The organism is Methylobacterium sp. DB0501 (genome assembly GCF_011043735.1).
GTDB lineage: Bacteria > Pseudomonadota > Alphaproteobacteria > Rhizobiales > Beijerinckiaceae > Methylobacterium > Methylobacterium alsaeris.
Genome location: NZ_JAAKGV010000019.1, coordinates 112583 through 167454 on the forward strand (window position 1 = coordinate 112583; position 54872 = coordinate 167454).

Below are 54872 nucleotides of genomic sequence, written 5' to 3' on the forward strand. Positions count from 1 at the left end.
CCTCGTCGGTGATGTCGAGGGCGTCCCGGGTGGGGGCGTGGATGACCACGCCCTCCCCGAAGGATTGCCGCTGCAATTCGGTACCGACCTGCCCGCCGCCGCCGAGGACGAGGATCTCCCGCGCCATGGTCCTACTCCGCGCTCAGGCCGAGGCGCTCGCCGGAATAGCGGCCCTCGCGGATCGGGCGCCACCACGACTCGTTGTCGAGGTACCAGCGCACGGTGTCCTCCAGCGCCTGCTCGAAGGTGCGGGTCGGCTTGTAGCCCACTTCGGCTTCCGCCTTGCTCGGGTCGATGGCGTAGCGCCGGTCGTGGCCGGGACGGTCGGTGACGAACTGGATCAGGCGCTCGTGCGGGCCGGCCTCGGGGCGCAGCCGGTCGAAGATCGCGCAGAGCGTCTTCACCACGTCGAGGTTGTTGCGCACCGAGCGGCCGCCGAGCAGGTAGGTCTCGCCGACCCGGCCCTTCTCCAGCACCGCGACGAGGCCGCGGGCATGGTCCTCGACGTGGATCCAGTCGCGCTCGTTCTGGCCGTCGCCGTAGACCGGCAGGTTCTTGCCCTCGAGCGCATTGAGGATCATCAGCGGGATCAGCTTCTCGGGGAAGTGCCGCGGCCCGTAATTGTTCGAGCAGTTGGTCACCAGCACCGGCAGGCCGTAGGTCTCGTGCCAGGCCCGCGCGAGATGATCGGAGGCCGCCTTCGAGGCCGAGTAGGGCGAGCGCGGGTCGTAGCGGCTGTCCTCGGTGAAGAAGCCGCCCGGCGGCAGCGAGCCGTAGACCTCGTCGGTCGAGACGTGGAGGAAGCGGAAGCCGTCGCGCTCCGCGCCTTGAAGCGTGTTGTAGTAGGCGCGGGCCGCCTCCAGCATCACCTGGGTGCCGACCACGTTGGTGCGGATGAAGGCGCCCGGCCCGGTGATCGAGCGGTCGACATGGCTCTCGGCGGCGAGATGCATCACGGCTTGCGGCCGGAACTCCTCGAAGAGCCTGGAGACCGTCTCGTGGTCGCAGATGTCGGCTTCCGCGAAGCGATGCCGGTTGTTGCCCTTGAGCGGCATCAGCGAGATCGGGTTCGCCGCGTAGGTCAGCGCGTCGAGGGTCAGGACCTCGTGGCCGAGTTCCTGGACGAGGTGCAGGACAAGGGCCGAGCCGATGAAGCCGCAGCCGCCCGTGACGAGGATGCGCATGGGGTGAATGATCTCCGAAAGCGTGGGTGCCCGTCGGGGCGTCAGAACAGCGGGGGCAGATCGGCGAAGCGGGGCGCGGTCTTGTCCTTGGCCGAGAGCTGGGCCTCGGCCTCGCTCACCGGCCAGTCGATGGCGAGATCGGGGTCGTTCCAGCGCAGGTTGCCGTCATGCTCGGGGCTGTAGACGCCGCCGGCGACCTTGTAGGCCACCATGGTGTCCGGCTCGAGGGTGCAGAAACCGTGCCCGAAACCGATCGGCACGTAGAGCTGGTAGCCGTTCCCGGCGTCGAGGCGGGCGGCGACGTGCCGGCCGTAGGTGGCCGAGTCCCGGCGCAGGTCCACCGCCACGTCGAGGATCGCGCCGGCCAGCACCCGGATCAGCTTGGCCTGGGCGAAGGGGTGGCGCTGGAAGTGCAGGCCGCGCACGGTGCCCTGTTGCGCCGAGAAGGACTGGTTGTCCTGGATGAAGTGGTCCTCGACGCCGTGCGCCGCCATGATGTCGGCCCGGTAGGTCTCCGAGAACCAGCCGCGGGCATCGCCGTGCCGCTTCGGGATCACCAGCTTCACCGCCGGTATCGCCTGATCGATGACCTGCATCCTGCCCACCTTCCGATCTCGCGCGTCCTGACCAAGCCGGGGCTCATGCCCGGCGATCATGGCACAACCGCGTCGGCCGGATCCGCCAGGGCCGCATTCCCGCAGCCTCTACTTCGGCGATACCGGGCGAGCAAGGTCGGCCGTCGATCGCGGTCGCTCGCACGAGACGAGCGGCAATCGGCGTCCGTCCAGGATGTCCGATCGATGACAGACGGGACCATGGCCGACGCGCCGAATGGCCGGGACGACCGGGCAGATCTTCGGCACGGCCCGAACAGGCGATCCGTCGAGCCGACGAATTGGTCGCGCCGGGAGCGGTCGCCCGCTCCCGGTCGTGTCATGCTCGCCCGACCGGCGGGCGGCCATCGAGGCGTCACCCATGACGCCCCGGGGGCGGCCGCGAAGCCGCCGCGCGGTCACGCGGCCGCGAGGGCCGCCCCGATCGCCTCCAGGGCGGACTCGGCCGCCGCGCCGTCGGGACCGCCGGCCTGGGCCATGTCGCGGCGTCCGCCGCCGCCCTTGCCGCCGAGCCGCTCCGAGCCGGCGCGCACCAGGGCGACGGCGTCGAACCGGCCGATCAGATCCTCGGTCACGCCGACGACGAGACCGGCCTTGCCGTCCGGCGCCACGCCGACGATCGCCACGATGCCGGAGCCGAGCCGCTTCTTGCCCTCGTCGGCGAGGCTCTTGAGGTCGCGCATCTCGACCCCCTGCACGACCCGGGCCATCAGCTTGGTGCCGGCGACCTCGCGCACGCCGTCATCGCCGCCGCCGGCCGCACCGCCACCCATGGCGAGCTTGCGGCGCGCGTCCGAGAGCTCGCGCTCCATGCGGCGGCGCTCGTCGAGGAGGGCGGCCAGGCGATCGGGCGCCTCGGCCACCGGCGCCTTGAGCAGGGCGGCGATCGCCGCGAGCTGGCGGCTCTCGCCGGCGAGATGGCGTCGGGCGGCATCGCCCGTCATCGCCTCGATCCGGCGCACCCCGGCGCCGACCGCGCTCTCGGCCAGCACCGTCACCAGGCCGATATCGCCGGTGCGCCCGACATGGGTGCCGCCGCACAATTCGACCGAGAAGGTCCTGGGCCGGCCGTCCGTGGCGGTGTCGCGACCCATGGAGACGACGCGCACCTCCTCGCCGTACTTCTCGCCGAACAGCGCGCGGGCGCCCGACGCGATGGCGTCGTCGACCGCCATCAGCTTCGTCACCACCGGCTCGTTCTGGAGCAGCACCCGGTTGGCGATCTCCTCGACCCGGGCCAGCTCCTCGGCCTCGATCGGCTTCGGGTGACTGATGTCGAAGCGCAGGCGCTCGGGGGCGACGAGCGAGCCCTTCTGGGCGACGTGGTCGCCGAGCACCTGGCGCAGGGCCTCGTGCAGCAGGTGGGTGGCCGAGTGGTTGGCGCGGATCGCCGAGCGGCGGGCGTGATCGACCTTCAGCTCGACCGGCTGGCCGAGGCTCAAGGATCCCTCCTCCACCGCGACGTGGTGGACGAAGAGGTCGCCGAGCTTCTTCTCGGTCGCGGTCACCCGGGCGCGCAGGCCCTGGCCGGTCACCGTGCCGGTGTCGCCGACCTGGCCGCCGGACTCGCCGTAGAACGGCGTCTGGGTGACGACGAGCAGGCCCTCCTCGCCGGCCCGGATCGACTCGACCTCGGCGCCGCCGCGCACGAGCGCGGTGACGACGGCCTCGGCCTCCTCGGTGTCGTAGCCGAGGAACTCGGTGGCGCCGGTGCGCTCGCGCAAGCCGTACCACAGGGTCTCGGTGGCGGCCTCGCCGGAGCCCGACCAGGCGGCGCGGGCCGCCGCGCGCTGGCGCTGCATCGCCGCCGAGAAACCCTCCGTATCGACCGTGATGCCGCGGGACTTCAGGGCGTCCTGGGTCAGGTCGAGGGGGAAGCCGTAGGTGTCGTAGAGGGTGAAGGCGGTCTCGCCCGACAGGCTCTGGCCCTCGGAGAGGTCGCGGGTCTCGGCGTCGAGGATCGACAGGCCGCGCTCCAGGGTGCGGCGGAACCGCGTCTCCTCCAGGCGCAAGGTCTCGGCGATCAGGCTCTCGGCCCGGGCGAGCTCAGGGTATGCCTGGCCCATCTCGCGCACCAGCGTCGGCACCAGCCGGTACATCATCGGGTCGCGGGAGCCGAGGAGCTGGGCGTGGCGCATGGCCCGGCGCATGATCCGGCGCAGCACGTAGCCGCGGCCCTCGTTGCTCGGCAGCACCCCGTCGGCGACGAGGAAGGACGAGGCGCGCAGGTGATCCGCGATCACCCGGTAGGACGCCGTCGCCTTGCCCTCGGGCGCCCGGCCGACCTGGTGCGCCACGGCGTCGATCAGGCTGCGGAACAGGTCGGTGTCGTAGTTGCTCTTCACGCCCTGGAGGATCGCCGCCATGCGCTCGAGGCCCATGCCGGTATCGATCGAGGGCCGCGGCAGGTCGACCCGGTTGCCCGGCTCGATCTGCTCGTACTGCATGAACACGAGGTTCCAGAACTCGAGGAAGCGGTCGCCGTCCTCCTCCGGGCTGCCGGGCGGGCCGCCCCTCAGCTCGGGACCCTGGTCGATGAAGATCTCCGAGCACGGCCCGCACGGGCCGGTATCGCCCATCTGCCAGAAGTTGTCGGAGGTGTTGATGCGGATGATGCGGTCGTCCGAGAAGCCGGCGATCTTGCGCCACAGGGCGGCGGCATCCTCGTCGTCGGCATAGACCGTGACGAGCAGCTTCTCGGGCGATAGCCCGAATTCCTTGGTGACGAGGTTCCAGGCCAGTTCGATCGCCAGCGGCTTGAAGTAGTCGCCGAACGAGAAGTTGCCGAGCATCTCGAAGAAGGTGTGGTGGCGCGCCGTGTACCCGACGTTGTCGAGGTCGTTGTGCTTGCCGCCGGCGCGCACGCATTTCTGTGCCGTGGCGGCGCGCTGGTAGGGCCGCTTCTCGACGCCGGTGAAGACGTTCTTGAACTGCACCATGCCGGCGTTGGTGAACATCAATGTCGGGTCGTTGCGCGGCACCAGCGGCGAGGACGGCACCACCTCGTGGCCGTGCTTGGCGAAGTAGTCCAGGAAGGTGGACCGGATCTCGTTGACGCCACTCATGGGAAGAATCGTCTCTGCGGAAGGCGGGCCGGGCGAAGGCGGGCTCGGAAAATCGGCGCACCGGCGGGCGGCCCGCGGATGCATCCGCGTGTCTTTAGTCACGCGCTCCCCCCGTGTCGAGGCGGAGCGGCGCCGCTAAGTGACGTCAGGCAAGCGCGGCCGCCGGCCCGCCCGGCAGGACCCAACGCCCCGATGACCGATGAAATCCGCCTCCTCGCCTTCTCGGCCGCCCTCGGCCTCATCCACGTCATGGCGGCCTCCGCCGCCGGGCTCAAGCAACGCGGCGGGCTCGCCTGGGCGGCGGGCAACCGCGAGAGCGAGGGCGAGGTCACCGGCGCCGCCGCCCGGCTGAAGCGCGCCTCCGCCAACTTCTTCGAGACCTTCCCGCTCTTTGCCGCCCTGGTGCTGGCGGCGGCCGTCTCCGGCCGGCAGGGCGGCGCGGTGGCGTGGGGCGCGGAGCTCTATTTCTGGGCCCGGCTCCTCTACCTGCCGATCTACGGCTTCGGCCTCCCGTGGATCCGCACGCCGGTCTGGGGGGTGGCGATCGTCGGCATCGGCTTCGTGTTCGCCGGGCTGTTCGGCTGGTCGGGGCCGGGGGTGCCCTAAAGCCCGCGCCTCGTCTGTCTTCCCCACCGTCCCGCACAACGGGAAGGGCCGCCGCGCTCGTCGCGCGGCGGCCCCCGATATCGTCGGAACCGATCCGTCGGATCAGGCCGATCCCTCGTCGAGGTCGTCGGCCGTCGGCGTGGCGTTCTCGAGGATCTTGTCGGCGACGAGGCCCGAATTCTGCCGGATCGAGGCCTCGATCTTGTTGGCGATGTCGGGATTGTCGCGCAGGTAGCCCTTCGAGTTCTCGCGGCCCTGGCCGAGGCGCTGGCTGTCGTAGGAGAACCAAGCGCCCGACTTCTCGACGATGCCGGCCTTGACGCCGAGGTCGATCAGCTCGCCGACCTTCGATACGCCCTCGCCGAACATGATGTCGAACTCGACCTGCTTGAACGGCGGCGCCACCTTGTTCTTGACCACCTTCACCCGGACGCTGTTGCCGATCGGCTGATCGCGGTCTTTCAGGGTCGAGATGCGCCGGATGTCGAGGCGCACCGAGGCGTAGAACTTCAGCGCGTTGCCGCCCGTCGTGGTCTCGGGGCTGCCGTACATCACGCCGATCTTCATCCGGATCTGGTTGATGAAGATGACCATGCAGTTCGAGCGCGAGATCGAACCGGTGAGCTTGCGCAGGGCCTGGCTCATCAGGCGGGCCTGGAGGCCCGGCTGCTGGTCGCCCATCTCGCCCTCGATCTCGGCCCGCGGGGTCAGCGCCGCCACCGAATCGACCACCAGCACGTCGATGGCGCCGGAGCGCACCAGGGTGTCGGTGATCTCGAGGGCCTGCTCGCCGGTATCGGGCTGGGAGATCAGGAGGTCGTCGAGGTTGACGCCGAGCTTGCGGGCATAGACCGGGTCGAGGGCGTGCTCGGCATCCACGAAGGCGCAGACGCCACCCTTCTTCTGGGCCTCGGCGATGGTGTGGAGGGCGAGCGTGGTCTTGCCGGAGGATTCCGGGCCGTAGATCTCGACCACGCGTCCGCGCGGCAGGCCGCCGACGCCGAGCGCGATGTCGAGGCCGAGCGACCCGGTCGAGACGACCTCGACCTCCTGCACCTTGTCGCCCTTGCCGAGCCGCATGATCGAGCCCTTGCCGAAGGCGCGCTCGATCTGGGCGAGGGCGGCGTCGATCGCCTTCGACTTGTCTTTGTCCATGGTCGGGTTTTCCACCAGTCGCATCTGGGGCTGAGCCATCTCGGCGGGTCCTTATGGCAGGAGGGGCGACAAGTCTCAATCGCGCGGCTGGCGTTTATGTACCTGTTTTGTTCTCATCCGACAAGGGCGGATGAGGAATTCGCCGGGGGATTTGCCAGGGGGTCGGGCGCCGCCGAGGACGCGGAGCAGGTCGGCGTTCGACCAGGACGGCCATCCGGTCCCGGCGAAATCGCGGTCGTGGCTCCAGATGTCGGCGTCGAGCAGCCAGGCGCAGGCGAGGACATGGGCGTCGGAGAGGACGCTGGCCGCACGGTCGAGGGAAGCCGCATAGGCGTGAGCTGCGATCACATGGATGCCTCCCGGAATCGCCTCCTCGCGCGCCAGCGCGTCAGATGGGAGATCCGACAGGTCTCCTCTCAAGACGCGCCGCGCTTCGTCGGCGACGCGTGCGGAGGTCGCGATGGACCTCTTGCGCGAGATCACTTCGAAAGCCGGCAGGGAGCGGCATCCCAGGACAGCACTCAGGATGAGTTTCGTGTTCGATGGCCAGAACGTCGGAGGGACGCCATCGTGGGGCGATCTTCCGTATCCGGCTCCTCCGTCACTCCGCACCGCGCTCAGCCCGCAGCCGATCGATGGCAGCCTCTTCCTCAGGTGAATGCTTGGCTGCGGCGGCCCGGATGTCCGCCGGAACCTTTTGCATATACTCCTCGGGTCCGCTGTGGATCGGCAGCAGGACGCCGACGGTCGCGGTGCCGTTCTCGATCGGCGCCGGATGCGGCAGGGCCTGGATGGCTCCAGCCGACATCTTCTGGAGTGCGCGCATGCTGATCGCGCTCTTCATGGCCGCCTCCTCGTTACATACATGAATGCAAGTCCGGCGGGCGATGCTGGCGCCCTCACCCCGCCATCGTGGTCTTCACCGTCTCGACGAGCTGCTTGAGGCTGAAGGGCTTGGGCAGGAAGTTGAACTCCTCGCCGTCGGGCAGGTTCTTGCGGAAGGCGTCCTCGGCATAGCCGGAGACGAAGATCACCTTCAGGCCGGGATGGGCCTTGCGGAGCTCGCGCAGCAGGGTCGGGCCGTCCATCTCGGGCATCACCACGTCGGAGACGACGAGGTCGACCGGCACCTCGCGCTCCTGCATGATCTGCAGCGCTTCCAGGCCCGAGGCCGCCTCCAGCACCGTGTAGCCGCGGGCGGTGAGCGCCCGGCCGTTGACGGCGCGGACCGGATCCTCGTCCTCGACGAGCAGGATCGTGCCGTGGCCGGTGAGGTCGCGGGCCGGCGGCTTGGGGGCCTCCGCCGCAGGCGCGGCGGCAAGCGCCGCGGTGGCGCCGGAGGCGGGGGGGGCGATCTCGGGCAGCGGGTCGGGGGTCTCGGCCTCCGGGACCGGCACGTGGCGCGGCAGGTAGATGGCGAAGACCGTGCCCTGTCCGACGGTCGAGCGCACGTCGATGTAGCCGCCGGACTGCTTGACGATGCCGAACACCGTCGAGAGGCCGAGGCCCGTGCCCTTGTTGACCTCCTTGGTGGTGAAGAACGGCTCGAAGATCTTCTCCATCACCTCCGGGGTCATGCCGGTGCCGGTGTCGCTGACCTCGATCAGCACGTGGTCGGCGCCCGGCAACCCGTTGAGGCGCAGGGCGCCGACGGCTTCGGCGGTCATGTTGGCGGTGCGGATCAGGAGGCGCCCGCCCTCCGGCATGGCGTCGCGAGCATTGACCGCGAGGTTCACGATCACCTGCTCGAACTGGTTGACGTCGGCCTTGACCGGCCAGAGGTCGCGGCCGTGCTTGAGGTCGAGCTCGACCCGCTCGCCGAGCAGGCGCTTGAGCAGCAGGGTGAGGTCGGAGAGCGCCTCGCCGAGATGGATCACCTCCGGCCGCAGGGTCTGGCGGCGCGAGAAGGCCAGCAGCTGCCGCACCAGGCTCGCGGCCCGGTTGGCGTTCTGCTTGATCTGCATGATGTCCTGGAAGGCCGGGTCGGCCGGCCGGTGGCTCGCCAGCAGCAGGTCCGAGTAGCCGATGATCGCCTGGAGCACGTTGTTGAAGTCGTGCGCGATGCCGCCGGCGAGCTGGCCGACCATCTCCATCTTCTGGGCCTGGTTGACCTGCTGCTGGAGCTGGTGCTGGGCGGTCGTGTCGAGGGCGTAGAGGATCACCGCGCCCTCCGCGCCGCCGGCGGTGCCGGCGGGGCTGAGCCAGATCCGGGCCGAGCGGTTGACCGGCGCCGAGACCCCGATCTCGACCGGCGGCACGTCGCCGCGGCCCTCCGCGGCGGCCCGCGCCGCGGCCTCGATCACGTGGCGGTCGCGCTCGACCACGAAGTCGCGTACCGGCGGACCCAGCTCGCTGCCGTCGCCGGTGCGCGGCAGGGTGCCGAACAGGCGCGCGAAGGAGGCGTTGGCGCGGACCAGCCGCCCGTCGGCGGCGAGCGTCGCCACCGCGACCGGGCTGGTGTTGAAGAAGCGGTCGAAGCGCAGCTCGGCCGCCTGCTGCGGATCGTCGGTCTCCCCGCCGGCGGAGCGGTTGAGGACGAGGGTGCGGGAATCACCGGGCCGGCCGTCCTGGCCGTAGGCGACGCGGTGGTAAAGCCGGGCCGAGAGCGGGTGGCCGTTGCGCCGGCGGAGATCCAGGTCGAACCGGTCGGTGCGGACTTCGCCGGGCTGGCCGTTGCCGCCGATCAGCACCGGTCCGAGATCGTCGGGCAGGATCTCGGACAGGCGCAGGCCCCCCGAGCCGACCTGCGCCAGGTCGTGGCCGAGCCAGGCCGCCAGCGTGGCGTTCATGTAGACGACCGAGCCCTTTGGATCGACCGCCATGAAACCCGCCGGGGCGTGGTCGAGGTAGTCGATCGCGTGCTGGAGCTCCTGGAAGACGTTCTCCTGGCGCTCGCGCTCGTGGGTGATGTCGGCGACGCTCCACAGGGCGACGGGTCGGCGTGGCAGCGGCAGCGGCCGCACGCCGATGCGGAACCAGGCGAAATCGCGCTCCGCCGTGCCGCCGGGCGGCGGCGCCATGCGGATCTCCTCCGACAGGGAGCGGCCCTCGCGCGCCGCCTGCGCCAGGCGATAGACCGCCTCCGACACTTCCGGCGAGCCGACGAAGACCCGCTCGACGGGACGCAGGTTGGTGAAGGTGTCGCTGCCGGCAAGCTTCAGGTAGGCGGCGTTGGCGTAGATCGGCCGGCCACCCTCCTCCATGGCGATCATGCCGTCGGGCGCGGCATCGACCACCGCCTTGGTGACGTCGTTGCGGGTGCCCTGGCCGGTGAGCTGGATCGCGCCGATGGCGAAGGCGAACAGGCAGAACACGCCCGCCATGGCGAGAAGCGCCAGGAGGCCGAGGATGATCGGCTGCGCCTGCTCGTTGGCGACGAAGCTCAGGCCCACCGCCGCGCCGACGAGGAGGCCGGCGAGCAGCAGCAGCAGGCTGACCCGGCCGGGCCGCTCGGAGCGGTCGAGGGCGGCCTCCGCCGCGGATGGGCTCAACTCCGGCATGTCGCCTCGACACTCCCCAGGGGCCGGCGCCGCGTCCGGGTCCCGCTCATGCTGCCCGTCACGGGCCGGTCTCGTCCGTTCCCTAGCAGGCGCGGCGTTTCCGTGGAATGAATTCCCGGTTCGTTCCCGGGACTTCGTCATACGGCTTCGCCCAGGCGCCGCGCGGGCCCTCTCGATGCGGTGCGCGGACGATAACCCTCCGGACCTCGTATCAAGGGCGCCGCCGCAGGCGCATCACGTAGCCGATCACCTCGGCCACCGCGCGGTAATGCTCGGGGGGCACCGCGGCGTCGATCTCGACGGTGGCGTGGAGCGCGCGCGCCAGCGGCGGGTTCTCGACCACCGGCACGCCGTGCTCGCGCGCCACCTCGCGGATGCGCAGGGCCAGGACGTCGACGCCCTTGGCGACGCAGACCGGCGCCGCCATCCCGGCCTCGTAGCGCAGGGCGACGGCATAGTGGGTCGGGTTGGTGACGATCACGCTCGCGTCCGGCACCGCCGCCATCATGCGCTTCTTGACCCGCTGCATGCGGATCTGGCGCATCCGCCCCTTCACCTCCGGGTTGCCGTCCTGCTCCTTCATCTCCTCCTTGAGCTCCTGCTTCGTCATGCGAAGCTTGGCCCGCCAGCGGAAGCGCTGGTAGAGCGCGTCGCCGAGGGTGACGACGATGTAGGCCGCCAGCACCGCGCCCATCAGCCGCAGGCAGAGCGCGAGGGTGCCCTGGAGCATGGCCGGCGGCTCGAGCCGCACGAAGGCCTCGAGCCGGTCGCGGTCACCCCACAGGACGAGGCCGGCGGCGACGCCGACGAGCAGGATCTTGACGAGGCCCTTGCCGAACTGGAACCAGGCCTCGGGCCCGAACAGCCGCTGGAGGCCGGCCATCGGCGAGACCCGGCTCCACTTCGCCCCGAGCGTCTCGGCGGTCCAGACCAGCGGGTGCTGGACGAGGCCGCCGACGACGGCCGCCGCCGCCACCGCGCCGACCGGCACCGCCAGGGCGAGCGCCGCGGCGACGACGGCGCGGCGGCCGAAGGCCAGGTAGCCGGCCGGATCGGAGGGAACCTCGTGCAGGTGGGCGAGCAGGCCCTGCAGCTCGGCGAGCAGCCCGCGCGCCACCGGCGCGGCGCCGACCATCAGCACCAGCGTGAAGGTGCCGAGCATCAGGAAAGTGGTGACCTCCTGGCTGGTGGCGACGTCGCCGCGCTTGATCGCGTCGTCGAGGCGTCGCTGGCTCGGGTCTTCGGTGCGGTCTTCCTGGTCGGCGTCGTCCGACATGCGCTCACGGTCTCCCGAGATCGGCCAGGAAGCGGCCGAGGTCGTCGACGAACACCCCCATCATCACCCCGATCGTCGCCAGCATCACCAGCATGCCGATCATGATCGAGGCCGGGGTGGCGACGAAGAACACCTGCATCTGCGGCATCATGCGCGAGAGAACGCCGAGGCCGAGGTTGAACAGGATGCCGAAGGCGATGAACGGGGCCGAGATCTGCACCGCCAGGGTGAAGCCGCGGGCCACCGCCCGCACCGCGAAGGCGGCGGCGTCGCCGGTCGCCGGCATGCCGACGGGCGGCATGAGGGCGTAGGAATCGCGGATGCCCTGGAGCGCGAGGTGATGGAGGTCGGCCGCGAGCACCAGCGTGAGGCCGAGCAGGCTCAGGAAGCTGCCGAGCGTCGCCTGCTGGTTGCCGAGGGCGGGGTCGACGGTCATCGCGTAGGAGAGGCCGAGCTGCTGGGCCACGACCGTGCCGGCGGTCTGGAGCGCCGCGATCACCGCCCGAACGCTCAAGCCCAGCACCAGCCCGACCGCGATCTCGCCGATCAGCACGCCGATCAGCGCCGTGCCGGGGCCGCCGGGCTCCGGCCCCGTGCCGCCGGGCAGCAGCGGGCGGGCGACCGGGAACAGGACGAGGGAGAGGAGGAGCGCGAAGGCGAGGCGCAGGCGCGGCGTCACCATCGCCTCGCCGACGCCCGGCATCAGCATCACCAGGGTGCCGACCCGCGCGAAGGTGAGGAGGTAGGCCGAGGCGAGGCCGGGCAGGAGGAGGTTCACGTCCGGCCGATTCGGGAGCGGGTGGAGGGTCTCACGCTTCTCGGGCGGATTGTCCGCCCGCTCAACCCCCCGAGGCGATCCGCGCGGCGATGCGGGTCATGTAGCCGGCCAGCGCATCGCCCATGAAGGGCAGCATCAACAGCATCGCGGCGAAGACCGCGACGATCTTGGGCACGTAGATCAGGGTCTGTTCCTGGATCTGGGTCAGGGCCTGGAACAGCGACACGACGAGGCCGACGACGAGGGCGACGACCATCAGCGGGCCGGCGACCTTGAGGAAGGTGAAGATGCCGTCGCGGGCGACGTCGAGGATGGCGAGGCCGGTCATCGCGGAGACGGTTCCTTTAGATCTGCATCCGCATGATGTCCTCGTAGGCCGAGATCACCCGGTCGCGCACCGCCACCAGGGTCTGGAGCGCGGTCTCGCTCTCGGCCACCGCCGTCACCACGTCGACGACGTTGGCCTTGCCGGCGGCGACCGCCATGGCCTGGCCGTCGGCGCGCTTGCCGGCCTCCGAGACCCCGTCGAGGGCCGAGGAGAGGAGCTGGGTGAAGCCGCTCTCCCCCGTCCCGGCCGTGCCGGCCGCCTGCGGGCGGCCGATGTTCTGGATGGCGGCGTAGGCGCCGGCCGCGAAGGCGTTGGTGGTCATGGTCAGGCCTTGAGGATGTCGATGGTGCGGGACACCATGCGGTTGGTGAGCGTGACCATGTTGAGGTTCGCCTCGTAGGAGCGCTGGGCCTCGCGCATGTCGACGGTCTCGACGAGGACGTTGACGTTGGGCATCCGCACCTCGCCGTTGGCGTCGGCGGCGGGGTTGCCCGGGTCCTGCTTGGAACGGAACGGGCCCTGGTCCCGGCGGACCTTGCCCAGATCCACCACCGTCGCGTCGAGCGCGCGGTCGACGTGGTTGCTGAAGGTCGGGATCTTGCGCCGGTAGGGCTCGGCGGTGGCGCTGGTCGGCGCCGAATCCGCGTTGGCGATATTCTCCGAGATCACCCGCATCCGGCCCGACTGAGCCTTGAGCCCGGAGGCCGCGATGCCGATCGCCTTGCTGAAATCCATGGAAGCCACCTTGCGGCCGGAGTGACGATCAAGCGGATGGGGGCCGGTGCGACGCGACGCGACGGAGACCGCCCGGAAGGAACTGCCGGCCTTCGCCGGGAACTATCTGCCGACCGCGGTACGCAGGGTCTGCAGGCTCTTGCGGTAGAGGAGGCTCGCGAGCTGGTAGTCGCCCTGGTTGTCGGCGGCCTTGAGCATCTCGTCCTCGAGGCTCACCGCGTTGCCGCTCGGCGTCATCTCGAAGCGGGTGCCGGTGCGCTCCTCAGACGGTCCGCCCGCGCCGCTCCCGGCGAGGTGCAGGCCGCTGGTGCGCTCGACGCCGAGACCCGGCAGCCCCGCGGCCGCCAGGGCGCCGTCCGGCTGGAAGCGCGGCGCCTTGAGGTCGCGGGCCCGGAAGCCCGGCGTGTCGGCATTGGCGACGTTCTCCGCCAGGACCTTCTGGCGCGTCTGCTGCCATTGCATCCGGTTGCGCAACATCGCGACGACGGGGAGATCGGTGACCGACACGGGGAGGCCTTCCGGTTTAGACCGGCACAATCTGCCTAGCGCATGGTTAAAAGCTGGTTAAGACGGGCGAGGCGCGATCATCCCGTTCCGCGCCGCCCGTCCCGCCCGCCCCCGCACCGCCAAAGCTGTTAACGATATGTTAAGGTCCCCTGCGCAGGCCGGTCACAGCCGTGCTAGAAGGCGTCACATCCTCGGCGCGCCCCGCGCACGCTTCACTTGAGAGACCGCGCTTTGCTCTCCTCGATCCTCGGGACGGACGGTTCGCCCTTGCTCTCCTACCTGATCGTCTTCCTGATCATGGTCGTGCTCCTCAGCCTCTTCGCCCTCGGGGCGAAAAGGTTCGCCCGGGGCCGCCTCACCCTCGGGGGCAACGGAAGCACCAGCCGCAGCCGGCAGCCGCGGCTCGGCATCGTCGACATCTACGAGCTGGACCGCCAGCGCCAGCTGATCCTGCTGCGCCGCGACAACACCGAGCACCTGCTCCTCGTCGGCGGCCCCAACGACGTCGTGATCGAGCGCAACATCGTGCGGGCCGGCGGCAACCGGGTCTCGGCGGAGCTGTCGGACCGGTCCGAGCCGGACGCCCCGGAGGTTCCGCTCACCCTGCCGGCCGGCACGGAGCCCGCGCCCCTGCCGCCGCCCTTCCCCGAGCCCGAGACGCCCGTGCGGGCGCCCGAGCCGGCGCGGGCCGCCCCCGTCTTCGCGCCGCCGCCGCCTCCGGAGCCCGTGCCCGAGCCGGTGCGGCCGGCCTCGCGCTTCAACGCCTCGCGCCGGGTCGAGCCGCCGAGCCTGCGCGCCGCCCGCCAGGCACCTCCGCCCCTGGAGATTCCGCCCGAGGCCCCAGGGGAGGCGCCGCCCTTCGCGGTGCCGGTCCCGCCTGTGGTGACCGCGCCCCCGCCGATGCCGGAGCCGGTCCTGCCGCCCGAGCCGGCGCCCGCTCCCGCCGGCACCCGCGGGGCCGAGCCGCGCACGGTGGATGCGACGATCCTCAACGACATGGCCCGCCAGCTCGAAGAGGCCCTGCGGCGGCCCTCCTCGGCGGTGGCGCCGGCCCGCCCGGCGGCCCCGGCGATGAGCGCCCCGGTGATGAGCGCCCCGCCGGAGCCGGTCGCGCCCCCGCCCGTCCCCGAACCGGAGCCGGCCCCGCCYCCCCCGCCYCCCCCGGAGCCCGCACCTCTGCCCGAACCCGCGCCTCCGCCCGAGCCCCCGCCGCCCGAGCCCCCGCCGCCCGAGCCCGAGCCGGCTCCGCCGCCCCCGCCGGCGCCGGAACCGGTGCCCGAGCCGCCCCCGCCTCCGCCGGCCCCGCCGGAGGAACCGGCCCCGGCCTCGAAGGCGCCCTCGGTCCAGAACCCGTTCTCGGTCGAGGAGATCGAGGCCGAGTTCGCCCGCCTCCTCGGCCGGCCGCTCGACAAGCGCTGAAGGCCTGTCGCCGAAGGGGTGGCGCCGAACACCGGTGCCGGAGGTCTTCGCGCCGGATCTGTTGCACCGGAACCGCGCCCGCCCGCCCTCGACAGGGTGCGGCGGGCGCGGCGCTTGCGGGCCGCGGCCCCTGAGCCCAAGGGTGGAACCGCCATGGCGCCCCCGAATCGCTCGTCCCGTCTCCCCCGTCTCTGCCGCGCCGCGGTGGCCCTGCTGTTCCTCTCGGGCGGCTCGGCGCTGGCGCAGAGCCTGACCGTCGATCTCGGCCCGAGCGGCGGCGTCACCGAGCGGGCCTTGCAGCTCGTCGCCCTCATCACCGTGCTGGCGCTGGCGCCCTCGGTCCTGGTGATGGCGACCTCGTTCACCCGGATCGTGGTGGTGCTGTCGATCCTACGCTCGGCGCTGGGCACCCAGACGGCGCCGCCGAACGCGGTGATCGTCAGCCTGTCCTTGTTCCTCACCGCCTTCGTGATGGCGCCGACGGCGCGGGAGGCTTACCGCACCGGCATCGAGCCGCTGCTCGCCGGGCAGATCCAGCAGGGCCAGGCCTTCGAGCGGGCGAGCCAGCCGTTCAAGGCGTTCATGCTGCGCAGCGTGCGCGAGAAGGACCTGAAGCTCTTCCTGGACCTCGCCCGCGCCGGCACGCCGGCGACGCCGGAAGCGGTCGGCCTCGAGGTGCTGACCCCCGCCTTCATGATCTCGGAGTTGAGGCGCGCCTTCGAGATCGGCTTCCTGCTGTTCATCCCGTTCCTGATCATCGACCTCGTGGTCGCGTCGATCCTGATGTCGGTCGGCATGATGATGCTGCCGCCCGCCACCGTGGCGCTGCCGTTCAAGCTGATCTTCTTCGTGCTGGTCGACGGCTGGACCCTGGTGGCCGGATCCCTGGTGCAGAGCTACGGCGGCTGATCGCCGGGCCGATCGCCATGGGGTCGGGGTCCCGGCACTAGGCCGAGGGCCCGGCCGGCGAGGTGGGCCGGCACGCCGCGGCGCATCAGCCGGTCGCGGCGCGCCCGGTTCGCGAGGCCCGTCGCCTGCGCCGCCGCCGCATCGACGATCGGCTGCGTCCAGGCCTCGAACCAGGCGATCTGCACCGCCAGCCCGAGCAGCACCATCTCGCCGGCCAGCACCTGCGAGGCGAGGACGACCCGCCGCACCTGCGCGTCCAGCGGGATGGCGGGCGGTGGGCTCATGGCATCCGGGCCGCCCGCACCGTCATCGCAGGGCGGCCTCCGGCCGCACGGCCTCGGGGCCCGGCCGGACGGCGTCGATCACGTGGGCGGCCGGGACGGCCTCGACGAGCCCCGGCTCGATGGGCGCGGGCGCCGAGGGCTCGATTGGATTGTACGGGCGGTTGTAGCAACGGCAGATCGCGAACCAGAATGCCGCGCGCTCCGCGGGTGTGAACCGGCTCAGGCAGGCCTCGAGGGCGTCCTGGCCGGCTTGGGCGAGATGCGCGCGCGTGCCCTCGTCGAGGCGGTCGAGCCCGGCGGCGGACGCGAGGTCGATGGCACGCTGGTCGGGATCGTCCGGCGACGGCGCGTGATCGCGGGAGGCGGTGATCGACTCGGATATCGTCGGCTCGGCCACGGCTCGACTCCCTGACGGTTTTCCACGCCAGATCTAACGCCGAACGTCTCGCTTCGATCCGCCCCGTGTCAGTGCTCCGGAAAGAACGGCGGCGGGATGTTGTAGATCGGCAGGTTGGTGTTGCGCGGCAGCCAGGCGTGGAAGACCTCGCCCTCGCGCTCGCCGTAGGAGACCGGCCGGACCGCGATGCCGCGACGCAGGCCGGGATGGGGGGAACCCATTCGGGGCAGACCCGCATGGACCCGGTGATACCGGCGGACCGGCGCATAAGCCGGCCTCGGCATGCGCCCGTAGCCGGCGGGCGCCGGGCGGTCGACCTCGCCGTCGGCCGCCGCCGGGGCGGCGAGCGCCAGCATCATCAGTCCGGCAGTCAAGGCGGGGCGCAGCATGCGGGCGGTCTCCGAGATCCCGCGAGCTTAAGGCCGCGAATCCCACCAGGGGCTTAACCGCGGCTCGCGATCGCCACCCCGGCCACCGCCACCACCATGCCGAGGAGCTGCACCGGCGCCAGGGTCTCGCCGAACAGCCCGAACGCCATCGCGGCCGAGACCGGCGGCACGAGGTAGAACAGGGCCGCCACCCCCGCCACCGCGCCGCGTCGGATCAGCCCGAGCAGGATCAGGATGCCGCCGACCGACAGGCCGAGCACCGCCCAGGCGAGGCCGAGGAGCAGCGGCACCGAGAAGTCGAACTCGCCGTGCTCGGTCAGGAGCGCCAGCGGCAGGGTGAGGAGCCCGGCGCCGACGAACTGGGCCGCGGCATTGGTGCGCAGGTCCACCGCGACGGCCTTGCGCTTCTGCCACAGGGTGCCGAGCGTGATCCCGATCGTGCCGCAGAAGCAGACCGCGAGGGCGACCGGCGGGATGCCGCCGCCGACGCCGATCCGCGGCGCCAGCACCAGCCCGGCACCGAGGAGGCCGACCGCGATGCCGAGCCAGCGCAGGCCCGAGACCCGCTCGCCGAGGAGCGGCCCCGCCACCGCGGCGGTGAGCAGCGGCTGAAGGCTCGCCACCAGGGCGGCGATGCCGGCCGGCAGCCCGCGATGCACCGCCCAGAACACCGCGTCGAGATAGACGCCGTGGATCAGGATCCCGGCCACCATCGCGTCGCGCCAGCCGGTCCAGCCGCGCGGCCAGGTCGCACCGGCGGCGAGCGCCAGGCCCGACAGCACCATCGCGCTCAGCACGAAGCGCACGCAGAGGAAGGTCAGCGGCTCGGCATGCGGCGCGATCAGCCGCGCCACCACGAAGCCCGTGGCCCAGATGAGCACGAACAGGCCGGGGGCCAGGCGGGTCGGCCAGGATGCGTCGGACAGAGGCAGGAGGCGGCTCATGATGCCTGCGCAACGAGCACGAGCGCGGCCGTTCCGCAACCGGGAACCGCGTCGGGACGGCCCCGTCGGCGGCGCAGGGCTCGAACCCGGACCGTCCGTGCCCGGAAGGACGCGGGCGCCGGATTTTGGTCGGCCCGGCTTTCCAGGACGGGCCTGCCCGCTCTACCTGAGGCGGCAGGCCCGCTGGCGTGAGGTCCGCCGGCGACACCATGCCTGCCGGGGAGGAAGCCCGCCGGAAGGCCCGTGACGTCCCAGCCCGAGAGCCCGCGCGCCGTGATCCGTCCCCGTACCGCCCTGGAGATCGCCGCCATCGCGGCGCAGCGCTTCGTCGCCCACGACGGCTGGGCGATCGCCAGCCACATCGCGCTCTCGCTTCTGACCTCGCTTTTTCCGTTCCTGATCCTGCTCACGGCGCTCGCCAGCGTGTTCGGCACCAAGTCGCTCGCCGACGAGGCCGGAAACCTGCTGTTCGAGATCTGGCCGAGCGAGGTGGCGGGGCCGATCGCCGGCGAGGTCCACCGGGTGCTGACCGAGCAGCGCGGCGGCCTCCTCACCCTCGGCGCGGTGCTGGCGCTCTACTTCTCGTCGAGCGGGGTCGAGAGCCTGCGGGTCGGCCTCAACCGGGCCTATGGCCTGCGCGAGATGCGGCCGTGGTGGCTCACCCGCCTCGAATCGATCGGCTACGTGATCTGCGCCGCCTTCGCGATGCTGGCCTTCACCTTCCTGGTGGTGCTCGGGCCGCTGGTCTGGCGCGGGCTGGTGCTGGTGGCGCCGGGGCTGGAGCCGCTCGGCCTCACCGTGGCGGTCGGCCGGGTCGGGGTGACGGTGCTGCTCGTCTCGGCCGTGCTGGTGATCGCCCACAAGTTCATCGCCGCCGGGCGCCGGCCCGTCACCCTGGTGCTGCCCGGCATCGCCGTGACGCTGTGCCTGTGGGTGCTGGCCGGGATCGGCTTCGGGATGTACCTCGACCGGTTCTCGAACGCCTACGTCTCGACCTACGGGGGCTTGGCGACCGCGATGGTGTTCCTGGTCTTCGTCTACTGGCTCGCCGCGATGTTCCTGTTCGGCGGCGAGATCAACGGCACGGTGATCGCCGCCCGCCGCCGCCGCCTCCAGGCCCGGGCCCAGAGCCGGCGGGATACGATCAAGTTGCTGTAGGGGGGACTCCCAGGCCGTCAGCTCCAGGCGTGGAACGGCGGGTTGACCCCGTTCAGCGCGTGGTTGCCGACGATCGCCACCTTCCAGCGCACCGGATCGTGGAGGGTATGGGTGCGGGCGTTGCGCCAGTGCCGGTCGAGATTGTGCTCGGCGAGCGTCGCGCGGGTACCGGACAGCTCGAACAGGGTGTTGGCGGCGGCGAGCGCCACCTCGGTGGTCAGGACCTTGGACTCGGCCACCGCGAGCTGGGCCGCCGCCACGCTCTCGGGCGTCGGATCCGCGACCGCCGCGTCGATGGCGAGCCCGGCCCGGTCGAGCAGGGCCTCGGCGGCGTGCTGGCGGATCGTCAGGTCGCCGACGGCGCGGATCGTGTAGGGGTCGTCGGAGGCCCGCTCCTGGCCGCTGTCGATCCAGGGCCGCGCCTTCTCGCGCACGAAGGCGATGGTGTCGTCGAGGGCGGCGCGCCCGATCCCGGCATCGATCGCCGCCTGGATGATCTGGAAGATCGCCCCGTCGACCCGCGGTGCCGTGTAGCCGCGCCAGGCCGGCACGAGGCGGCTCTTTTCGACCCGCACGTCGTCGATCAGCACGGTGCCGCTGGCGGTGCCGCGCTGGCCGAAGCTCGACCAGTCGTCGATCACCGTGAGGCCCGGGGCATCGCGGTCGGCGATGGCGTACCAGGGGCGGCCCTCGTCATCGACCGCGACGATGGGCACGAGATGAGCGAGCAGCGCCCCCGTCGCGTAGAACTTTCGGCCCCGGACGACGACGTGGTCGCCGTGATCGGTGAAGCGGGTCTCGAACTCGGCGGCCCGCTTCGTGCCCTTCTCCGAGAAGGCGTTGCCGAAGCGGATGCCGGCCAGCACCGCGGCGAACAGCTCCGCCTGCTGCTCCGGCTCGGACACGGTACGGATCGCCGCGACGATGCCGAGGTGGTTCTGGGCGATCTGTGCGATCGAGGGATCCGCCGCCGCGATGATCGCGACGACCTGCGCCAGCGTCCGGTAGGACACCTCCGGCCCGCCATGGCTGCGCGGCACGTTGATCGACCACAGCCCGCTCTGCGAGAAGGCGTCGAGTTCGGCCAGCGGCCGCGCTCCGGTGCGGTCGCGCTCCGAGGCGCCCTCCCGGAACCGGGCCGCGAGGGCGTGGGCGATCCGGATCGCCTCCGCGTCGTCGCGGATGACGTGGGCGGGCTCGGCCGGGCGGGCGGGGCCGGGCGCGCCCTGCGGCGCAGGGTCGGCGATGTGGCTCGGATTGACGGCGATGTTCATGGGAGGCTCCGCAATCGGTGGACAGGATTGGCGGTGGGGTGCATTCCCCTCCCCAGCGCGCATGGGGAAGGGTCCGGCTCTCGCACAGGCAGGATCGCCGGTTCATCGGAGCGATGAAGATGACGATCGTCGATCGATTGGCACGACTGGATCGCGCCGCAGAATATTTCCCGATGGATGCCGTTTCGTCAAACGAAGCATCCTGTTTAATTTTACTGATTTCTGGAAATTCGTTCTCGCCGATCAGCGATCGTGCAAAAGCATTTTTTCGATCGGGGTCCGCCGGCTGCGATCACCGACCTTGGGGTCGAAACCCGGTCAGCTTGACCGCATGACGGGCTGCCATCGGCAAAGGACCGCTCGACACAGCCTCGGTGGAAAGCGGTCTCATTCAGTCCAACCGACCTCCCACCCTTGCAACGAGCCGGGGCTTTGCGAAGTCGTCGTTGTCGATGATCGTGTCGCAGTTGCCCTCCGGATCGCAGAGGCGTTCATACAGGGCATACGCGGGACGGTAGCGCTTCCCATAGAGATCGCGCGCTGCCATCTCGCCCCCGAGGCGGTCCGTATCCCGACCCAGGCCGCGGGCCTCCGCCATCTCGGCTGAGGTCCGCACGAAGAGCGTCACGTCCCAATGGTCACGTAGCTCGTGGCGTTGGAGGAAAGTGCCATCCACGATCAGGATGGCGTCCTCGGCTGCCACTTGCGGCTCTTGAGCTATCGGCTGGTCGGCGTCGAGGTCGAAGGACGCGGTGCGATACTGCCGGTCACCCTTCGGGCCCAGCGGGGCGAGCAGGAGGGTGACGACGGAGGGAAGATCGCGTGCGTCATAATAGTATCCCTCTGCCGAATACCGGCCTCGGGCGTAGCGCTCAACACGTGGGCGGTGGAAGCCGTCGATGGACGTCCGGATCACGGGCCGCCCTGTCTCAACAAGCAACGCGGCAATCTCGTCGGCGAGCGTCGTCTTGCCCGAGGCCGTTCGTCCATCGACCGCGACCCTTACCGGGTGGCCCGGACGCAAGCGTCCGAGGCGCGTGGCGACTTCGCTGAGTGTGTCCGTCCTGTTCACTGTAGGCTCGCGCTCGTCGATACTACGGAGGCTTAGCGACAGCTCCTTAGGGTCAGCTTCATGACGCCTGCGGGCGTCCGCCGAGGGTGGAAACGGGACGGACGGCTATGAGAGTACGTCCATTCGAATGCGGGCATCCGTTTCGGCGTCTGCCAGTGGGGCGACAGCTGTGAAGACGACACCTTCGGAGCGAAAGTCGAGGTCGACACGCCCGCCGATCTCTGCAGCCAGCACACGCCTGATGAGCTGGGTTCCGAAGCTCGTCCGGTTCGGGGGTACAACGGGGGGACCGCCGGTTTCCCGCCAAATCATGTGCAGGAGCGGACGATCCGGCTCGCCCACAATCTTCCACGCGACCTCGACAATGCCTGTTGCGGCGGATAGGGCACCGTATTTGGACGCGTTCGTCGCCAGTTCATGAAGCGCCAGGGCATAGGCGACGACGAGCTGGGGCGGAAGGCGCAGATCCGGTCCCGACAGTCTAAATCGGTCGGCATCCTCGACGCCGAAGGGCGTCAGCGAGCGCATGACCAGGTCATGCATCGAGACGCTCCCGAATTCCTCGGAAACCAGCAGGGTGTTGGCCGCCGCCATCGCCTGGATGCGCGCCGTCAGCGTCACGCCGGCATCCTGCAGCGAGTCGGCGCGCCGCATGGTCTGCGAGACAACGGCCTGCAGGGCGGACAGCGTATTCTGCACGCGGTGATGGAGTTCGCGGCTCAGCAAGGCGCGATGACTCTGTACCGCCCGTCGTTCCGTGATGTCTTGCGAGGTTCCCGTGATGAGGATCGGCGTTCCATCCGCCCGATAATGCGCCTTTCCCCTGATCTGGACCCAGCGCACCTCACCGGAGGGCGTAGTCAGGCGATACTCGGCATCGAGAAGCGACCGGTTCGCGATGGCCTGCTCGATCGCTTAGTGCTGGATCGCACGATCGTCTGGGTGGATGGAGGCCTGTAGTTCTTCGAGGCTGAGCGGGTCTTGGGGCTGGCGCCCGCAGATCGCCTTGCAGCTATCGGACGCTGTCAGATGCCCGGTGTCGAGGTTGATGCTCCAACTGCCAAGCTGTCCCGCTTCCAGAGCGAAGCGCAGGCGCTCCTCGCTCGCCTGCAGCTCAGCATTGCGCCGCGCGACCTCCGCCTCCAGATCGTGCCGGTCGCGCTGGAGACTCACCAATCGCTCGCGCTCCAAGGTCACATCGAACTGAGAAGCAAAGAAGTAGGTGAGCTGCCCATCCTCCCCGAACACCGGCGAGACCAGGAGGCGGTTCCAGAACGTCGAACCATCCTTCTTGTAGTTCAGAAGGTCAAGCTCGATCGGTACCCTGCTCTCGATCGCGCGTCTCAAGCGCAGCACCTCCGCGCGGTCGGTCTCCGGTCCCTGCAGGAAGCGGCAGTTCCGCCCGATGATGCCGCCCCGGTCGTAGCCCGTGAGCCGGGCAAACGCCGCGTTGGCGAAGACGATCGGGTTGTCGGCCTGTCGCGGGTCCGTGATCAGCATGGGCATGCGCGTGGCGCGGACAGCCGAAGAGAACGGGTCCGGCCCGGAGCCCGCCCGCGTCAGCTCGCGAATGATGCGAGCTTCCTCCTCGAAATTCGGCACCTGTATCCGTCCCGCCTCGGTCGTCTCAAGCGCTGCTATATACCGCTACGGTGCCAGCTCATGAAGTGGGCGAGAGACCGCAGTCTCGGCTGAACCGCAAAGCCAGGAGCGACCTCCGCAGCCCCCGCTCGGCGCAGGGCTTGACGATGACGTAAGCCTTCGGCGGGAGCAGCGCCGCCTCGCCTGAACAGACGATGGTCCGTGTCTCCCGCCAGCGCACGCGGACGGCATGCGCGAGGTCGCAGCCGTCCATCGGCCCCGGCATATTGAAATCGGCGTAGAGGAGCGCGATGCCTTCACGGGCTTCCAGGTGCCGTAGCGCGTCCTGGGCATGTTCGGCCTGAAGCACTTCGAAGCCGAGATCAGACAGCATGTCGGCGGCCGCCGCGCGGACGATCGCTTCATCTTCGGCGAGGACAGCGACGGGGCGGGATCCTGCCATGGATCCAGCAATGCCGGTCATTGCCACGTGTTTCAGCGTGTCCTTAGATATGCACGAGCCGTCGGCAACGCAGGCCCAAGGATGACTGCGTCCGAGATGCGCCGACGGTCTTGGGGTGCCCGCAATAGTTCGAAAGCCGACCTACCCACGATCAAGCTGAACGAGTTTCGACCGCGAGCCGGCCGCGGGGCCGGCTATCGGTGGAGATGATCGGCATGGCCGTCTGGTGCGCCGCCGGATGGGCTCATCCCCGCCGGGCCCTGCATACCCTCGGCAGCCATGCCGCCCTCCTGGTCATTCCGGGCTCCGTTTTCAGGACGATGGAGGATGCGGGCCCCGCCGGCAGCTCGGCCGGAGGCGAACGACATGGCGTCCCGCCCCTCGGACTGCCGACGTGAGAAGGGGCAGACTCTCGCCTGCCCCCTGAGGTCTCCGTCACGCCGCCATCGCGTAGTCCGGCTCCGGCTCGGTCACCATGAACTGGGCCCGGGCGAGGTCGGCGAAGCGGCCGCCCTCGGCCACCAGCTCGTCGAAGGTGCCGCTCTCGACGATCCGGCCCTGGTGGAAGACCAGGATGCGGTCGGCGTCGCGGATCGTCGACAGGCGGTGGGCGATCACGAAGGTGGTGCGCCCCTCCATCACCGCTTCCAGCGCGCCCTGGAGCTTGCGCTCGGTGGCGGCGTCGAGCGCGCTCGTCGCCTCGTCGAGGATCAGGACCGGCGGGTTCTTCAGCAGCGCCCGGGCGATCGAGAGCCGCTGGCGCTCGCCGCCGGACAGCGAGCGGCCGCGCTCGCCGATGACGGTGTCGAGCCCGTCGGGCTGGCGCGCCATGAACTCCGAGGCCTGGGCGCGTTCGAGGGCGTCGAGCATCTCGGCATCGGTGGCGTCGGGCCGGCCGACCTGGAGGTTCTCGCGGATCGAGCGGGCGAACAGCATCGGCTCCTGGAACACCACGCCGATGTTGTGGCGCAAGGAAGAGAGGCCGATGTCGCGCAGGTCCTCGCCGTCGATGCGGATCGTGCCGGCATCGGGATCGAAGGCGCGGTGCAGGAGCCCGAGCGTCGTCGACTTGCCGGAGCCGGTGGTGCCGACGAGCGCCACGGTCTCGCCGGCGCGGGCCGTGAACGACACCCCGTCGAGGGCCGGGCGGGGGCCGTCATAGGAGAAGCGCACGTCCTCGAAGGAGACGTCGCCTTCGAGCCGCACCACCGCCTTGGCGCCGGGCCGGTCGTGGACCGCGGGCACGGTGTCGAGGATCTCGAAGAATTCCTGCATCTTCGGCGCCTGCAGGAACAGGCTGTTGACGAAGGCGACGACCTGGTCGAGCCGGGTGACCAGCATGGTGGCGAGGCTCATGAACGACACCACGTCGCCGACGGTGGCCAGCCCGTGGCCGTGCAGCACGATGCCGGTGACGAAGATCGCCGTCATGGTCAGCGTCGCCGAGGCGCGGGTGGCGACGGAGGCCAGCGCCCACCAGGACAGGACCGGGATCTGGGCGGCGAGCAGGTCGCGGATGATGCCGTGCATCGCCTCCTTCTCGGCCTTGGCGCGGGTGAAGGACTGGATCACCGCGACGTTGCCGAGCGCGTCGGACGCGTGGGCCGCGAGGCCCGAATGGTACGCCTCGACCTTGCCCTGGAGGGCCTCGGTGCGGCGCAGGACGAAGGTGGTGAGCGTGGTGAACACCACCATCAGGGCGACCAGGATCGAGCCGAGCTGCCAGTTGAGGAACAGCGTCATCGGCAGCAGCACGACCAGGGAGACGAGCGCGGCGCAATGGTCGCGGAAGAAGCCGAGCCAGGTCGCCGCCATGCCGCTCGTGCCCTCCAGCATCGCCTTCAGCACCCGGCCGGAATGGTTGGCCGAGTGGAAGGCGAGCGGCAGGTCGAGGACGTGCTCGAAGTAGTTCGCCATCGCCGCGAGCCGGCTGCGATGGGTGAGCCGGTCGGAGTGGAGCGCGATCAGCACGCCGGCGCCGATCGAGAACAGCCCGAACCCGACCCAGGCGGCGACGAGGAGGAGCAGGCTCGACGTGCCGGCACCGCCGGCCGGCAGGTGGGTGAGCCGGTCGATGATGCGGCCGAACAGCACCGGCTCGGCGAAGGCCGCCACCGCCAGGGCGACGTTGGCGGCGGCGAGCAACGCGCCGAGGCGCAGGTCGGGCCCGAGCTGGCCCATGACCCGGACGTAGAGCCTGATCAGCCGCATGAATCGAGAACCTTGGATAGATGCCCCTGGTCGCGGCCCGGGCCCTCGCCCGCCGCCTGCCCCGTGCGCGGCCTTGTTGTGACGGCCGTTCGTTCGCATGGTGGTTTCTATGCCAGATTTCGGCTGAACGGCGCATGACGGCGTCGGCGCCGGGCAGCGGCATTTTTACCGTTCGTTGACCCTGCCGGCCTTAACGTCCGAGGCAGGACAGACGCGACATCCGGCCCGAGCCCCGCGACCGGGGGGCCGCGAGCGCGCATCAAGGGGCCGCCCACAGATGGATATCGCAACCGGCGCCGGCCTCGTCGGCGGCATCGCGGTCGTGTTCGTGCTCATCATGATCGACGGCGGCAATTTCGCCGCCTATTTCGACAAGCACGCGGTGATCGTGATCTTCGGTGGCGCCACCGCCGCCACCATGCTGCGCTTCCCGTTCTCGGTCATCGTGCACGGCGTGCCGATGGGCCTGCGCTACGCCTTCAACATGCGGGCGATCCGGCCGCGCGAGCTGATCGACGAGATCACCAAGATCGCCGACGTGGTGAAGCGCCAGGGCCCGATGGCGATCGAGAACCTCGAGATCTCGGACCCGTTCCTGGCCCAGGGCGTGCGCTACATCGCCGACGGCTACGACCGCGAGTTCATCCGCGACACGATGGAGCGCGACCGCGACAACTTCCTGATGCACCTCGACGAGGGCTCGAAGGTCTACCGCGCCTTCGGCGACTGCGCCCCGGCCTGGGGCATGATCGGCACCATCCTCGGCATGGTGACGATGTTCGCCAACATGTCCGACCCCTCGAAGCTCGGCCCCGCCATGGCGACCGCGCTGCTGGCCACCCTGTACGGCGCGCTCATCGCCAACATGATCACCCTGCCGATCGCCGACAAGCTGCACGTCAAGCTCGAGGAGGAGGACGTCTCGCGCTCCCTCATCATCGACGGGGTGCTGCTGATCCGCGACGCCAAGAGCGCCTCGCTCGTGCGCGAGATGCTGATCGCCTACCTGCCGCACAATCATCGGGACGAGATGGCCGCCGAGGCGGCCTGACGCACCGGGACGAGATGGCCGCCGAGGCGGCCTGACGCTTTCGGGATCCGGGTTCTTCAGGGAGATCTGAGCGGTGGCCAAGAAGAAGCGCGGCGGGGCCCATGGCGGCCACGGCTGGTTCGTGACCTTCGCGGACCTGATGGCGCTCTTGATGAGCTTCTTCGTGATGATCGCGGCCTACTCGACCCAGGATCAGAAGAAGCTCCAGGCGGTGGCGGGCTCGATGCGCGATGCCTTCGGCACCAACCGCGAATCGCGCTTCAACGGCATCATCGAGAAGAACGGCCTGCCCTCGGCGACCAAGTTGCGCGAGGCCCGCGACATCCCGCCGGAGAAGGCCTCCGACCGGGCCGAGCCGCCCTCCGACGACGAGATCCTGGCCGACGGCATCCAGCGCAACGCCTACAAGGATGGCTTCGGGCTCGCCATGACGTCCTTGCGCCAGGCGTTGCAGGACCTGCCGGAGATCGCCGAACTGTCGAAGAGCATCGTGATCGAGGTCACGGCCCGCGGCCTCGACATCTCCCTCGTCGACCAGGACAACCGCTCGATGTTCCCGGAGGGCTCGACCCGGCCGAACGACCGCACCCGCGAGGTGCTGGAGCGGATCGTCCCGACCTTGCGCCGGCTGCCGAACCGCATCGCGGTGACCGGCTACACCGCCGCCGACCGCCCCGGCCGCCGCCCGGCCGCCCCGCCCTGGGAGCTCTCGGCCGGCCGCGCGGTGAGCGTGCGCGAGATCCTGGCCGGCAACGGCCTGCCCGGCGACCGCTTCGCCTCCGTGTCGGGCAAGGCCGACACCGAGCCGCTGTTTCCCGACAACCCGTACCTGCCGGCCAACCGGCGGGTGACGGTGACGCTCCTCAACGAGGCGCCGCCGACGCCGCGGGGGCTCGGGTTTCCGTGAGCCGGACCGGCGAACCGGCCGCGCTCAGCGCGGCGTCCCCGGGGCGTCGGAGGCTCTGGCATAGCGATCGTCGTAGCGCCCCTGCGCGATGAGGCGCAGCACCTCGGCCTCGCGCATCTCCTGCGCCCTGGCTGCCGCCAGCAGGTCGCGGGCCCGGCCGGGCGCGAAGGTGACGACGCCGTCGGCATCGCCGACCACCACGTCGCCGGGATTCACGACCCAGCCGCCGACGCAGACCGGCACGCCGATCTCGCCCGGTCCGGTCTTGTACGGGCCGCGATGGGTGACCGTGCGGGCGTAGCAGGGGAAATCGGACGTCGCGAACTCCGCCACGTCCCGGATCGCGCCGTCGATCACGAAGCCGGCCGCGCCGCGGCTCTCCGCGATCGCCTTCATGATCCCGCCGACGAGGGCCCGATCGCCGTCGCCGCCGCCATCGACCACCACCACGTCGCCGGGCCGGACGCGTTCGAGGGCCCGATGGATGGCGAGGTTGTCGCCGCCGCGGACCCGGACCGTCAAGGCCCGGCCGACCAGCGGCCCGCCGCGGTGGAACGGCCGCAATCCGACCGGGCCGGCGAGGCGGTCCAGGTTGTCGCTGAGCGCTGCGGTCGCTACGCCGCGGAAGGCGGCCAGAAGATCGGCCGGGAGATCGGCCGGGAGATCGCCGAAGAGAGCGGCATCGACGAGGGGGACGGAATCGCTCACGACTTCACCGCATAGGCAGACGGGTCGGGCGAGCTGGTCGGATGCGCGAAGGCGCGCTCCAGCTCGGGCGAGAGCGGCACGTTGAAGTTCAGGCCCCGGGGCGGCACCGGCGACTGGAACCAGCGCCGGTAGATCGTCAGGATCTCGGGGCTGCGGTAGAGGTCGGCGGTCGCCGCATCCGCCAGCGCCTTGAACGGCGCGTCGTCCTTGCGCAGCATGATGCCGTAGGGCTCGGGCGCCGACAGGGCCTCCTCGCTGAGCCGGAAGGCCTCCGGCTCCTTGGACTGGGCGATCAGGATGCTGAGCTGCACGTCGTCGGTGACGAAGGCGGCGACGCGCCCGCTCTCGAGCAGCAGGAAGCCCTCGGCCGGGTCCTTGGCGGTCTGGATGGTCATGCCGAGCTGGCGCTCGGTGTTGATCCTGTTGAGCTGGATGACGTTGGTCGAGCCCGCCACCGTGGCGACCGTCTTGCCGCGCAGGTCGTCGAGGCGCGAGAGGCCGAGGGCCTTGCGCGCCGCGAAGCGCGTCGACGCCAGGAAGTGCGTGTTGGTGAAGGTCACCTGCTTCTGGCGCTCGGCGTTGTTGGTGGTCGTGCCGCATTCCAGGTCGATCGACCCGTTCGCCATCAAGGGGATCCGGGTCGAGGAGATCACGGTCTGCATCTCGACCTTGAGATCGGGCAGGCCGAGGCGCGCCTTCACGGCACCGACGATGTGCTGGCAGATGTCGATGGTGTAGCCGACGATCCGGGCCTGGTCGTCGATGTAGCTGAAGGGCGTCGCGCTGTCCCGCACGCCGAGCACGATGCGGTGGGTGTCCTTGATCTTCCGCAGGGTTCCGGTCAGCTCGTCCGCCGCCGCGGGGGTGAGCAGGGCTGCGACCAGGGGCAAGGCAGACAGCAGGGTGCGGTGACGCATCGCGACGGGCTCCGGTGGCGGTGAGAACCTGGACGGCTCGGCGGAGCAGCGCCCCTGACTCGGGGCCGATCCCATCGGTGTCGAGGTGCCGCGGCGCTGAGCCGTGGGCGGCAGAGTGGGACAAGGCGTTTCGCGAAAAAAGCGATTAAAACTCCTTACCTCACATGCCAGAACGGCATGATCCGGAGCACCTCGCCAGCGGAGACGGGCCGTGCCGACGCTCAAGCAACTCGATGCCCTGCGCTGGGCCGTGGCCCTCGGCAGCTTCGAGCGGGCGGCGGAGCGGCTGAACACCACGCAATCGGCGATCTCGAAGCGGATCCGCGACCTCGAGGCCGCCCTCGGCGCCGAACTCTTCGACCGGCGCCAGCGCGGGGCGCGTCTCACGCCGCGGGGCGAGGCGGTGCTGGCCATGGGCGAGGAGATGCTGGCCTTACGCGATCGGCTGATCGCCCTCGGGGAAGGCGAGACGCCGTCGCTGCGCCGCCTGCGCTTCGGCGTGACGGAACTGACCGCCCTCACCTGGCTGCCGGCCTTCGTGGCGGAGCTGCGCGCCTCCTACGCCCGGATCACCCTGGAGCCGGAGGTGGAGCAGAGCGTCAACCTGCTGGCGCTGCTCGCCTCCGGCGAGCTCGACTTCATCGTCGTGCCGGATGTGTTCTGGCAGCCGGGCTATCTCTCGGTGCCGCTCGCCCGGGTCGAGAATGCCTGGATGTGCAGCCCGCTTCTCCTGCACGAGCGGCAGGCCATCCCCCTCGACGCCCTGATGCGCCTGCCGGTGCTGATCCAGGGCGACCGGTCGGGCTCGGGCTTGTTCTTCGACAAGTGGCTGAAGCAGCGCGGCGTCACCCCGGCCCGCATGATCCGGAGCAACAGCATGATCGCCCTCGTCGGGCTGACGGTCGCGGCGGTCGGGATCAGCTACCAGCCGCGCCACTGCCTCAAGGGGCTGGTGGAGCGGGGCGACCTGCGCCTCGTCGAGAGCGATCCGGCCCTGCCGGCCATGACCTACGTGATGATGTTCCGCGGCGACGAAGCCGCGACCCTCGTCCACACCCTCACCGCCCTGGCGCGGCGGACCTGCGATTTCACCCGGCCGGTCCGCTGGAGCTGACGGGCTGCTACTTCGCCACCAGCAAGGCCCAGTACACCTTGTACTTCGACCCCGGCGCGTAGGCCGTCGCGATCCCCATCCGGGTCGCCGTCGGATCGAGCATCACGGCGTTGTGCGCCGGGCTCTCGCGCCACCCGGAAAAAGCCTCGGCCAGGGTGTGGTAGCCGGCCGAGAGGTTGGCGGCCGGGTCCGGGTAGCCCATCCGGGCCGCGACCGTCTTGACGATGTCGGCCTGGCTCGGGCGGCCGGCGGCGGCCATGGCGGCGGTCTCGGTCTCGGCGAGGCGCTGGAGGCCGGGATCGAGGGCGAGCGGCGGCAATCCCTTGTTGCGGCGATAGGCGGCGATCATGTCGTGGGCCGCCGCCGCGTCGATCTGCGCGCCCGTCGCCGCCATCGGCCAGTACAGGCTCGGTCCCGCGGCGCCGACCGGCGCCCGCGTCGCCTCGGTCGCCGCGCAGGCGGCGAGCGAGAGCGGCAGGGCCAGAACGGCGAGGCGCCTCAGCGCAGCGGGGGGGAGTGTCACGGCACGGTCTCGGCGGTTCGGCGACGCTCGGCCTCGGGCTCGGCGCGGGTCTCGGGCCGGAAGGCGCCAGGCGCGGTCATGCGGGCGATCTGCCCCATGGCGTCCTGCATCGCGTCCAACCCCTGAACCGTGACGATGCTCGATCCGGGTCCGAGATTGGGGATGAGACCCTCCTCCGACAAGGTCCTGAACACCGCAAAGTTGAGGTCGCTCTGCACCTTCGCCTGCGAGCCGACGTCCGCGATCATCGCGATCAGCTCGAATTCGAGGAAGGGATCGCCGATCTTGCGGAACACCACCCGGGGCGGCGGCTCCTTGAGCACGTCCGGATGGGCCTTGGCGCATCCGGCGATCAGCTCGGCGGCGTGGACCGGGTCCTGGTTGCGCAGGACGCTGACGGTGATGGTGACCCGGCCGGTGCGGTCGCCGCGCACCCGGTTCTTCACCACGCCGGAGATCAGGTTCGAGTTCGGCACGATCACGGCCGAGCGGTCGAAGGTCTGGATCTCGGTCGAGCGCACGCTGATGCGGCGGACATAGCCCTCGTTGTCGCCGATCACCACGAGGTCGCCGACCCGGATCGGCCGCTCCCAGAGCAGCAGCAGGCCCGAGACGAAGTTGTTGACGATCGATTGCAGGCCGAAACCGATACCGACCGACAGGGCGCCGGCCACGATGGTCAGCTTCTCGAGGCTCAGGCCCAGATACGAGAAGGCCAGCGCCAGGGTGAGCAGGAAGCCGACATAGCCGCTCACCGTCGAGATCGAGTTGCGCAGGCCGGGATCGAGGTCGGTCGCCGGCAGGTAGGTGTTCTCGAGCCAGCGCTGCACCGCCTTGGTGATGAGGAGGCCCAGCGTGAACAGCCCGATCGCGAGCGCGATCGTCGAGAGCGAGATCGTCACCCCGCCGACGGTGAAGCCGAAGAACGCGGCCTGCGCCCAGGAGAAGATGTCGGTCGAATCGACGCCCCAGGAGGCCAGCAGCAGCACCCCGGCGGCGGTGAGGAGCACCACCCGGACGAAGCCCGAGATCAGCACCGCGATCTGGTTGAGCGAGCGCTTGCGCAGGCCCGTATTGGCCTGGAGCGCCGTGGCGATGCGCGACTCGTCCTGGAGGGCGGAAGCGACCACCGCGTCGATGCTCGAGATCGCCAGGTAGAGGAGCGCCGCCGCGATGGCGGTCCACATCAGCTGGTCGATGAGGAACGACGACAGGGCGATGTAGCCGACGAGGGCCGCGATCCCGATCGCCGCCACCACGATCCAGCCGAGGATGCGCAGCGGACCCCCGATGCCGGCGGTGGATTCGGCGGCGATGTAGGGGCCGAGGCAGGCCTCGTCGGTCTCGGCGCGCGCCGCGAACCGGCGCAGCCCCTCGGCCATCACCACGGCGACCACCGCGGCGAACACGCCCTTGGTGACGATGGTGATCGGCAGGCTGACCGAGATGCCCTCGTTCAGCCCCTCGATGGTGCGGCCGACGGCGATCACCGAGGCGATGGCGATGATGAGGCGGTTGAGCCGCTCGGCGGTGGCGTCGGTCATCGCGACGAGGCGCCAGGCCGGACGGTCGGGCGAGAGCAGCGCATCGGCCATCGCCTCGACCACCGCCACGAAGGCGAGCGAGGCGACGATGCGGTGGGCCGCCGGCAGCAGGCGCAGCGGCAGGAGCCCGGTGACGTCGAGGGTGTAGCCGACGAGGAAGCTGCCGAGCACCGCCGGCACCGCGCCGACGAGGAAGACCCGCCAGGCCGCCAGCACCCGGGCGTAGCGGGTCGGCTGCGCCTCCCGGGACGAGCGGTGCCCGACCCGCGGGGCGATGTGCCGGCGCCCGATATAGAGTGCCACCGACACGCCGATCGCGAGCGCGAGCAGGAACAGGTTGAGCGGCGTGCCCCGGCGCTGGACCTGGGCCACGGAATCGTCGACCGAGCTCTTCAGTGCCCGGACGTCGCGGTCGAGGTCGCCGGCGGCGCGCAGCCACAGGTTCGGGCTCACCAGGCCGTCGGTGCGCTCGAACAGGGCGCGGGTGAAGGCGGCGCGGCGGCGGTTGCTGATCTGGTCGGTGATCTGCTCGCTCTGGACCAGGAGCGAGCGGGCGAGCCGCAGGGTGTCGTCGATCTCGGCGACGCTGGCCTCGCGCTGGGCCCGCTCCTGGGCCACGTCGGCGCCCTCGGGCTCCTTGGGCTTCGGCCCGAGCTGGTTCAGCCGCTCCTTGGCCGCCTCGAGCCGGGGCCCGAGCTGCTCGACGACCTGGCGCAGGCGGTCGGCCACCGGCGGGATGCCCTCGCGCAGCATGGCGAGGTCGTCCTTGTTCAGCTCGCGATGGGTCAGGGCCTGCTCGCGCTGGTCGAGGTCGGCCTTCTCGGCGTCGAGCTGGGCGCGGATCTGCTTGATCTGCTCGGAGATCGGGGTCTGCGGCGGGGGCTTGGCGGGCTCCTTGGCGGGCTCCTTGGGCGCCTCGGCCGCGGCGGGCTGGGCCGGCTTCGCCTCTCCCTTGGCGTCAGCCTTGGCGTCACCTTTGCCGGCCGGCGCCTGGGCGACCGCGGCCGGTTTCGCCGCAGGTCCCTGCGCCGCCGCGAGCCCGGGGCTCAGCAGGGCGACCAACAGGGCGGCGACCGGGGCGATCGTCCATCGGCGGAGCTGTCTCATGCGCAATCCTTCTCACCCGCGTATCGGTCTCGTCTCCCGGCGACCCGACGGAGGCATGGCGGGACGTCCCGGCCGAGCGGCCGGCCGTCCTCGCGATGGGGGTCGGTTCGAGCGGTCTACCTAGGTCATCCGCCCGCGGGGGGAAACCGCGGGGGAGGACCGCACGGGCAGATCGCACGCGGCAAACGAGGTGCACCGCGCAATCGCGGATCAATGGGGCGAAAATCCGGGAGCGGAGATCCGGGAGTGAAAATCCGAGGGGCGACGATCCAGGCTCCGCGGCAACGCCCGCGATGCCGGCGGCGGATTCCTGCGGCCTTTCGGATTCGTGTGGGGCGTGACGAGACGCCCCGAACTGAAACCTTCACAACCCTGTCATGCTGCTATTAGACTAAGCCCCGATGGACACGGCCATTTCGCTCTGCTGCAGGAGGATCCCGATGATCGTCCGCCATCAGCAGCCCAGACGGCGCCCGGATCGCATCCCGGCCGCGCCCCACGGCGTCCGCTTCCCGGGCGGCCGTGGCGGGCATCCGCCATGTCCCCCTACGCTTTCCCCCACTCTTCCCGACCGGCTCGGAGGATAGGCGATGGTCCCCATCTCCTCTCCTGGCGAGCAACGCGAGGACCGGCACCGTGCCGGCCCCCCTCGCCGCGGTCGGCCCGTCGCCAGGGCAGGATGATGCTGGACCTTCAAACCCTCGTGCTCAACGCGGATTACCGGCCGCTCTCGTACAATCCGCTCTCGCTGTGGTCGTGGAAGGATGCGTTCACGGCCCTGTTCCTCGACCGCGTCACCCTGGTGGCGAGCTACGACGTCGAGGCGCGCTCGCCCAGCCGGTCGCTCCGAGTGCCGAGCGTGGTGGCGCTCAAGAGCTACGTGGCGATGGCGCGCAGCCCCGCCTTCACGCGCTACAACATCTACCTGCGCGACACGTTCTCGTGCCAGTATTGCGGCCTGCGCCTGCCCTCCGGCGGCCTGACCTTCGACCACGTGGTCCCGCGCTCCCGCGGCGGGCTCTCGAGCTGGGAGAACGTCGTCGCCGCCTGCAGCCCGTGCAACCTGCGCAAGGCCAACCGCACCCCCGAGGAGGCCGAGATGCCCCTCCTCAACGAGCCGCGCCGGCCGAGCCGCCACGAGCTGCACCGCCGCCAGCCGGAATTCGACCACCGCCAGTACCACCACACCTGGATCGACTACCTGTACTGGGACAGCGAGCTGGAGACCTGAACCCGACGCAGCGGCGGTGGACTACGAGGTGGTCGGGAGCAGGCGGTTCACCGGCAGGGCCTGCTTCCTGACCTGAGGCGGTCTCGAGCACCGACGAGGACCTGACGCCGGTGGGCGGCGGCGCTGATCGACGTGATAAGTTAGGCTCTCCCGGGCGCAGGCCCCTTCGGGGCCGTCGTCGTCGCCGAACGGGAGCGCGTCCACGTGACGGTCCATGTCCAGACCGCCGGAGGTCGGACGTTCCGGGTACTGACCGGGCTCGACGACGACCTTGCGATCCCCTCGACCGGCCTCGCCTGCACGGTGGCCGGTTTCTACCGGGATACGCCGGGCGTGCGCGAACCGGCCCCGGTCGCCCGACTGACCGCGCGACACCCTGGAGACCGGGACGCGGATTGCGCTACACGCTGGTGGCTTGTCCCGTCCCGGCCGCGTCGCGCGGCCCCGCCAGCGCCGAAAGCCGCATGCCGCACCCGACCGTGACCGCAGCCCCCACCCGCACCCGCCGCGACTGGCCGGGACTTTTCCTGCGCGCCGTCCTCTCGCTCCTCCTCGGCCTGCCGCTCGGCGGCGTGCTGTTCGCCCTGACCGGGCTCGGGCTCGCCATCGCCGGCGACGACCCGCTCCTCCAGCATCCCTGGCTGCTCGCGTTCCGGACCCTGGCGGCGGCGGTGAGCTACATCTTCCTCGGCGGCTTCGCCTGGACGCCGGAGGGCGGCTACGTGAGCCTGCACGCCTGGTACGCGGCCGGCGTGGTGCTGGCCTTCGTCCTGATGAGCCGGCCGTGGCGGCGCTGGACGCGGCGCAAGACGGCGGAGGCCTGGCCGCGCAAGGCGTGAGCGCCGGCAAGGATCCGATCGACTGCGCGATAGTGCCGCGATTGCGGAACCACGAGGAGCGGGCCGGAACGTCCGTCGGGTGAGAAAATTACTCCCCCAGAGCATCTAGGCCCGCGAGCGCCGGGATGCGTGTCCTCACCGGAGCCACATCCATGCATCGTCGCGACGTCCTGGTCAGCATGCTGTCCGCCACCGCGGCCCTCGCGATCACCCGCACCGCCATCGCCCAGCCGATCGCGGCCGGCGCGATGCCAACGCCCGTCTACCTGGCGATGGCGACGAAGGGCGGCCTCTTCCTCGAGAACACCGCACGAGACGCCTATGCCAAGACCGGCAGCCCGCAGGTCAAGCGCTTCGCCCGCGCGGAAGTGACCGAGCAGGTCAACCTCGCCAACACGATCGACAGGGTCACCGGCGGCCGCGTCGCGGTGCCTGTCGGCGGCGGCCAGCCCGGCCCCGGGGGCCTCGTCGGCGGCCTGGTGGCTGCGCCGCTGGCGGTGGCGGGCGGCGTGGCCGGCGCCGCGGTCGGCACCGTCGGCGGGGTGCTCGGCGCTCCCGGGGGCGGTGGAGCCCCGGGCAGCGGAGCCCTCGGGGGAATGACCTCGGACCAGCAGAAGGCGCAGATCCAGGCGCAGCTCTCCGGCCTCCAGGGCGGTCCGCAATACGACGCCGCCTTCGTCGACGCCTCGCTCCAGGGCCACCGCGAGGCCCTGGCGATCCACGGCACCTACGCCCAGAGCGGCGAGGACCCGGCCCTGCGCCGCGTCGCCCGGGGGGCGATCCCGCTGATCCAGCTGCACATCTCGCAGCTCTCCCAGATGCAGCGGATGATGGGCGGGGCTGGGGAGGGCTGACGGCCGGACGGAGGTCGTGACGGCTCGCCGTAGCGGCGATCGGGCGAGATCGCCGCCGGTCTTTCCCGCGCGCCGTCAGTCTGCGGGCTCGCTCCGACGGACATGCCACCCTCCGTGTCATTCCGGGGCCGCGCAGCGGAGCCCTGAATGCCGCGGAGGGCTTCGGCTTCGGGACCGCCGGCCGTTCAGGTCGGGCTTTCGCGAGACGCCGTCCGATCTCCCCCAATCGTCGTCACGGGCGCCCCCGGACGTCGCCGTCCGAGGGCGCCGTCACGTCAATCCTTCAAGTCCTTCTCAATGTCGGAGAGCAGCGCCAGATGCTCGCGGATCTGGCCGCGGGCGAGCTTGGCGACGCCGAGAGTCTCGCGGTCCCGCCCGGTGGCGAGATAGGCCTCCTGGATCTTCAGGAGCGCCTGGTGACCTTCGATCTGGCCGCGGACGTACTCGCGGTCGAAGGCCTTGCCGGACTTGTCCCGGTCGAGCTTGTCCAGCATCGCCTTGCCCTTCGGATCGAGCTGGCCGGTGACCTCGGGCTCGGCCGGCGGCTTCACCTGTCCGCTGACGGCCTGCGAGGGATCGCGCATCGCCTTGAGCACGTCGGCGATGGTCTCCTGCTCGGCGACCTCGAAGCGCGCGAACTGCTTGACGTCCTCGTCGGAAGCCTTCTGCAGCGCGACGCGGCTCGCCGCGAGGGAGGCCGAGCCGGCCGCGAGGGTGTCGGCGGCGTACTTGGCCTCGGCCTCGCCCATCCGGGCGCCGGAATTGCCGCTGGCCGCCGCGGTCGGGCCGCCCTGCTGCTGCTGCGCGAAGGCCGCCGTGACGAGGGAGGGGATCGCCACGGCGGAGGCGAGGGCGGCAAGTGCGAGTCGGCGATGGAGGAGACCGGACATGGGATACCTGACTGTCGACGGGGGAGCGCAGAGCGGGAAGCGCCTCAGGAAGCACCTCCTGATGCAAGCGCTAACGCCACCGCGAAAGGCGGGGTTTCAGCGTCGCCTTTCGGGAATCCGCACCGTCGCCGCGAGGGCCCGGCGGACTGGGATCCCGCTCCGATCGGGCCCCGAGCCTACGTCCATCGGCGAGGTTACGCCGATCGTCGCGACGGTGTCGTGTGATCTCCGGCAACGATCGGTCACGGTCGGTCGGCGACGGATCGCCGTCGCGACGCTCGTGCGGACCTGGCCGCGGATCACGGAGGCGGGGATGACGACGATCTTCTTCGGACCGCCGCACTTGCAGGATGTCCCGGGCCGGGACGGCGGCCCCCATCCGCCGGTCGCCCCGGTGCTCTGCTCCGCGATCGTCGTCTGCCACCTCGCCGACCGGCGCCGCGTGACGAAACCGTAATCCGGCCGAGAGATCCGGGCGATCCGGGCCGGCGCCGCCACGACGACGGGACGCCCTCCCCTCCTCGCACCTCTCCCGCCGCCCCGGCCTCCCGCCGCGGGCGGCGTCGCATGGCGACTCGAAACATTCGGCGCAATCCGCACGCAATCCGGCCATGCAATAACAGAATGCGGGGTGAAGCTCGGCCGGCATCGACCAGCGGACCGGGCCACCGCGAGGAAACGCACCGCGGCGAACCCGTGCCGCCGGCCCTTGAAGCCGGCGCCGATCGCCCGGACCGGGGAAGGTCAGCCACCGCATCGTCAGCGGCAACCAGCGGGAGAGGCAGATGGACAACGTCATCCGTCCGGATTTCCAGCGCGCGGCCCGGGCCAAGGCCAAAGCCAAGGCTTGGGGTAACGAGACGAGGGCGCACCGCGCCGCCGGCACGGCGCGATACGTCAAGACCTACGGCGAGGTCGGGCTCTATGCCGTGTCGCTGGTGCGCGACCGCTCGGGCTCGCGCGGCGACATCTACCAGGTCGTGATCGACGGGCCCGGCGGGCAGGTCGGCCCGGTCGGGATCGAGCCCGCGACGGCCGACGGGATGTTCGACGCTGACCGTATCGGCATGGCGGTGATCCGCACCCTCGAACTGGTGGCGGGGCGCCCGGAGGATTTCGACGTCGCCTGACGCCCCCTCCCCGTCGTCCCCCGAAGCGCTTCGCCCATGCCTCGGACGCGGCCCTTGGACGGGCGCGGCACATGGACAGGTGCGACTTGGCCGCGCCATCATGCGGGGACCGACGGGCGGGACGAGAGCGATGGCCGAGACGACGGCGAACGATACCACGCACCACAACGACACCTGGACCTATTTCGAGGGCGCCTGGCACCCGGGCAACGTGCGGATGATGGGGCCGCGCACCCATGCCGCCTGGCTCGCCTCGACCGTGTTCGACGGGGCCCGCGCCTTCGAGGGCGTGACCCCGGACCTCGACCTCCACCTCGCGCGGATCAACCGCTCGGCCGCGTCCTTCGGCCTGGAGCCGGTGGTGTCGGAAGGAAGCTGGGCCGAACTGGTGCGCGACGGGCTGGCGCGCTTCGCCCCCGACGCCGCACTCTACATCCGGCCGATGTACTGGGCCGAAGGGGGCCTCGGCGGCGCGGTGCGGATGGACCCGGCCTCGACCGCCTGGTGCCTGTGCCTCTACGAGGCGCCGATGCCGCCGCCGACCGGCTTCACCGCCACCCTGTCGCCGTTCCGGCGCCCGACCCCGGACGCCGCGCCGCTCGACGCCAAGGCCGGCTGCCTCTACCCCAACAGCTCGCGGGCCATCGCGGAGGCCGCCTCCCGCGGCTTCGGCAACGCCCTGATGCGCGACGCGCTCGGCAACGTCGCCGAGTTCGCCACCGCCAACGTGCTGATGGCGCGCGACGGCGTGGTCTACACGCCGGTGCCGAACGGCACCTTCCTGGCCGGCATCACCCGCGGCCGGGTGATCGCGCTCCTGCGCGACGCGGGAATCACCGTGGTGGAGAAGACCCTCACCGTCGACGACCTGATGGGCGCCGACGAGGTGTTCTCGGTCGGCAACTTCGCCAAGGTCGTGCCGGTGACCGCCCTCGACGACCGGACCTTCGCCCCCGGGCCGCTCTTCCGGAAGGCGCGGGAGCTGTACTGGGCCTTCGCCCACGGGGGTTGATCCCGCCTCGCCCGTGTGTCTCCGACGCTTCTTTCGGTTTCCGATCGTTTCCCTTGCCCCCTCGCCCGCCCCTTGACACAAGCGGGGCGGTTCCGAGGAGCGAGGTGACGATGGTCGTGCGGTTGGCGGTGGCGTGGGCGACGGTGGCGGCCTTCGCGGTGTTCGGCGGGGGCTGGCTCGGGGAGCTCGGGGCGCCGCTCGCGGCGGCCGGGCTGTTCGCCTGGCTCTTCTCCGTCATCCTGTGGTCGGCCTTCGGGGTCGTGCACGAGGCCGAGGAGCTGGCCGACCGCCTCGGCGAGCCCTACGGCACCCTGATCCTCACGCTGTCGATCGTGATCATCGAGGTGGCGCTGGTCGCCGCCGTGATGCTGGGCGCCAAGGCCGCCCCGACGCTCGGGCGCGACACGATGTTCGCCGTCATCATGATCGTGATGAACGGCCTCGTCGGGGTCGGGCTGATCCTCGGCGGCCTGCGTCACCACCGCCAGAACTACAACCTCGACGGCGCCGGCGCCTATCTGGCGGCGATCATCCCGCTCACCACCATCGCGCTCATCATCCCGAACTTCACCCTATCGACCCCCGACGGCTCGCTCACGGTGATCCAGGCGGTCGCCTTCTCGATCCTGACGGTGGTGCTCTACGGCATCTTCCTGATGCTGCAGACCGGGCGCCACAGCGACTTCTTCACCGATTTCGTCAAGCCCGGCGCCCTCGCGCCGGAGGCGGCGCGCGTCCATCCGGATGCCGGCACCGGGGCGATCCTGCGCCATTCCGGCCTGCTGCTGGCGAGCCTGCTGCCGATCGTGCTCCTGTCGAAGAGCCTGGCGGCGATCCTCGACCACGGGATCGCGGCCCTCGGCGCGCCCTCGGCCCTCGGCGGCGTCATCATCGCCGCCATCGTGTTCACCCCGGAAGGCATCAGCGCGCTCAAGGCGATCCGCCGCGACCAGCTCCAGCGCGCGATCAACCTGTGCCTCGGCGCCGTCACCTCGACGGTCGGCCTCACCGTGCCGGCGGTGCTCGTCATCGGGCTCATCTCGGGCCAGCGGGTGGTGCTGGGCCTGCCGCCGGCCCAGATGGCGGTGCTCGCCATGACGCTGCTTCTGAGCGTCATCACCTTCTCGCGCCAGGGCACGACGGTACTGGAGGGCGCCGTGCACCTGGTGGTGTTTCTGACGTACCTGACGTTGATCTTCAGCCCGTGACGCAGGGTATGACGGCCGGGCTCACCCCGCTTGCGACCTCATCCTGATACGCGAGGCGATCGGATCCCTCCACCGCGCGAGGACATTCCGGGATGACCAAGGCGCTGTGCCGTGCGACAATGACGTCATGCTTCGCATGCCAGACCGATACTCCGGGAGAGAGATGCTTCGGCTCTGATCCCCTCGAATAGAGCGCAGGAGCGCTCGGGGTCAGAGCCTGCATCAGGGGCTCTCTTGGAGAAGTACCATCGTGGGGTGCGTCGGCATCACCGTGCGCGGCTGATGAAGGCTCGCGAGGATTATCACGGCGGAGCGACCGGCCGGCGGCTTTCGCCCCAGGCCGTTCTCTCCTCTTGGTCCCGGACACCGACCCCATGCTCGTGCTGGATGTGCGGCAATCCCCGCCGGTGGCTCGGCGAAGTCACGATTCAGGAGTGCCGAGCCTTCCAGGCGGATGAAATTCGGCTGCGGTAGCTCGGACCGCGGAGCGCCGATCCAAGCCGATTTCGTAAGAACGGTTGCCGGTTTCGCGGCAAAAATCTGCAACAAAAAAAGAATTTAAGCCGACGACGCATTGGCCTGCCAACGCAAGTCTGCCTTAGAGACGGATCCCGGGCTCCGCTGCGCGGCCGCAGGATGACGCGGTGGCAGCGGGCGGTCCGTGCCGGCAGCATCATCTGAGCACGACAACGAAAAACGGCGCGGGCCCCTCGGCCCGCGCCGCTCACGCTCTCACCGATGCGCCTCAGGCCGCGGCCGAGACCTCGGTCGGGACGGTCGAGATCGTCTTCAGGATCTGCGAGGCGATCTGGTAGGGGTCGCCCATCGAGTTCGGGCGGCGATCCTCGAGGTAGCCCTTGTAGCCGTTGTTGACGAAGCTGTGGGGCACCCGGATCGAGGCGCCGCGGTCGGCCACGCCCCAGCTGAAGGTGTGGATCGAGGCAGTCTCGTGCTTGCCGGTCAGCCGCATGTGGTTGTCCGGGCCGTAGACGGCGATGTGGTCCTCACGGGCATCCCCGAAGGCCTTCATCAGCTTCTCGAAATACTCCTTGCCGCCGACTTCGCGCATGTAGGCGGTCGAGAAGTTGGCGTGCATGCCCGAGCCGTTCCAGTCGGTGTCGCCGAGCGGCTTGCAGTGGTACTCGATGTCGATCTCGTACTTCTCGCACAGGCGCTGCATCAGGTAGCGCGCCATCCACATCTCGTCGGCGGCCCGCTTGGAGCCCTTGCCGAAGATCTGGAACTCCCACTGGCCCTTCGCCACCTCGGCGTTGATGCCCTCGTGGTTGATGCCGGCGGCGAGGCAGAGGTCGAGATGCTCCTCGACGATCTGGCGGGCGACCGAGCCGACATTCGCGTAGCCGACGCCGGTATAGTACGGGCCCTGCGGCGCCGGATAGCCGGTCTCGGGGAAGCCGAGCGGGCGGCCGTTCTTGTAGAAGAAATATTCCTGCTCGAAGCCGAACCAGGCGCCTTCGTCATCCAGGATGGTGGCGCGCTTGTTCGACGGGTGCGGGGTCTTGCCGTCCGGCATCATGACTTCGCACAGGACCAGGATGCCGTTGGTGCGGGCCGGGTCGGGGAAGTGGCGCACGGGCTTGAGCACGCAATCCGAGGAGCTGCCCTCGGCCTGCTTGGTCGAGCTGCCGTCGAAGCCCCAGAGCGGGAGCTGCTCGAGGGTCGGGAAGCTGTCGAAGGCCTTGATCTGGGTCTTGCCGCGAAGGTTCGGGGTCGGCGCATAGCCGTCAAGCCAAATGTACTCGAGCTTGTATTTGGTCATCTCGCGTCTCTCTTCAGGTTCCGATGGAGCCCGGCTTCCTCGTCGGCGCCCATCACCCGCCAGCGGCATCCCCTCGCTTGCAGGTCCCGTGCCAACCTCGCCCGGACGGGCGGAACGATCGCCGGAACGGCGCGTTTCCGGTACCCGGCGGGGCATCGGACGCCCCTGGGTCAGGCCTCCCCGGAGGGAAAGAGGCCGCGGTGCCCGGTTGCGCGCCAGGGCGCCAGGACGCCTCATCGCGCGCCACACCCGCCAATCCGAGCGCCGGTGCAAGCGCGAGCATGCACTAATTTTAGACAACGGCTGATTTTTTCGTGGTCAAGCCGCGTAGTCTCCAGGCACACTTCGTTACGATCTCAGAGGCCGTCGCCAGCCGGCGCGGCCCTCACGGGAGGCCCGCTCATGAGCACCACCAGCCCGCGCATCTCCGCGAAGATCTACGCCTTTCCGGCCGGCGGCCGCAGCCGCGGCGGCCGCCACGACTGGGCGGTGCCCGGCCCCGCCTCGCGGGAGCGCGCCCCCGAGATCATGCCGGCGAGCGGCGGCTACCACGACGAGGCGATTCGCGAGGAGCGCTCGCGCAAGCCCTGAATGTGGCGCTCGCGCAAGCCCTGAGGCCGAGCCTTCAGGCTCGGGCGCCCTACTCGCCGAAGATCGACCAGCCGAGGCGCTTCGTCAGCCGCTCCAGGGCGATACGCCCGAGATGGGAATTGCCGGCGGCGTCGAGCCCCGGCGCCCAGACGGCGATCGAGGCACGCCCCGGCGCCACCGCCAGGATGCCGCCGCCGACGCCGCTCTTGCCCGGCAGGCCGACCCGGTAGGCGAACTCGCCCGAGCCGTCGTAATGGCCGCAGGTCAGCATGACGGCGTTGATGCGCTTGGCCCGTTCGGCCTGCACCACCGACAGGCCGGTGCTGGGATCGCGCCCGGAATGGGCGAGGAACCGGCCGGCCACCGCGAGCTGCCGGCACGTCATGCTGATGGCGCAATGGTGGAAATAGACGCCGAGCGTGTACTCGACCGGATTGTCGATCACCTCGAACGACTTCATGTAGTTGGCGAGCGCCACGTTGCGAAAGCCCGTGCGCTGCTCTGAGGCCGCCACCGCCTCGTCGATGGTGATCGTGGCGTCCTGGGCGAGGAACTGCATGAAGCGCAGGATCTCGCCCAGCGCCTCGCGCGGCTGGTGGCCCGACAGGATCAGGTCGGTGACGGCGATCGCCCCGGCATTGATGAACGGGTTGCGGGGGATGCCGCGCTCGTATTCGAGCTGCACGACCGAGTTGAACGGGCTGCCCGAGGGCTCGCGCCCGACCCGCCGCCACAGCTTGTCGCCGACCATGCCGAGGGCGAGCGTGAGGGTGAAGACCTTCGAGATGCTCTGGATCGAGAACGGCACGTCGCAATCGCCCGCCGCCGCCACCGTGCCGTCGGCGCCGATCACCGCGAGGCCGAAATGACCGGGATCGACCCGGGCGAGTTCCGGGATGTAGCGCGCCACCTCGCCGCGATCGGTCCGCTGGCGCATCTCGTCGACGATCTCGCTGACGACGGTTTCAAGGTTGGACACGGATCGGGAATCCCGGGCTGGAGACGAAGCGCGGCCTTAAGCCTGCAAGTTCGAGGCCTCAAGCCGGCGGCGAAAAGTTCCGCGCCTGACGTGAGAGATTTCGCACGATTGATTGGCACCGCAGCGGATCACCGTGCGTTGACGCGACGCCTGCGCACAGTGCGGCAGGATTGGTGCGGCAGGATTGCGGGAGCGGCAGGATTGGGCCGGGACGGGACCATCGCGATCATCGGGGCGGGCATCGCCGGCGCCGCCGCTTCGCGCCGGCTGAGCGAGGCGGGCCGGTCGGTCGTCGTCCTCGACAAGGGCCGCGGCCCCGGCGGCCGGATGGCGACGCGGCGCGGGCCGGGCTCCCTCCGCTTCGACCACGGCGCCCAATACGTGACCGCCCGCGACCCGCGCTTCGTCGCCCTGGTGGAGGCGTGGACGGCGCGGGGCGTCGCGGCACCCTGGGGTGGGGCGGAGCGCTTCGTCGGCACCCCGGGCATGACCGCGCCGGTGCGCGACCTCCTCGACGGCGTCGACCTGCGCTGCGGCCGCGCCGTCGGCCGCCTGGTGCGGGAGGGGCGGCACTGGCGGCTGGCGGAGGCCGACGGGACGGCACTTGCCGACGGCATGACGTTCTCGAGCGTGCTCCTGACCTGCCCCTCGCCCCAGAGCCTGGCGCTGCTGGCGAGCGCCGGCGAGAGCCTGCCGGGCGTGGCGGATGTGCGCTACGCTCCGTGCTGGACCCTGATGCTGGCCCATGACGGGCCGCCGCTTCCCGGCGCGCCCGTGCGGGAGGATCGCGATCCGGACGCAACGATCGCCTGGGTCGCGGAGAACGGCAGCAAGCCGGGCCGTGAGGCCGGCGGAACGATCGTCGCCCACGCCTCCCCGTCCTGGTCGCGGGCCAACCTCGAATGCGCGGCCGACGACGTCGCCGAACGGCTGGTGACGGCCCTGCGCGACCGCGTTCCGCTCGGGGAGATCCGCTACCGCGCCGCCCATCGCTGGCGCTACGCGGCGGTCGAGCAGGCGGTCGGCGAGCCCTGCCTGTTCGCGCCGGCCGCCGGCCTCGGCTTTGCCGGGGACGGCTGCCTCGGGCCCCGGGTGGAGTTCGCCTATCTCAGCGGCCTGGCGCTGGCCGAGCGGGCGATCGCCGAGGCGGCATGACGGCCGGGGTCGCATCCGGGAGGGTGGCCAAGGTGCGGGGGCACACCGCGCGGCCGGCCCGACCCGGGCAACGTCCGCCCGGGGTGGCGTCCCGCCATACCGGGACCATCGTTCCGCCCAAAGACGGTGCGACACCTCCGCCAACCGGGACGGCGCCGTCCCGAAAGCCGGCACCGCCGGCCCCCGAAGGTCGGAGTCCTCCGGCCTCGTCCCCAGCCACAGGGAGCCCATGAACCCGGACCGGGGGGCGCGTAGCCTCCGCGGTTCTCCTCGAATCCTTCTTATCGGGTGAGTGCAATGTCTGATGCGTCCCTCTTCCTCCATATCGCCGGGTCGCTGACCTTCGTGGGTCTCGTCGGCCTCGGGATCGGCCGGGCCCTTGATGCCTGGGTGCGGCAGGCGCCGACCGGCGGCGACGACGAAGGCGCCCTGGCGGAGTAATCCCCGGATGGATAGGGTCCGTAGGAGCTGGAGGACGCCGCCTTGCGCGAGATGATGGACAGGGCCGGGCGCATCGCCGCCCTGCTGACGGCCCGGCGGGAGACCGTCGCGGTGGCCGAGTCCTCGGCGGGCGGGCTGGTCTCGGCCGCGCTCCTCGCGGTGCCGGGGGCCTCCGCCTACTATCTCGGCGGCGCAGTGGTCTACACGGCGCAGGCGCGCCGCGCCCTGATCGGGCTCGACGAGGCGGGGATGGCCGGCCTGCGCAGCGCGAGCGAGCCCTACGCCGAGCGCGTGGCCACCCTCGTGCGCGAGCGCCACGGCGCCGTCTGGGGCTTGTGCGAGACCGGCGCCGCGGGCCCGGGCGGCAACCGCTACGGCGATTTAGCGGGCCATACCTGCCTCGCCGTCGCCGGTCCCGTCAGCCGCCGCCTGACCGTCGAGACCGCCAGCAGCGACCGCGCCGCCAACATGGAGGCCTTCGCTGCCGCCATGCTCGACGTTTTCCTGGATGCGCTGACGGAAGCGGATCGGGCTCCGGCAGGAGCCCGCACTTCGTCAGGAGCCCGCGCTTCCTGAGGAGCCTGCGCCGACGTCAGCTCGGCCGGTCCATCCGGCAGGTGGTCGGCACCAGCGTGTCCTTGGTCTCGACCCGGCCGACATTCTTCCAGCCCCAGCCGGTGCCCTCCTCGTCGAAGCGCATGCCGGGCTCCATCGGGCCGAAGGACGAGACGAACATCGTCTGGAAATACTGGTGGTCGTCGGGCCGTACGAAGCCCTCGCTGCCGGTATACGGCTTGAGACGGGCGTGTTCGAGCTTCGGCGCCACCTTGCGCGCCTCGGACGAGCCGGCCTCCTGCATCGCGGTCACCAGGGCGTTCATCGCGTTGAAGGCCCGCGGATAGGTCGAGCCGATGCCGGTGCGGGCCCGGAACGTGGCCTCGAAGTCCTGGGTGGCGGCGTCGCCCACGTTGGCGCCGCCCTGCGTGACCTCGAACACCCGGTGGGCGAGCCCGGTCTGGCGCACCACCGAGGGCCCGCCGGTGCCGCCGGCGTAATAGGTGTAGAAGCTCGCCTGCAGCCCGGCCTCGGCGGCGGCCTTGAGCAGCAGGTTGAAGTCCTGGGCCCAGTTGCCGGTGATGACCGAATCCGCCCCCGACGCCCGGATCTTGGTGATGTAGGGCGCGAAGTCGTTGACCTTCTGCAGCGGCGTCACCTCGTCGCCGACGATCTCGATATCGGGGCGCTTGGCCTTCAGCATCGCCCGCGCCTCGCGCCGCACCGACTGGCCGAACGAGTAATCCTGGTTGATGAGGTAGACTCGCTTGATCTCGGGCCGCGTCTTGATGAAGTTCGTCAGCGCCTCCATCTTGATGTCCGAATTGGCATCGAAGCGGAAGTGCCAGTAGTTGCATTTCTCGTTGGTGAGCGAGGGATCGACCGCGGAGTAATTGATGTAGATGACCTGACGATCGGGGTTGCGCTCGTTGTGCTTGGCGACGAACTCGGTCAGTGCCGCCGCCGCCGAGGAGCCGTTGCCCTGCACCAGTACCCGCGCCCCGGCGTCGATGCCCTTCTGGGCGGCGATCACGGTTTCCTGCGGGTTGACCTTGTTGTCGTAGGCCAGCACCTCGAACCGGAACTGCTTCTGGCGGGCGTTCAGGATCTCGGCCATGTACTGGAAGTGCCGCAGGCCCGCCTCGCCGGTGGGTGCGCCGCCGCCCGAGAGCGGATCGATGAAGGCGATCTTCACCGTTTCCTGTGCGGCGGCCGGGCCGCACAGGCTGAAGACGAGGATGGCGCCGCGCAGCGCCTGGCGGATGGGCGTCATGCTTTCCTCTCCTGTCGGCCGCGGTCGTCTCAGGTCCCACTCGGGCCGGCGCCGCATTGCCGGGAGCGAGAGTCCGGCCCGGCACCGAGTCTCGTCAAGAAGAAAGCCGCGATCGATGAACCAGATCCGCGTTTTACATGTAATATACGTAGATTACAAAAATAAACCACATCATTGCACCTGATCGCATCGCACAATCTAGAATTATTATAATGAAGTCCTCGACTTCGACCCGGTCGAGGATCGTTGACACCCGCTCGATTCGCGGCATAAGCGTCGCGACGACGACGATGATCTGCCGACGACCTTTCGGCAGCGACCCGTCGGCCGGGCGCGCGACGCGGGAATGCCGACCATGTTTCAGCCCGAGGGCGCGACCGGAGCCGCACCGGCCCCGACGAGGTCCGGCCGGTGAGATCCGCCCTGTTCCAGCTCCACTGGTTCCTCGGCTTGACCGCCGGCCTCGTGCTGATGGTGGTCGGGGCGACCGGGGGCCTTCTCAGCCTCGAGGATGCGGTGACGGAGGCGCTCAGCCCCGGCATCGTCACCGTCCCGGCACGGGATGCGCCGCGGCTGACCCCGGATGGGCTGGTCGCCCGCCTGACGGACGAGGCGCCGGGGCGGCGCGTCACGCTGATGGTCCTGAGCGGGCGCCCGGACCGGGCGGCGCGGGTCCGCCTCGCCGACGGGCCGGGACGGGGCACCGAGACCCGGGGCACCGAGACCTATGTCGATCCTTACGACGGAAAGATCCTCGGGCCGGCGCGGGGCGAGGGGTTCTTCGATGCCGTGCTGCGGCTGCACCGCTGGCTGCTGCTGCCCGGCCACGGCGACGGCTGGGGCCGCACGATCACCGGCGCCTCGGCGCTGGCCCTCGTCTATCTCGCGCTGTCGGGCCTCTACCTGCGCTGGCCGAAGGGCCGGCGCGACTGGCGGGTCTGGCTCAAGCCGGCGCTCAACCGCCGCGGCCGGGCGCTCTACTGGTCGCTGCACGCGGTCGTCGGCACCTGGACGCTGGTGCTCTACCTGGTGATGGCGCTCTCCGGCCTGTGGTGGTCCTACGGCTGGTACCGCGACGGGGCGACGGTCCTGCTCACCGGCCGCCCGCCCGCCGCCGCGCCGGCCCGGGGCAAGGAGATGGGCAAGAAGGAGGGCGCCCCCGCCCCCCTCGATCCCGCCTTCGCGGCCTTCACGGCGGCTGCCGGCCCCTACGCCACCGCCTCCCTCGCCCCCGCCCGCGCGGGCGAGACGATCCGCATCCGTTCGGTGGCCCCGGATGCGAGCCATTTCCAGGCTCGCGACGAGTGGCGCTTCCGCCCCGACGGCATCCTCGAGCGCCGCGACCTCTATGCCGAGCGGCCGCTCGGGCACCGCTTGACCGGCAGCATGCTGGCCCTGCACGAGGGCCGGTTCTTCGGGCCCGTCGGCACGGTCGCCTTCATGCTGGCGGCGCTCGCCATGCCGGTCTTCGGGGTGACGGGGCTCCTCCTCTATCTCGGCCGCCGCCGCAGCCGGCGCCGCCACGCCGCCGCGGCCGTGCAAGCGGCCTGACGACGCGAGCTCGACGCGGCTCGCGAGTTGCCTTCCGGTCCCATCAGGCAGTAAGCGCACGGGCAGCAGGGCCGCCCGACCGGCGAGAGGATGCCGCATGATCCGCAACGACGTCTCCATCACGCCCGCGCTCGTGCGCCAGCACGGCCTGACCGAGGACGAGTACCAGCGCTTCGTCGGGCTGATCGGGCGCGAGCCGACCATCACCGAGCTCGGCATCGTCTCGGCGATGTGGAACGAGCATTGCTCGTACAAGTCCTCGCGCCTGCACCTGAAGACGCTGCCGACCAAGGCGCCATGGGTGATCCAGGGCCCGGGCGAGAATGCCGGCGTCATCGACATCGGCGACGGCCTCGCCTGCGTGTTCAAGATGGAGAGCCACAACCACCCGAGCTTCATCGAGCCCTACCAGGGCGCAGCGACCGGGGTCGGCGGCATCCTGCGCGACGTCTTCACCATGGGCGCCCGGCCGATCGCGGCGCTCAACGCGCTGCGCTTCGGCTCGCCGGACCATCCGCGCACGCCCCACCTCGTCTCGGGCGTGGTCGCGGGCATCGGCGGCTACGGCAATTCCTTCGGCGTGCCGACGGTCGGCGGCGCGGTGGGCTTCCACACCCGCTACGACGGCAACATCCTGGTCAACGCCATGGCGGTGGGCTTGGCGAAGACCGACGCGATCTTCTACGCGGCGGCGACGGGCGTGGGGAATCCGATCGTCTATCTCGGCTCGAAGACCGGCCGCGACGGCATCCACGGCGCCACCATGGCGTCGGCGGCCTTCGACGCCTCGTCGGAGGAGAAGCGCCCGACCGTGCAGGTCGGCGATCCCTTCGCCGAGAAGCTCCTGCTCGAGGCCTGCCTGGAGCTGATGCAGTCGGGCGCCGTGATCGCGATCCAGGACATGGGCGCGGCGGGGCTCACCTGCTCGGCGGTCGAGATGGGCGCCAAGGGCAATCTCGGCGTCGAGCTCAACCTCGACGCGGTGCCGACCCGCGAGCCCGGCATGACCGCCTACGAGATGATGCTGTCGGAGAGCCAGGAGCGGATGCTCATGGTGCTCAAGCCCGGCATGGAGCGGGAGGCCGAGGCCATCTTCGTGAAGTGGGGCCTCGACTTCGCGATCATCGGCCACACCACCGACACCCTCCGCTTCGTCATCAAGCACGGCGGCGAAACCGTCGCCGACCTGCCGATCAAGGAACTCGGCGACGAGGCGCCGCTCTACGACCGGCCGCACCGCCGGAACGCCTACCAGCCGGAGATCAAGGCGGAGGACGTGGCGGCGCCGATGCGCAACGTCGAGGCGCTGCAAAAGCTCGTCGGCTCGCCCGACCTGTGCTCGAAGCGCTGGGTCTACGAGCAGTACGACCACTTCATCCTCGGCAACACCGTGCAGAAGCCCGGCGGCGACGCCGCGGTGGTCCGGGTCGAGGACGGGCCGAAGGGCCTGGCGCTGACCACCGACGTGACCCCGCGCTACTGCGAGGCCGACCCGGTCGAGGGCGGCAAGCAGGCGGTGGCGGAAGCCTGGCGCAACATCACGGCGGTGGGCGGCCGTCCGCTCGCCATCACCGACAACCTCAACTTCGGCAACCCGGAGAAGCCGGAGGTGATGGGCCAGTTCGTCGGCTGCATCCAGGGCATCGGCGAGGCCTGCCGCGCCCTCGACTTCCCGGTCGTGTCCGGCAACGTCTCGCTCTACAACGAGACCGAGGGCGTCGGCATCCTGCCGACCCCGTCGATCGGCGGCGTCGGGGTGGTCGACGACGTGAACCGGATCGCCACGATCGCCTTCAAGCGCGACGGCGACGCCCTGGTGCTGATCGGCGCCACCAAGGGCTGGCTCGGGCAGTCGGCCTATCTCGCCACGATCTGCGGCCGCGAGGAGGGGGCGCCGCCTCCGGTCGATCTCGCCGCCGAGAAGCGCAACGGCGACTTCGTGCGCGGCCTCATCACCTCGGGCCTCGTCGACACCGTCCACGACCTCTCCGACGGCGGCCTCGCGGTGGCGGTGGCCGAGATGGCGCTGGCCGGCCGTATCGGCGCGGTGCTTCCCGAATGCCCGCTGCCGGTGCCGTGCCACGCCTACCTGTTCGGCGAGGACCAGGGCCGCTACCTCCTGGCGGTGGAGCCCGACGCGGTCGCCGACCTGCTCTACAGCGCCAGCGCGCAGGGCATCGACGCGGCGGTGATCGGCGTCACCGGCGCCGATTCGCTGACCCTGCCGGGCGACGAGATCGTCGCCCTCGATGCCTTGCGCAAGGCGCACGAGGGCTGGCTGCCGAGCTACATGGCGGGTCCTTCGGCCTCTCCCGCCGCCGACGCGGCCTGACCCGACGCAGCCTGACACGAGGAGACGACCCGATGCCGATGGATGCCCGCGAGATCGAGGCGATGATCCGGGAGGCTCTGCCCGACGCCAAGGTCGAGATCCGCGACCTCGCCGGCGACGGCGACCACTACGCCGCCACCGTCGTGTCGGCGGCGTTCAAGGGCAAGTCGCGGGTGCAGCAGCACCAAATGGTCTACGGCGCGCTCCAGGGGCGCATGGGCGGCGTGCTGCACGCCCTTGCCCTGACCACGAGCGTGCCGCAGGATTGAACCAGACCGAGGGCCGCCGCATGGACGAGATCCGCACGGGTCAGCCGAGCCTCTACGACGAGGATGTCGTCGCCTGGGCTGAGCAGCAGGCGGCGGCCCTCCGCGCCCTCGCGGCGCGGCCCGAATTCTCGAACGTCCTCGACTGGGAAAACATCGCCGAGGAGGTCGAGGCCGTGGGCCTTTCGCAGATCAAGGCCTTCGAAAGCGCCCTCCGGGTCATGCTGATCCACGTCCTCAAGTACCTGTCAGCTCCCAGCGCTCAATCGACACGCTCCTGGCGGGTCGAGATCATCGCATTCCACGCGACGGCCAGACGACGCTATGTGCCGTCGATGCGCCAACGGGTCGATTGGGACGACCTGTGGCAAGTCTCGGTGGCGGATGCCGCAGCCGCCCTGGAATTGCACGGCGACGTGCTGGTGTCGGGCCTCCCCGATCGGACTCCGTTCACGCCCGAGGAACTGGTAGCGAAGACCTTCACCCTCGATTGGGCGCTCCTGCGCCTCGCCTCCACCTTGCAAAACCCGAACGACCATCACTAGCTAGGGCCCACACAGGGGTAGAGCCATGACCGACGTCACCAGCCGCATCGAGACCGAGATCAAGTCCCAGGACGTGGTCGTGTTCATGAAGGGCACGCCGCAATTCCCGATGTGCGGCTTCTCGGGCCAGGTGGCCCAGATCCTCAATTACCTCGGCGTGCCGTTCAAGGGCGTGAACGTGCTCGAGGACATGGAGATCCGCGAGGGCATCAAGGCCTTCTCGCAGTGGCCGACCATCCCGCAGGTCTACGTCAAGGGCGAGTTCGTCGGCGGCTGCGACATCACCCGCGAGATGTTCCAGTCCGGCGAGCTGCAGCAGATGCTCTCCGAGAAGGGCATCGCCACCAACACCGCCGCGGCCTGATCCGCGACGTCATCGAACGGATGACGAGGAAGGGCGCGCGAGCGCCCTTTTTCGTTCGCAGTGCGGCGAACCCGGCGAGCCGCCGATGCGTCTACTCTCGAGTGACGGCGCGCGGGACGGCGACATGCGGGACGTGATCATCGTGGGCGGCGGGCCGGCGGGCCTGTCGGCGGCGCTCATCCTCGGGCGCTGCCGGCGCCGGGTACTGCTGATCGATGCCGGCCATCCGCGCAACGCGGTGACGCCGCGCATGCACGGCTTCCTCGGCCGCGACGGCCGCGCGCCCGGCGACTTGCGCGAGGAGGGACGGCGGGAGCTCGCTGCCTACGACACCGTCGAGATCTGGGACGGGCGCGTCGTCGACGCGGTGCGGGGGCCGGACGGCTTCCGGGTGGTGATGGAGGACCAGCGCCGGGCGGATGCCCGCCGGATGATCCTCGCCACCGGCCTGCGCACCGATCTGCCGGCGATCGAGGGCTTCTCGGAGTTCTGGGGCCGCGGCGTCCACCACTGCCCCTATTGCGACGGATACGAGAATCGCGACCGGCCGCTGGCCGTCTACGGCCCGGGCGAGGCGGGCAAAGGTGCGGGGATGGGGTTGGCCCTCGAACTCACCGCCTGGAGCCGCGACCTGACCCTTTGCACCGACGGGCCGTGCGACCTCGACGACGCGGAGCGCGACCGCCTCGCCCGCCAGGGCATCCGGATCGAGGAGCGCGAAGTCGCCCGGCTCGAGGGCGAGGACGGGCGATTCGCGACGGTCCGCCTGCGCGACGGCGACGCCCTCGCATGCGGCGCGCTGTTCTTCGTCACCGGCCCCTGCATCCCCTCCCCGCTCGTCGAACGGCTCGGCTGCGACCTGACGCGCAAGGGCACGGTCCCGACCGGCGACTACGAGGAGACCAACGTCCCGGGCCTCTACGTGGCGGGCGACGCCTCGCGGCGTGTCCAGCTCGCCATCGTGGCCGCCGCCGAGGGCGCGATGGCGGCCTTCGCGATCAATACCGAACTTCTGCGCGAGGACACGCGCTGATTCGCGCCAACAGCGTGTATCAGCATAGGAGAGGACTTGTTTCCGCCCAGGCCCGGCGCATTGCTTGCCGGGCAATAGCGTCGCAGTTTCAGGCGCTTGGCATGCCCGCTCGCGAACCCGGAAAGACAGTCGAGCCCAGAATCGCCATGTCAAGACTTTATTGCCTGGAAAAGGTTTGTTAGCCTTTATTGGACAATCACGGGAGGGGCGCCCATGATAGCGTTGGCGCAGGCATGGCGAGCCGGGCTGACCCGGCGCACGCAACGCGCGACCGTGGCCCGCGAGGCCACGATGATCCGGAGCGAGCCTCCCGAGTACCATGAGCTCACCACGCGCGAGCTGATCCGCATGGCGCAGTCCGCCCGCGCCGCCGTCGAGGGGCGGAATTGAGACGCGTCGGCGGAAGACGTGCGGCAGGTCTGTCGCAGTGTCCGGAAGCATCGCCCGATCGCGTGGCGATCGGACGCTGCTCCAGGTCTTTGATTCGAGGCCGTTGAACGGCAGCATTGTCTGCGACGAACCGGTACCCGCTGCATCGGGAAATGCTCCACGGGCGGCACGGCACGACACCGGTGGGACGTCCGTCGGCTTCCCCCGTCGACGATCTCATGCCGAGAGGCCGGGCGGTCGGCTCGTCCGGCCTCGAAGGCGTGCTTCAGATATCTCCGTGGCGACCGGAGCCCTCCCTCGAGGTCTGCCGATCGTCATCGGCTGACGGTTCGGGATGAGGTCGTGGACGGGAGGAGCCGGCCTCGCGGCCTTTCCCGGCCGGCGATTCGTACCGTGCCTCGCGGCGCAGTGCGCCGTGGAACCGTTTCGTTGCGCCTCGGGTTGAGGGGTGCAGCCGTCCGCGCGCCGATTCGCGCCACCGACCGGCCGCTTCCCTGACTCGCTGCAATGCACGCCAATGGATCGTGCGTCGCACAACATTCGGCGTGCGATGGCGCACGCCGACCTTGCGGTTGCACGGATAAGCCCTTCAAGCACTGCCGCGCGAGGCGGCCTCCGTCTTTGGGCGGTGGGCCGAACGTTTTTTCTTGCACGGTGACGCCCGGTGCGGAACTGTAAGAGTTCTTCACCGTTGCTGTTTCTCTAGCGTGAGTATGCGTATCCCCTCATCACC

58 protein-coding genes (1 of these 58 cut by a window edge) are annotated in these 54872 nt (G+C 70.5%); 26 read left to right on the forward strand and 32 right to left on the reverse strand.

The window, feature by feature from the left end; all coding sequences use genetic code 11:
* The 4 genes from rfbD to alaS all read right to left on the reverse strand — a co-directional run.
* Window positions 1-127 carry the 5' portion of a dTDP-4-dehydrorhamnose reductase gene (rfbD, locus tag G4G93_RS25240; protein WP_165088497.1) on the reverse strand. 773 nt of this gene lie to the left of the window's left edge, so the window shows 127 of its 900 coding nt (coding positions 1-127); the start codon lies at window positions 125-127; its stop codon lies beyond the left edge, outside the window.
* Window positions 128-131: 4 nt separating this feature from the next.
* Window positions 132-1184 (reverse strand): dTDP-glucose 4,6-dehydratase, encoded by a 1053-nt coding sequence (rfbB, locus tag G4G93_RS25245; protein WP_165088500.1) that lies wholly within the window; start codon window positions 1182-1184, stop codon window positions 132-134.
* A gap of 41 nt (window positions 1185-1225) precedes the next feature.
* Window positions 1226-1780 (reverse strand): dTDP-4-dehydrorhamnose 3,5-epimerase, encoded by a 555-nt coding sequence (gene rfbC / locus G4G93_RS25250; RefSeq protein WP_165088502.1) that lies wholly within the window; start codon window positions 1778-1780, stop codon window positions 1226-1228.
* Window positions 1781-2196: 416 nt separating this feature from the next.
* Entirely contained in the window at window positions 2197-4863 is a 2667-nt protein-coding gene (gene alaS, locus G4G93_RS25255) for an alanine--tRNA ligase (protein ID WP_165088505.1), read from the reverse strand.
* 192 nt (window positions 4864-5055) lie between these two features.
* Here alaS and G4G93_RS25260 point away from each other — a divergent pair, with 192 nt between their 5' ends.
* Entirely contained in the window at window positions 5056-5469 is a 414-nt protein-coding gene (locus tag G4G93_RS25260; protein WP_165088508.1) for an MAPEG family protein, read from the forward strand.
* A gap of 102 nt (window positions 5470-5571) precedes the next feature.
* Here the strand turns inward: G4G93_RS25260 and recA are convergent, their stop codons facing one another.
* The 10 genes from recA to flgB form a co-directional block, all read right to left on the reverse strand.
* A complete protein-coding gene (recA, locus tag G4G93_RS25265; protein WP_165088510.1) occupies window positions 5572-6663 on the reverse strand; it encodes a recombinase RecA in 1092 nt (363 codons plus the stop codon).
* A 36-nt stretch (window positions 6664-6699) separates the two neighbouring features.
* A complete protein-coding gene (locus G4G93_RS25270; RefSeq protein ID WP_165088513.1) occupies window positions 6700-7236 on the reverse strand; it encodes a PIN domain-containing protein in 537 nt (178 codons plus the stop codon).
* A complete protein-coding gene (locus G4G93_RS25275) occupies window positions 7226-7468 on the reverse strand; it encodes a hypothetical protein (protein WP_165088516.1) in 243 nt (80 codons plus the stop codon). The genes G4G93_RS25270 and G4G93_RS25275 overlap by 11 nt, the downstream gene beginning before the upstream one ends.
* Window positions 7469-7523: 55 nt before the next feature.
* The gene (gene cckA / locus G4G93_RS25280; protein ID WP_165088518.1) at window positions 7524-10124 is read right to left on the reverse strand and encodes a cell cycle histidine kinase CckA; all 2601 of its coding nucleotides are present in this window, start codon (window positions 10122-10124) and stop codon (window positions 7524-7526) included.
* Between the two features lie 211 nt (window positions 10125-10335).
* On the reverse strand, window positions 10336-11400 hold the full coding sequence (gene flhB, locus G4G93_RS25285) for a flagellar biosynthesis protein FlhB (protein WP_165088521.1): 1065 nt from the start codon (window positions 11398-11400) through the stop codon (window positions 10336-10338).
* Between the two features lie 4 nt (window positions 11401-11404).
* Window positions 11405-12178, reverse strand: a complete 774-nt coding sequence (fliR, locus tag G4G93_RS25290) for a flagellar biosynthetic protein FliR (RefSeq protein ID WP_165088524.1) — start codon at window positions 12176-12178, stop codon at window positions 11405-11407.
* Between the two features lie 61 nt (window positions 12179-12239).
* A complete protein-coding gene (gene fliQ / locus G4G93_RS25295; protein WP_139039904.1) occupies window positions 12240-12506 on the reverse strand; it encodes a flagellar biosynthesis protein FliQ in 267 nt (88 codons plus the stop codon).
* Between the two features lie 16 nt (window positions 12507-12522).
* The gene (gene fliE, locus G4G93_RS25300; protein ID WP_165088526.1) at window positions 12523-12828 is read right to left on the reverse strand and encodes a flagellar hook-basal body complex protein FliE; all 306 of its coding nucleotides are present in this window, start codon (window positions 12826-12828) and stop codon (window positions 12523-12525) included.
* 2 nt (window positions 12829-12830) lie between these two features.
* Window positions 12831-13241, reverse strand: coding sequence for a flagellar basal body rod protein FlgC (gene flgC / locus G4G93_RS25305; RefSeq protein ID WP_165088529.1), 411 nt, complete (start codon window positions 13239-13241; stop codon window positions 12831-12833).
* Between the two features lie 102 nt (window positions 13242-13343).
* A complete protein-coding gene (flgB, locus tag G4G93_RS25310; RefSeq protein WP_165088532.1) occupies window positions 13344-13748 on the reverse strand; it encodes a flagellar basal body rod protein FlgB in 405 nt (134 codons plus the stop codon).
* A gap of 267 nt (window positions 13749-14015) precedes the next feature.
* Between flgB and G4G93_RS25315 the strand changes: the two genes are divergently transcribed.
* Window positions 14016-15167, forward strand: coding sequence for a hypothetical protein (locus G4G93_RS25315; RefSeq protein ID WP_246737005.1), 1152 nt, complete (start codon window positions 14016-14018; stop codon window positions 15165-15167).
* Window positions 15168-15320: 153 nt separating this feature from the next.
* Complete coding sequence (gene fliP / locus G4G93_RS25320) at window positions 15321-16076, forward strand: flagellar type III secretion system pore protein FliP (protein WP_165088537.1); 756 nt, start codon at window positions 15321-15323, stop codon at window positions 16074-16076.
* Here the strand turns inward: fliP and G4G93_RS25325 are convergent.
* The 4 genes from G4G93_RS25325 to G4G93_RS25340 form a co-directional block, all read right to left on the reverse strand.
* Window positions 16064-16360: a hypothetical protein gene (locus tag G4G93_RS25325; RefSeq protein WP_165088540.1), complete on the reverse strand. Its 297-nt coding sequence runs from the start codon at window positions 16358-16360 to the stop codon at window positions 16064-16066. The two genes, fliP and G4G93_RS25325, sit on opposite strands and share 13 nt — an antisense overlap.
* A 22-nt stretch (window positions 16361-16382) precedes the next feature.
* Window positions 16383-16757 (reverse strand): hypothetical protein, encoded by a 375-nt coding sequence (locus G4G93_RS25330; protein ID WP_206290015.1) that lies wholly within the window; start codon window positions 16755-16757, stop codon window positions 16383-16385.
* 68 nt (window positions 16758-16825) lie between these two features.
* A complete protein-coding gene (locus G4G93_RS25335) occupies window positions 16826-17146 on the reverse strand; it encodes a hypothetical protein (protein ID WP_165088543.1) in 321 nt (106 codons plus the stop codon).
* Between the two features lie 53 nt (window positions 17147-17199).
* The gene (locus tag G4G93_RS25340) at window positions 17200-18090 is read right to left on the reverse strand and encodes a DMT family transporter (protein WP_165088545.1); all 891 of its coding nucleotides are present in this window, start codon (window positions 18088-18090) and stop codon (window positions 17200-17202) included.
* Between the two features lie 276 nt (window positions 18091-18366).
* Here G4G93_RS25340 and G4G93_RS25345 point away from each other — a divergent pair, with 276 nt between their 5' ends.
* The gene (locus G4G93_RS25345; protein WP_165088671.1) at window positions 18367-19248 is read left to right on the forward strand and encodes a YihY/virulence factor BrkB family protein; all 882 of its coding nucleotides are present in this window, start codon (window positions 18367-18369) and stop codon (window positions 19246-19248) included.
* 17 nt (window positions 19249-19265) lie between these two features.
* Here the strand turns inward: G4G93_RS25345 and G4G93_RS25350 are convergent, their stop codons facing one another.
* Complete coding sequence (locus tag G4G93_RS25350) at window positions 19266-20522, reverse strand: SfnB family sulfur acquisition oxidoreductase (protein ID WP_165088548.1); 1257 nt, start codon at window positions 20520-20522, stop codon at window positions 19266-19268.
* 119 nt (window positions 20523-20641) lie between these two features.
* On the opposite strand from G4G93_RS25350, the gene G4G93_RS25355 reads away from it, so the two are divergent.
* Window positions 20642-20857, forward strand: coding sequence for a hypothetical protein (locus G4G93_RS25355; protein ID WP_165088550.1), 216 nt, complete (start codon window positions 20642-20644; stop codon window positions 20855-20857).
* Window positions 20858-20913: 56 nt separating this feature from the next.
* Here the strand turns inward: G4G93_RS25355 and G4G93_RS25360 are convergent, their stop codons facing one another.
* The 5 genes from G4G93_RS25360 to G4G93_RS25375 all read right to left on the reverse strand — a co-directional run bounded on the left by G4G93_RS25360 (window position 20914) and on the right by G4G93_RS25375 (window position 25849).
* On the reverse strand, window positions 20914-21594 hold the full coding sequence (locus G4G93_RS25360) for a uridylate kinase (protein ID WP_312892261.1): 681 nt from the start codon (window positions 21592-21594) through the stop codon (window positions 20914-20916).
* A gap of 105 nt (window positions 21595-21699) precedes the next feature.
* On the reverse strand, window positions 21700-22506 hold the full coding sequence (locus G4G93_RS36070) for an HWE histidine kinase domain-containing protein (RefSeq protein WP_312892267.1): 807 nt from the start codon (window positions 22504-22506) through the stop codon (window positions 21700-21702).
* A 3-nt stretch (window positions 22507-22509) separates the two neighbouring features.
* Window positions 22510-23196, reverse strand: a complete 687-nt coding sequence (locus G4G93_RS36075; protein WP_312892262.1) for a PAS domain-containing protein — start codon at window positions 23194-23196, stop codon at window positions 22510-22512.
* 58 nt (window positions 23197-23254) lie between these two features.
* On the reverse strand, window positions 23255-23659 hold the full coding sequence (locus G4G93_RS25370; protein WP_246737006.1) for a response regulator: 405 nt from the start codon (window positions 23657-23659) through the stop codon (window positions 23255-23257).
* Between the two features lie 414 nt (window positions 23660-24073).
* A complete protein-coding gene (locus G4G93_RS25375) occupies window positions 24074-25849 on the reverse strand; it encodes a glucan ABC transporter ATP-binding protein/ permease (protein ID WP_165088553.1) in 1776 nt (591 codons plus the stop codon).
* Window positions 25850-26126: 277 nt separating this feature from the next.
* Here G4G93_RS25375 and G4G93_RS25380 point away from each other — a divergent pair, with 277 nt between their 5' ends.
* Together G4G93_RS25380 and G4G93_RS25385 are read left to right on the forward strand one after the other, a co-directional pair.
* Window positions 26127-26900 carry a motility protein A gene (locus tag G4G93_RS25380; RefSeq protein WP_139039090.1) on the forward strand — a complete coding sequence of 258 codons (774 nt, stop codon included), beginning with the start codon at window positions 26127-26129 and terminating at the stop codon, window positions 26898-26900.
* Between the two features lie 73 nt (window positions 26901-26973).
* Window positions 26974-27807, forward strand: a complete 834-nt coding sequence (locus G4G93_RS25385) for a flagellar motor protein MotB (protein ID WP_165088556.1) — start codon at window positions 26974-26976, stop codon at window positions 27805-27807.
* A gap of 24 nt (window positions 27808-27831) precedes the next feature.
* Here the strand turns inward: G4G93_RS25385 and G4G93_RS35570 are convergent, their stop codons facing one another.
* Together G4G93_RS35570 and G4G93_RS35575 are read right to left on the reverse strand one after the other, a co-directional pair.
* Complete coding sequence (locus G4G93_RS35570) at window positions 27832-28515, reverse strand: RraA family protein (protein ID WP_312892263.1); 684 nt, start codon at window positions 28513-28515, stop codon at window positions 27832-27834.
* Window positions 28512-29432, reverse strand: coding sequence for an amino acid ABC transporter substrate-binding protein (locus G4G93_RS35575; protein ID WP_206290016.1), 921 nt, complete (start codon window positions 29430-29432; stop codon window positions 28512-28514). Before G4G93_RS35575 ends, G4G93_RS35570 begins: the two co-directional genes overlap by 4 nt.
* A 211-nt stretch (window positions 29433-29643) precedes the next feature.
* Between G4G93_RS35575 and G4G93_RS25395 the strand changes: the two genes are divergently transcribed.
* Window positions 29644-30546, forward strand: coding sequence for a LysR family transcriptional regulator (locus G4G93_RS25395; RefSeq protein WP_165088559.1), 903 nt, complete (start codon window positions 29644-29646; stop codon window positions 30544-30546).
* Between the two features lie 7 nt (window positions 30547-30553).
* Here the strand turns inward: G4G93_RS25395 and G4G93_RS36080 are convergent, their stop codons facing one another.
* A complete protein-coding gene (locus G4G93_RS36080; protein ID WP_312892264.1) occupies window positions 30554-31069 on the reverse strand; it encodes a CAP domain-containing protein in 516 nt (171 codons plus the stop codon).
* Window positions 31066-33720 (reverse strand): DUF3772 domain-containing protein, encoded by a 2655-nt coding sequence (locus tag G4G93_RS36085; RefSeq protein WP_165088564.1) that lies wholly within the window; start codon window positions 33718-33720, stop codon window positions 31066-31068. Before G4G93_RS36085 ends, G4G93_RS36080 begins: the two co-directional genes overlap by 4 nt.
* Window positions 33721-34402: 682 nt before the next feature.
* On the opposite strand from G4G93_RS36085, the gene G4G93_RS25410 reads away from it, so the two are divergent.
* The 3 genes from G4G93_RS25410 (at window position 34403) to G4G93_RS25420 (ending at window position 36644) form a co-directional block, all read left to right on the forward strand.
* The gene (locus tag G4G93_RS25410; RefSeq protein ID WP_048431169.1) at window positions 34403-34951 is read left to right on the forward strand and encodes an HNH endonuclease; all 549 of its coding nucleotides are present in this window, start codon (window positions 34403-34405) and stop codon (window positions 34949-34951) included.
* Between the two features lie 464 nt (window positions 34952-35415).
* Complete coding sequence (locus G4G93_RS25415; RefSeq protein WP_165088567.1) at window positions 35416-35790, forward strand: hypothetical protein; 375 nt, start codon at window positions 35416-35418, stop codon at window positions 35788-35790.
* A gap of 152 nt (window positions 35791-35942) precedes the next feature.
* A complete protein-coding gene (locus G4G93_RS25420) occupies window positions 35943-36644 on the forward strand; it encodes a DUF4142 domain-containing protein (protein WP_165088570.1) in 702 nt (233 codons plus the stop codon).
* A 275-nt stretch (window positions 36645-36919) separates the two neighbouring features.
* Here G4G93_RS25420 and G4G93_RS25425 read toward each other — a convergent pair whose 3' ends face one another.
* Complete coding sequence (locus G4G93_RS25425; protein WP_165088572.1) at window positions 36920-37534, reverse strand: DUF4142 domain-containing protein; 615 nt, start codon at window positions 37532-37534, stop codon at window positions 36920-36922.
* Between the two features lie 313 nt (window positions 37535-37847).
* On the opposite strand from G4G93_RS25425, the gene G4G93_RS25430 reads away from it, so the two are divergent.
* The 4 genes from G4G93_RS25430 to G4G93_RS25445 all read left to right on the forward strand — a co-directional run bounded on the left by G4G93_RS25430 (window position 37848) and on the right by G4G93_RS25445 (window position 40884).
* Window positions 37848-37991, forward strand: a complete 144-nt coding sequence (locus tag G4G93_RS25430) for a hypothetical protein (RefSeq protein WP_165088575.1) — start codon at window positions 37848-37850, stop codon at window positions 37989-37991.
* 328 nt (window positions 37992-38319) lie between these two features.
* Window positions 38320-38664 (forward strand): hypothetical protein, encoded by a 345-nt coding sequence (locus tag G4G93_RS25435; RefSeq protein ID WP_165088578.1) that lies wholly within the window; start codon window positions 38320-38322, stop codon window positions 38662-38664.
* 130 nt (window positions 38665-38794) lie between these two features.
* Window positions 38795-39676 carry a branched-chain amino acid aminotransferase gene (locus G4G93_RS25440; protein WP_165088580.1) on the forward strand — a complete coding sequence of 294 codons (882 nt, stop codon included), beginning with the start codon at window positions 38795-38797 and terminating at the stop codon, window positions 39674-39676.
* Between the two features lie 110 nt (window positions 39677-39786).
* Window positions 39787-40884 carry a calcium:proton antiporter gene (locus tag G4G93_RS25445; RefSeq protein WP_206290017.1) on the forward strand — a complete coding sequence of 366 codons (1098 nt, stop codon included), beginning with the start codon at window positions 39787-39789 and terminating at the stop codon, window positions 40882-40884.
* Between the two features lie 745 nt (window positions 40885-41629).
* On the opposite strand, the gene G4G93_RS25450 is transcribed toward G4G93_RS25445, so the two are convergent.
* The gene (locus G4G93_RS25450) at window positions 41630-42664 is read right to left on the reverse strand and encodes a glutamine synthetase beta-grasp domain-containing protein (RefSeq protein ID WP_165088586.1); all 1035 of its coding nucleotides are present in this window, start codon (window positions 42662-42664) and stop codon (window positions 41630-41632) included.
* Window positions 42665-43066: 402 nt separating this feature from the next.
* On the opposite strand from G4G93_RS25450, the gene G4G93_RS25455 reads away from it, so the two are divergent.
* Entirely contained in the window at window positions 43067-43255 is a 189-nt protein-coding gene (locus tag G4G93_RS25455; RefSeq protein ID WP_165088589.1) for a DUF2735 domain-containing protein, read from the forward strand.
* A 49-nt stretch (window positions 43256-43304) separates the two neighbouring features.
* Here the strand turns inward: G4G93_RS25455 and G4G93_RS25460 are convergent, their stop codons facing one another.
* On the reverse strand, window positions 43305-44234 hold the full coding sequence (locus G4G93_RS25460) for a glutaminase (RefSeq protein ID WP_165088591.1): 930 nt from the start codon (window positions 44232-44234) through the stop codon (window positions 43305-43307).
* Window positions 44235-44435: 201 nt separating this feature from the next.
* Here G4G93_RS25460 and G4G93_RS25465 point away from each other — a divergent pair, with 201 nt between their 5' ends.
* The 3 genes from G4G93_RS25465 to G4G93_RS25475 all read left to right on the forward strand — a co-directional run bounded on the left by G4G93_RS25465 (window position 44436) and on the right by G4G93_RS25475 (window position 46406).
* Complete coding sequence (locus G4G93_RS25465) at window positions 44436-45389, forward strand: NAD(P)/FAD-dependent oxidoreductase (protein WP_165088594.1); 954 nt, start codon at window positions 44436-44438, stop codon at window positions 45387-45389.
* Window positions 45390-45686: 297 nt separating this feature from the next.
* Entirely contained in the window at window positions 45687-45830 is a 144-nt protein-coding gene (locus tag G4G93_RS25470) for a hypothetical protein (protein WP_165088597.1), read from the forward strand.
* A gap of 42 nt (window positions 45831-45872) precedes the next feature.
* Window positions 45873-46406, forward strand: a complete 534-nt coding sequence (locus tag G4G93_RS25475) for a CinA family protein (protein ID WP_165088600.1) — start codon at window positions 45873-45875, stop codon at window positions 46404-46406.
* A 16-nt stretch (window positions 46407-46422) separates the two neighbouring features.
* Here the strand turns inward: G4G93_RS25475 and G4G93_RS25480 are convergent, their stop codons facing one another.
* Window positions 46423-47658, reverse strand: coding sequence for a branched-chain amino acid ABC transporter substrate-binding protein (locus G4G93_RS25480; RefSeq protein ID WP_165088603.1), 1236 nt, complete (start codon window positions 47656-47658; stop codon window positions 46423-46425).
* Between the two features lie 411 nt (window positions 47659-48069).
* Here G4G93_RS25480 and G4G93_RS25485 point away from each other — a divergent pair, with 411 nt between their 5' ends.
* From G4G93_RS25485 to G4G93_RS25515, 7 genes are all read left to right on the forward strand, one after another.
* A complete protein-coding gene (locus tag G4G93_RS25485; protein ID WP_312892265.1) occupies window positions 48070-49209 on the forward strand; it encodes a PepSY-associated TM helix domain-containing protein in 1140 nt (379 codons plus the stop codon).
* A 97-nt stretch (window positions 49210-49306) separates the two neighbouring features.
* A complete protein-coding gene (gene purL, locus G4G93_RS25490; protein WP_165088606.1) occupies window positions 49307-51541 on the forward strand; it encodes a phosphoribosylformylglycinamidine synthase subunit PurL in 2235 nt (744 codons plus the stop codon).
* Between the two features lie 32 nt (window positions 51542-51573).
* A complete protein-coding gene (locus G4G93_RS25495; RefSeq protein WP_165088609.1) occupies window positions 51574-51810 on the forward strand; it encodes a BolA family protein in 237 nt (78 codons plus the stop codon).
* 20 nt (window positions 51811-51830) lie between these two features.
* Window positions 51831-52352 carry a DUF29 domain-containing protein gene (locus G4G93_RS25500; RefSeq protein ID WP_165088612.1) on the forward strand — a complete coding sequence of 174 codons (522 nt, stop codon included), beginning with the start codon at window positions 51831-51833 and terminating at the stop codon, window positions 52350-52352.
* A 25-nt stretch (window positions 52353-52377) separates the two neighbouring features.
* A complete protein-coding gene (grxD, locus tag G4G93_RS25505) occupies window positions 52378-52716 on the forward strand; it encodes a Grx4 family monothiol glutaredoxin (protein WP_165088614.1) in 339 nt (112 codons plus the stop codon).
* Window positions 52717-52801: 85 nt separating this feature from the next.
* On the forward strand, window positions 52802-53749 hold the full coding sequence (locus G4G93_RS25510) for an NAD(P)/FAD-dependent oxidoreductase (protein ID WP_246737007.1): 948 nt from the start codon (window positions 52802-52804) through the stop codon (window positions 53747-53749).
* A gap of 213 nt (window positions 53750-53962) precedes the next feature.
* A complete protein-coding gene (locus tag G4G93_RS25515) occupies window positions 53963-54139 on the forward strand; it encodes a hypothetical protein (RefSeq protein WP_165088617.1) in 177 nt (58 codons plus the stop codon).
* Window positions 54140-54872 lie beyond the last annotated feature (733 nt).

Bases quoted from the DNA above. Each gene is read 5' to 3' on its own strand.
- rfbB (WP_165088500.1), bottom strand. From the start codon at position 1,184: ATGCGCATCCTCGTCACGGGCGGCTGCGGCTTCATCGGCTCGGCCCTT.
- rfbC (WP_165088502.1), bottom strand. From the start codon at position 1,780: ATGCAGGTCATCGATCAGGCGATACCGGCGGTGAAGCTGGTGATCCCG.
- alaS (WP_165088505.1), bottom strand. From the start codon at position 4,863: ATGAGTGGCGTCAACGAGATCCGGTCCACCTTCCTGGACTACTTCGCC.
- G4G93_RS25260 (WP_165088508.1), top strand. From the start codon at position 5,056: ATGACCGATGAAATCCGCCTCCTCGCCTTCTCGGCCGCCCTCGGCCTC.
- recA (WP_165088510.1), bottom strand. From the start codon at position 6,663: ATGGCTCAGCCCCAGATGCGACTGGTGGAAAACCCGACCATGGACAAA.
- G4G93_RS25275 (WP_165088516.1), bottom strand. From the start codon at position 7,468: ATGAAGAGCGCGATCAGCATGCGCGCACTCCAGAAGATGTCGGCTGGA.
- cckA (WP_165088518.1), bottom strand. From the start codon at position 10,124: ATGCCGGAGTTGAGCCCATCCGCGGCGGAGGCCGCCCTCGACCGCTCC.
- flhB (WP_165088521.1), bottom strand. From the start codon at position 11,400: ATGTCGGACGACGCCGACCAGGAAGACCGCACCGAAGACCCGAGCCAG.
- fliQ (WP_139039904.1), bottom strand. From the start codon at position 12,506: ATGACCGGCCTCGCCATCCTCGACGTCGCCCGCGACGGCATCTTCACC.
- fliE (WP_165088526.1), bottom strand. From the start codon at position 12,828: ATGACCACCAACGCCTTCGCGGCCGGCGCCTACGCCGCCATCCAGAAC.
- flgC (WP_165088529.1), bottom strand. From the start codon at position 13,241: ATGGATTTCAGCAAGGCGATCGGCATCGCGGCCTCCGGGCTCAAGGCT.
- fliP (WP_165088537.1), top strand. From the start codon at position 15,321: ATGGCGCCCCCGAATCGCTCGTCCCGTCTCCCCCGTCTCTGCCGCGCC.
- G4G93_RS25325 (WP_165088540.1), bottom strand. From the start codon at position 16,360: ATGAGCCCACCGCCCGCCATCCCGCTGGACGCGCAGGTGCGGCGGGTC.
- G4G93_RS25335 (WP_165088543.1), bottom strand. From the start codon at position 17,146: ATGCTGCGCCCCGCCTTGACTGCCGGACTGATGATGCTGGCGCTCGCC.
- G4G93_RS25340 (WP_165088545.1), bottom strand. From the start codon at position 18,090: ATGAGCCGCCTCCTGCCTCTGTCCGACGCATCCTGGCCGACCCGCCTG.
- G4G93_RS25350 (WP_165088548.1), bottom strand. From the start codon at position 20,522: ATGAACATCGCCGTCAATCCGAGCCACATCGCCGACCCTGCGCCGCAG.
- G4G93_RS25355 (WP_165088550.1), top strand. From the start codon at position 20,642: ATGACGATCGTCGATCGATTGGCACGACTGGATCGCGCCGCAGAATAT.
- G4G93_RS25370 (WP_246737006.1), bottom strand. From the start codon at position 23,659: ATGACCGGCATTGCTGGATCCATGGCAGGATCCCGCCCCGTCGCTGTC.
- G4G93_RS25375 (WP_165088553.1), bottom strand. From the start codon at position 25,849: ATGCGGCTGATCAGGCTCTACGTCCGGGTCATGGGCCAGCTCGGGCCC.
- G4G93_RS25380 (WP_139039090.1), top strand. From the start codon at position 26,127: ATGGATATCGCAACCGGCGCCGGCCTCGTCGGCGGCATCGCGGTCGTG.
- G4G93_RS35575 (WP_206290016.1), bottom strand. From the start codon at position 29,432: ATGCGTCACCGCACCCTGCTGTCTGCCTTGCCCCTGGTCGCAGCCCTG.
- G4G93_RS36085 (WP_165088564.1), bottom strand. From the start codon at position 33,720: ATGAGACAGCTCCGCCGATGGACGATCGCCCCGGTCGCCGCCCTGTTG.
- G4G93_RS25410 (WP_048431169.1), top strand. From the start codon at position 34,403: ATGCTGGACCTTCAAACCCTCGTGCTCAACGCGGATTACCGGCCGCTC.
- G4G93_RS25415 (WP_165088567.1), top strand. From the start codon at position 35,416: ATGCCGCACCCGACCGTGACCGCAGCCCCCACCCGCACCCGCCGCGAC.
- G4G93_RS25420 (WP_165088570.1), top strand. From the start codon at position 35,943: ATGCATCGTCGCGACGTCCTGGTCAGCATGCTGTCCGCCACCGCGGCC.
- G4G93_RS25425 (WP_165088572.1), bottom strand. From the start codon at position 37,534: ATGTCCGGTCTCCTCCATCGCCGACTCGCACTTGCCGCCCTCGCCTCC.
- G4G93_RS25430 (WP_165088575.1), top strand. From the start codon at position 37,848: ATGACGACGATCTTCTTCGGACCGCCGCACTTGCAGGATGTCCCGGGC.
- G4G93_RS25435 (WP_165088578.1), top strand. From the start codon at position 38,320: ATGGACAACGTCATCCGTCCGGATTTCCAGCGCGCGGCCCGGGCCAAG.
- G4G93_RS25440 (WP_165088580.1), top strand. From the start codon at position 38,795: ATGGCCGAGACGACGGCGAACGATACCACGCACCACAACGACACCTGG.
- G4G93_RS25445 (WP_206290017.1), top strand. From the start codon at position 39,787: ATGGTCGTGCGGTTGGCGGTGGCGTGGGCGACGGTGGCGGCCTTCGCG.
- G4G93_RS25450 (WP_165088586.1), bottom strand. From the start codon at position 42,664: ATGACCAAATACAAGCTCGAGTACATTTGGCTTGACGGCTATGCGCCG.
- G4G93_RS25455 (WP_165088589.1), top strand. From the start codon at position 43,067: ATGAGCACCACCAGCCCGCGCATCTCCGCGAAGATCTACGCCTTTCCG.
- G4G93_RS25470 (WP_165088597.1), top strand. From the start codon at position 45,687: ATGTCTGATGCGTCCCTCTTCCTCCATATCGCCGGGTCGCTGACCTTC.
- G4G93_RS25480 (WP_165088603.1), bottom strand. From the start codon at position 47,658: ATGACGCCCATCCGCCAGGCGCTGCGCGGCGCCATCCTCGTCTTCAGC.
- purL (WP_165088606.1), top strand. From the start codon at position 49,307: ATGATCCGCAACGACGTCTCCATCACGCCCGCGCTCGTGCGCCAGCAC.
- G4G93_RS25495 (WP_165088609.1), top strand. From the start codon at position 51,574: ATGCCGATGGATGCCCGCGAGATCGAGGCGATGATCCGGGAGGCTCTG.
- G4G93_RS25500 (WP_165088612.1), top strand. From the start codon at position 51,831: ATGGACGAGATCCGCACGGGTCAGCCGAGCCTCTACGACGAGGATGTC.
- grxD (WP_165088614.1), top strand. From the start codon at position 52,378: ATGACCGACGTCACCAGCCGCATCGAGACCGAGATCAAGTCCCAGGAC.
- G4G93_RS25510 (WP_246737007.1), top strand. From the start codon at position 52,802: ATGCGTCTACTCTCGAGTGACGGCGCGCGGGACGGCGACATGCGGGAC.
- G4G93_RS25515 (WP_165088617.1), top strand. From the start codon at position 53,963: ATGATAGCGTTGGCGCAGGCATGGCGAGCCGGGCTGACCCGGCGCACG.